At 58.9% G+C, this 57,671-nt stretch carries 50 protein-coding genes (1 of these 50 cut by a window edge); 33 read left to right on the forward strand and 17 right to left on the reverse strand.

The window, feature by feature from the left end; translation table 11 throughout:
* Positions 1-11: 11 nt before the first annotated feature.
* Both AC07VO_RS15790 and plsB read right to left on the reverse strand, forming a co-directional pair.
* Positions 12-701, reverse strand: a complete 690-nt coding sequence (locus AC07VO_RS15790) for a DUF4197 domain-containing protein (RefSeq protein ID WP_007940472.1) — start codon at positions 699-701, stop codon at positions 12-14.
* A gap of 45 nt (positions 702-746) precedes the next feature.
* Positions 747-3,251, reverse strand: a complete 2,505-nt coding sequence (plsB, locus tag AC07VO_RS15795; RefSeq protein WP_064621350.1) for a glycerol-3-phosphate 1-O-acyltransferase PlsB — start codon at positions 3,249-3,251, stop codon at positions 747-749.
* Between the two features lie 237 nt (positions 3,252-3,488).
* Between plsB and AC07VO_RS15800 the strand changes: the two genes are divergently transcribed.
* Positions 3,489-3,698, forward strand: coding sequence for a cold shock domain-containing protein (locus AC07VO_RS15800; protein WP_007940478.1), 210 nt, complete (start codon positions 3,489-3,491; stop codon positions 3,696-3,698).
* Between the two features lie 156 nt (positions 3,699-3,854).
* Here the strand turns inward: AC07VO_RS15800 and AC07VO_RS15805 are convergent, their stop codons facing one another.
* The 4 genes from AC07VO_RS15805 to AC07VO_RS15820 all read right to left on the reverse strand — a co-directional run bounded on the left by AC07VO_RS15805 (position 3,855) and on the right by AC07VO_RS15820 (position 9,019).
* A complete protein-coding gene (locus AC07VO_RS15805; protein ID WP_018927031.1) occupies positions 3,855-4,232 on the reverse strand; it encodes a hypothetical protein in 378 nt (125 codons plus the stop codon).
* A gap of 95 nt (positions 4,233-4,327) precedes the next feature.
* Positions 4,328-5,137, reverse strand: a complete 810-nt coding sequence (locus tag AC07VO_RS15810; protein WP_018927030.1) for a putative RNA methyltransferase — start codon at positions 5,135-5,137, stop codon at positions 4,328-4,330.
* The gene (dapE, locus tag AC07VO_RS15815) at positions 5,137-6,288 is read right to left on the reverse strand and encodes a succinyl-diaminopimelate desuccinylase (RefSeq protein WP_028939204.1); all 1,152 of its coding nucleotides are present in this window, start codon (positions 6,286-6,288) and stop codon (positions 5,137-5,139) included. Before dapE ends, AC07VO_RS15810 begins: the two co-directional genes overlap by 1 nt.
* A 142-nt stretch (positions 6,289-6,430) precedes the next feature.
* A complete protein-coding gene (locus AC07VO_RS15820; RefSeq protein ID WP_086944864.1) occupies positions 6,431-9,019 on the reverse strand; it encodes a glycosyltransferase in 2,589 nt (862 codons plus the stop codon).
* Positions 9,020-9,306: 287 nt separating this feature from the next.
* Between AC07VO_RS15820 and tcdA the strand changes: the two genes are divergently transcribed.
* Complete coding sequence (gene tcdA, locus AC07VO_RS15825) at positions 9,307-10,119, forward strand: tRNA cyclic N6-threonylcarbamoyladenosine(37) synthase TcdA (protein WP_370741112.1); 813 nt, start codon at positions 9,307-9,309, stop codon at positions 10,117-10,119.
* Between the two features lie 41 nt (positions 10,120-10,160).
* Here the strand turns inward: tcdA and AC07VO_RS15830 are convergent, their stop codons facing one another.
* From AC07VO_RS15830 to map, 8 genes are all read right to left on the reverse strand, one after another.
* Positions 10,161-10,565: a SufE family protein gene (locus tag AC07VO_RS15830; RefSeq protein ID WP_064620073.1), complete on the reverse strand. Its 405-nt coding sequence runs from the start codon at positions 10,563-10,565 to the stop codon at positions 10,161-10,163.
* The gene (locus AC07VO_RS15835; protein WP_086944865.1) at positions 10,562-11,767 is read right to left on the reverse strand and encodes an aminotransferase class V-fold PLP-dependent enzyme; all 1,206 of its coding nucleotides are present in this window, start codon (positions 11,765-11,767) and stop codon (positions 10,562-10,564) included. Before AC07VO_RS15835 ends, AC07VO_RS15830 begins: the two co-directional genes overlap by 4 nt.
* 94 nt (positions 11,768-11,861) lie before the next feature.
* Complete coding sequence (gene dapD, locus AC07VO_RS15840) at positions 11,862-12,896, reverse strand: 2,3,4,5-tetrahydropyridine-2,6-dicarboxylate N-succinyltransferase (RefSeq protein ID WP_064620069.1); 1,035 nt, start codon at positions 12,894-12,896, stop codon at positions 11,862-11,864.
* 33 nt (positions 12,897-12,929) lie between these two features.
* Positions 12,930-13,292: an ArsC family reductase gene (locus tag AC07VO_RS15845; protein ID WP_064620065.1), complete on the reverse strand. Its 363-nt coding sequence runs from the start codon at positions 13,290-13,292 to the stop codon at positions 12,930-12,932.
* 400 nt (positions 13,293-13,692) lie between these two features.
* Positions 13,693-14,415, reverse strand: coding sequence for a M12 family metallopeptidase (locus tag AC07VO_RS15850; RefSeq protein ID WP_495007606.1), 723 nt, complete (start codon positions 14,413-14,415; stop codon positions 13,693-13,695).
* Between the two features lie 268 nt (positions 14,416-14,683).
* The gene (gene dapC, locus AC07VO_RS15855) at positions 14,684-15,883 is read right to left on the reverse strand and encodes a succinyldiaminopimelate transaminase (protein ID WP_064620059.1); all 1,200 of its coding nucleotides are present in this window, start codon (positions 15,881-15,883) and stop codon (positions 14,684-14,686) included.
* Between the two features lie 157 nt (positions 15,884-16,040).
* A complete protein-coding gene (locus tag AC07VO_RS15860) occupies positions 16,041-18,743 on the reverse strand; it encodes a [protein-PII] uridylyltransferase (RefSeq protein WP_064620056.1) in 2,703 nt (900 codons plus the stop codon).
* Between the two features lie 45 nt (positions 18,744-18,788).
* Positions 18,789-19,571, reverse strand: a complete 783-nt coding sequence (gene map, locus AC07VO_RS15865; RefSeq protein WP_018927020.1) for a type I methionyl aminopeptidase — start codon at positions 19,569-19,571, stop codon at positions 18,789-18,791.
* 372 nt (positions 19,572-19,943) lie between these two features.
* Here map and rpsB point away from each other — a divergent pair, with 372 nt between their 5' ends.
* The 23 genes from rpsB (at position 19,944) to ispD (ending at position 46,102) form a co-directional block, all read left to right on the forward strand.
* Positions 19,944-20,681 (forward strand): 30S ribosomal protein S2, encoded by a 738-nt coding sequence (rpsB, locus tag AC07VO_RS15870; RefSeq protein ID WP_018927019.1) that lies wholly within the window; start codon positions 19,944-19,946, stop codon positions 20,679-20,681.
* A 190-nt stretch (positions 20,682-20,871) separates the two neighbouring features.
* Complete coding sequence (gene tsf / locus AC07VO_RS15875; protein ID WP_018927018.1) at positions 20,872-21,735, forward strand: translation elongation factor Ts; 864 nt, start codon at positions 20,872-20,874, stop codon at positions 21,733-21,735.
* Between the two features lie 210 nt (positions 21,736-21,945).
* The gene (gene pyrH / locus AC07VO_RS15880) at positions 21,946-22,689 is read left to right on the forward strand and encodes a UMP kinase (RefSeq protein WP_003198235.1); all 744 of its coding nucleotides are present in this window, start codon (positions 21,946-21,948) and stop codon (positions 22,687-22,689) included.
* Positions 22,686-23,243 (forward strand): ribosome recycling factor, encoded by a 558-nt coding sequence (frr, locus tag AC07VO_RS15885; RefSeq protein ID WP_007940501.1) that lies wholly within the window; start codon positions 22,686-22,688, stop codon positions 23,241-23,243. The genes pyrH and frr overlap by 4 nt, the downstream gene beginning before the upstream one ends.
* A gap of 14 nt (positions 23,244-23,257) precedes the next feature.
* Positions 23,258-24,013: a polyprenyl diphosphate synthase gene (uppS, locus tag AC07VO_RS15890; protein ID WP_064620052.1), complete on the forward strand. Its 756-nt coding sequence runs from the start codon at positions 23,258-23,260 to the stop codon at positions 24,011-24,013.
* Positions 24,013-24,819: a phosphatidate cytidylyltransferase gene (locus tag AC07VO_RS15895; RefSeq protein WP_086944758.1), complete on the forward strand. Its 807-nt coding sequence runs from the start codon at positions 24,013-24,015 to the stop codon at positions 24,817-24,819. Before uppS ends, AC07VO_RS15895 begins: the two co-directional genes overlap by 1 nt.
* Positions 24,816-26,006 (forward strand): 1-deoxy-D-xylulose-5-phosphate reductoisomerase, encoded by a 1,191-nt coding sequence (gene ispC / locus AC07VO_RS15900; RefSeq protein WP_086944759.1) that lies wholly within the window; start codon positions 24,816-24,818, stop codon positions 26,004-26,006. The genes AC07VO_RS15895 and ispC overlap by 4 nt, the downstream gene beginning before the upstream one ends.
* A gap of 52 nt (positions 26,007-26,058) precedes the next feature.
* Positions 26,059-27,411 carry a sigma E protease regulator RseP gene (gene rseP / locus AC07VO_RS15905; RefSeq protein ID WP_018927014.1) on the forward strand — a complete coding sequence of 451 codons (1,353 nt, stop codon included), beginning with the start codon at positions 26,059-26,061 and terminating at the stop codon, positions 27,409-27,411.
* 72 nt (positions 27,412-27,483) lie between these two features.
* Positions 27,484-29,862 carry an outer membrane protein assembly factor BamA gene (gene bamA / locus AC07VO_RS15910; RefSeq protein ID WP_018927013.1) on the forward strand — a complete coding sequence of 793 codons (2,379 nt, stop codon included), beginning with the start codon at positions 27,484-27,486 and terminating at the stop codon, positions 29,860-29,862.
* 45 nt (positions 29,863-29,907) lie between these two features.
* Positions 29,908-30,411, forward strand: a complete 504-nt coding sequence (locus AC07VO_RS15915) for an OmpH/Skp family outer membrane protein (protein ID WP_007940508.1) — start codon at positions 29,908-29,910, stop codon at positions 30,409-30,411.
* A 3-nt stretch (positions 30,412-30,414) separates the two neighbouring features.
* Positions 30,415-31,470, forward strand: a complete 1,056-nt coding sequence (lpxD, locus tag AC07VO_RS15920) for a UDP-3-O-(3-hydroxymyristoyl)glucosamine N-acyltransferase (protein ID WP_018927012.1) — start codon at positions 30,415-30,417, stop codon at positions 31,468-31,470.
* A gap of 109 nt (positions 31,471-31,579) precedes the next feature.
* Positions 31,580-32,020 (forward strand): 3-hydroxyacyl-ACP dehydratase FabZ, encoded by a 441-nt coding sequence (gene fabZ, locus AC07VO_RS15925; RefSeq protein ID WP_007940511.1) that lies wholly within the window; start codon positions 31,580-31,582, stop codon positions 32,018-32,020.
* The gene (gene lpxA / locus AC07VO_RS15930) at positions 32,017-32,793 is read left to right on the forward strand and encodes an acyl-ACP--UDP-N-acetylglucosamine O-acyltransferase (RefSeq protein ID WP_018927011.1); all 777 of its coding nucleotides are present in this window, start codon (positions 32,017-32,019) and stop codon (positions 32,791-32,793) included. The genes fabZ and lpxA overlap by 4 nt, the downstream gene beginning before the upstream one ends.
* Before the next feature lie 2 nt (positions 32,794-32,795).
* Positions 32,796-33,923, forward strand: coding sequence for a lipid-A-disaccharide synthase (gene lpxB, locus AC07VO_RS15935; RefSeq protein WP_064620046.1), 1,128 nt, complete (start codon positions 32,796-32,798; stop codon positions 33,921-33,923).
* Entirely contained in the window at positions 33,923-34,564 is a 642-nt protein-coding gene (gene rnhB / locus AC07VO_RS15940; protein WP_018927009.1) for a ribonuclease HII, read from the forward strand. The genes lpxB and rnhB overlap by 1 nt, the downstream gene beginning before the upstream one ends.
* 82 nt (positions 34,565-34,646) lie before the next feature.
* A complete protein-coding gene (gene dnaE, locus AC07VO_RS15945) occupies positions 34,647-38,168 on the forward strand; it encodes a DNA polymerase III subunit alpha (protein ID WP_018927008.1) in 3,522 nt (1,173 codons plus the stop codon).
* A gap of 150 nt (positions 38,169-38,318) precedes the next feature.
* Positions 38,319-39,266 carry an acetyl-CoA carboxylase carboxyltransferase subunit alpha gene (locus tag AC07VO_RS15950; protein ID WP_018927007.1) on the forward strand — a complete coding sequence of 316 codons (948 nt, stop codon included), beginning with the start codon at positions 38,319-38,321 and terminating at the stop codon, positions 39,264-39,266.
* Between the two features lie 150 nt (positions 39,267-39,416).
* The gene (gene tilS, locus AC07VO_RS15955; RefSeq protein ID WP_086944760.1) at positions 39,417-40,745 is read left to right on the forward strand and encodes a tRNA lysidine(34) synthetase TilS; all 1,329 of its coding nucleotides are present in this window, start codon (positions 39,417-39,419) and stop codon (positions 40,743-40,745) included.
* A 274-nt stretch (positions 40,746-41,019) separates the two neighbouring features.
* Entirely contained in the window at positions 41,020-42,651 is a 1,632-nt protein-coding gene (gene pyrG, locus AC07VO_RS15960; RefSeq protein WP_026286489.1) for a CTP synthase, read from the forward strand.
* A gap of 5 nt (positions 42,652-42,656) precedes the next feature.
* Entirely contained in the window at positions 42,657-43,502 is an 846-nt protein-coding gene (kdsA, locus tag AC07VO_RS15965; protein ID WP_015093773.1) for a 3-deoxy-8-phosphooctulonate synthase, read from the forward strand.
* Positions 43,503-43,659: 157 nt separating this feature from the next.
* Positions 43,660-44,949, forward strand: a complete 1,290-nt coding sequence (eno, locus tag AC07VO_RS15970) for a phosphopyruvate hydratase (protein WP_007940523.1) — start codon at positions 43,660-43,662, stop codon at positions 44,947-44,949.
* Between the two features lie 170 nt (positions 44,950-45,119).
* Complete coding sequence (gene ftsB, locus AC07VO_RS15975; protein ID WP_007907178.1) at positions 45,120-45,398, forward strand: cell division protein FtsB; 279 nt, start codon at positions 45,120-45,122, stop codon at positions 45,396-45,398.
* Positions 45,395-46,102 carry a 2-C-methyl-D-erythritol 4-phosphate cytidylyltransferase gene (gene ispD / locus AC07VO_RS15980; RefSeq protein ID WP_086944761.1) on the forward strand — a complete coding sequence of 236 codons (708 nt, stop codon included), beginning with the start codon at positions 45,395-45,397 and terminating at the stop codon, positions 46,100-46,102. Before ftsB ends, ispD begins: the two co-directional genes overlap by 4 nt.
* Positions 46,103-46,137: 35 nt before the next feature.
* Here ispD and AC07VO_RS15985 read toward each other — a convergent pair whose 3' ends face one another.
* Positions 46,138-47,034, reverse strand: a complete 897-nt coding sequence (locus AC07VO_RS15985; protein ID WP_018927003.1) for a LysR substrate-binding domain-containing protein — start codon at positions 47,032-47,034, stop codon at positions 46,138-46,140.
* A gap of 106 nt (positions 47,035-47,140) precedes the next feature.
* On the opposite strand from AC07VO_RS15985, the gene AC07VO_RS15990 reads away from it, so the two are divergent.
* The 8 genes from AC07VO_RS15990 (at position 47,141) to rpoS (ending at position 54,287) form a co-directional block, all read left to right on the forward strand.
* Entirely contained in the window at positions 47,141-48,253 is a 1,113-nt protein-coding gene (locus tag AC07VO_RS15990; protein ID WP_018927002.1) for an S-(hydroxymethyl)glutathione dehydrogenase/class III alcohol dehydrogenase, read from the forward strand.
* Between the two features lie 8 nt (positions 48,254-48,261).
* The gene (gene fghA / locus AC07VO_RS15995; RefSeq protein WP_064620040.1) at positions 48,262-49,107 is read left to right on the forward strand and encodes an S-formylglutathione hydrolase; all 846 of its coding nucleotides are present in this window, start codon (positions 48,262-48,264) and stop codon (positions 49,105-49,107) included.
* Between the two features lie 53 nt (positions 49,108-49,160).
* Positions 49,161-49,634: a 2-C-methyl-D-erythritol 2,4-cyclodiphosphate synthase gene (gene ispF, locus AC07VO_RS16000; protein WP_018927000.1), complete on the forward strand. Its 474-nt coding sequence runs from the start codon at positions 49,161-49,163 to the stop codon at positions 49,632-49,634.
* On the forward strand, positions 49,631-50,689 hold the full coding sequence (gene truD, locus AC07VO_RS16005) for a tRNA pseudouridine(13) synthase TruD (protein ID WP_018926999.1): 1,059 nt from the start codon (positions 49,631-49,633) through the stop codon (positions 50,687-50,689). The genes ispF and truD overlap by 4 nt, the downstream gene beginning before the upstream one ends.
* A complete protein-coding gene (gene surE, locus AC07VO_RS16010) occupies positions 50,677-51,426 on the forward strand; it encodes a 5'/3'-nucleotidase SurE (RefSeq protein ID WP_018926998.1) in 750 nt (249 codons plus the stop codon). The genes truD and surE overlap by 13 nt, the downstream gene beginning before the upstream one ends.
* 41 nt (positions 51,427-51,467) lie before the next feature.
* The gene (locus AC07VO_RS16015) at positions 51,468-52,103 is read left to right on the forward strand and encodes a protein-L-isoaspartate(D-aspartate) O-methyltransferase (RefSeq protein WP_173861137.1); all 636 of its coding nucleotides are present in this window, start codon (positions 51,468-51,470) and stop codon (positions 52,101-52,103) included.
* A 211-nt stretch (positions 52,104-52,314) separates the two neighbouring features.
* Entirely contained in the window at positions 52,315-53,172 is an 858-nt protein-coding gene (locus tag AC07VO_RS16020) for a peptidoglycan DD-metalloendopeptidase family protein (protein WP_026286488.1), read from the forward strand.
* Positions 53,173-53,279: 107 nt separating this feature from the next.
* Positions 53,280-54,287 (forward strand): RNA polymerase sigma factor RpoS, encoded by a 1,008-nt coding sequence (gene rpoS, locus AC07VO_RS16025; RefSeq protein WP_007940534.1) that lies wholly within the window; start codon positions 53,280-53,282, stop codon positions 54,285-54,287.
* Between the two features lie 487 nt (positions 54,288-54,774).
* Here the strand turns inward: rpoS and fdxA are convergent, their stop codons facing one another.
* Both fdxA and mutS read right to left on the reverse strand, forming a co-directional pair.
* Positions 54,775-55,098 carry a ferredoxin FdxA gene (gene fdxA, locus AC07VO_RS16030; protein WP_007940535.1) on the reverse strand — a complete coding sequence of 108 codons (324 nt, stop codon included), beginning with the start codon at positions 55,096-55,098 and terminating at the stop codon, positions 54,775-54,777.
* Positions 55,099-55,240: 142 nt separating this feature from the next.
* Positions 55,241-57,671, reverse strand: the 3' portion of a protein-coding gene (mutS, locus tag AC07VO_RS16035) for a DNA mismatch repair protein MutS (RefSeq protein ID WP_026286487.1). It continues 149 nt past the right edge of the window; 2,431 of the gene's 2,580 nt are visible here — the last part of the coding sequence; its start codon lies off the right edge, out of view; the stop codon is at positions 55,241-55,243.

A 57,671-nucleotide genomic window follows, 5' to 3' on the forward strand; every position in this document is an offset into this window, starting at 1 on the left:
TGCCAGTGGGTTTAGAGTGTGCCGAAAACTTTCTTCGCCAAACTGGTCGCCGCTGCCGCAGGGTTCTTGCGAATGGTTTCTTCCTGTTTGCCAATCATCTCGAACAACCCGTTCAACGCCTGCTCGGTGACGTAGCTTTCGATGTTGGCATTTTTCGCATCCAGCACACCCAGCGTCGCGGCTTGCCCGGCGAACGCGTTGTATTGCTGAGCCAAACCCACCTGGTCGGTGGCTTGCTTGACGATCGGCAAGAACTTGGTACGGATCTGTTCGCGGCTGGTTTTGCTCAGGTACTGAGTGGCCGAATCCTGGCCGCCGCTGAGAATCCCCTTGGCATCTTCCACGGTCATCTTCTTCACCGCATCCACCAGAATCGGCTGAGCCTGCGTTACCGCCGCTTCAGCTGCCTTGTTCATGCTGGTTTCCAGTTGATCGACCTGATCGCCCATGCCGAACTGTTTCATTTTCTTGGCGACCTTGCCCAGTTTTCCCGGCAGTTCGATTTTCACGTCCGGGTTGTTGCTGAAGCCGCCGGGTGTGCCCAGTTGTTTGACGGCCAGCTGCGCGCCTTGGGTCAGGGCGTCCTTGAGCCCGCCGGTGGCGTCTTGTTGCGACAGGTCACTGAGTGACAGTGCCAGGGCGTTGGCGCAGATCATCAAGCCTGCGCACAGGCCGGCGAAGCGAAGGGTAGGGCGGAGCATGGTGGCTTCCTTGTTCGTAAATAAGGTTGGGAACGATGTTGAAATTTAGTCGGTTTGCGCCGCCGTCGCGACTTGGTCCGCCGCATCTTCACTGCGATGCAGTGCCACCTGACGGATCGACAAGCGAATCTCCGCTGGCAGCACCCGCTTGGCGGCGCCTTCGGCCAGTTCACCCAGCAGTTCGTGGTAGCTCAGCTTGCCGGCTTCGTCGCGGCGCAGCACGTCGAGGTCCAGCATTGTCTGGATGAAATGACGGAACAGGCTCTTGTCGAAGAACTCCGGGGCGTTCAGGCCGTGGAGGATCGACAGGCGCTGGGCCATGACGGTGCACAGGTCTTCCAGTTCTTCGGCGCTGATGCTGTTCTGGCCGCTGTTGAGCAGCAGGGAAACGGTCATGTAGAAGCGCTGCAAGGTCTGGGCAATGCTTTTCGACAGCAGCGTCAGCAATACGAAATGCCGCGAACTTGGTGCCGGGCGCAGGTACACGTCCTTCTCGAAACGCAGCAGGCCTTGCTCGACGAAGGCTTCGAGCCACTGATCGATCACGCCATCGAGTTCGTCCAGTGTCCAGCGAATGAACAGCTCCGATTGCAAGTACGGGTACAGCGCACGGGTGTAGCGCAGGATCTGCTCGCGGCTCATGCGCGACGCGCTCTGGAAGAAACTCGCCAGCAGCGACGGCAACGCGAATATGTGCAACACGTTGTTGCGGTAGTAGGTCATCAGGACGGCGTTTTGTTCGTCCAGGTACAGAATCTTGCCCAGCGCATCGTTCTGCTCAGACAGCAGGTTCATGTCCTTCACATGCTCGATCAGCGCGCGGCCGTCACCGTCCGGCAGGGTGGTGTGCGGCGAGTAGGGAACCTTGCGCAACAGCGCCAGATACAAATCGAGCACCCGCGCCATGGCGCGATCGTCCAGGGCCAGGCGGCTGGTGGACAGCAGCGCCAGGGCTACCAGATTCACCGGGTTGATCGCCGCCGCTTCGTTCAGATGCTGCGCGACTTTCTCGCCGAGGCGGTTGGTGGTTTCGTTGAGCCAGGCCGGTTTGAATTGCGGGCCGTGTGCCTGTTGGCGCCAGTCTGGCTGTTCGCTGTCGAGGAACTCCGCCAGTTTGATCGGCTCACCGAAGTTCACCGCGACCTGACCGAAACGCTGTTTGAGCGCGCCGATGACTTTGAAGATGTCGAAGATCGACTCTTTCTTCTTGCTCGCGCCACGCAATTCGCCGAGGTAGGTGCGGCCTTCCAGCACGCGCTCGTAACCGATGTACACCGGCACGAACACGATCGGCATGCGCGACGAGCGCAGGAAGCTGCGCAACGTGATCGCGAGCATCCCGGTTTTCGGTTGCAGCATGCGCCCGGTGCGTGAACGGCCACCCTCGACGAAGTACTCGACCGGGAAACCTTTGGTGAACAGAGTGTGCAGGTATTCGTTGAACACCGAGGTATAGAGCGGATTGCCCTTGAAGGTGCGGCGCATGAAGAACGCACCGCCGCGACGCAACAGACCGCCGATCCCCGGCATGTTGAGGTTGATCCCGGCGGCGATGTGCGGCGGGGTCAGGCCGTTGCGGAACAGCAGATAGGACAGCAGCAGGTAGTCGATGTGGCTGCGGTGGCAGGGGACGTAGATCACTTCGTAACCCGGGGCGACCTTTTGCACGCCTTCGATGTTGTTGACCTTGATCCCGTCGTAGATCTTGTTCCAGAACCAGCTCAGCACCACTTCCATGAAGCGGATCGCGGTGTAGGTGTAGTCGGAGGCGATTTCGTTACCGTAGCGCAAGGCCTGGGCCTTGGCTTTTTCCGGGGAGATGTTTTCGCGCTCGGCTTCGTCGAGGATCGCTTGCTTGACCAGCGGCTGGTTGAGCAGGCCTTTTACCAGGTTACGCCGGTGGGAAATGTCCGGGCCGATCACCGCGGCTTTCAGATTGCGGAAGTGCACCCGCAGAATCCGCTGGGCCATGCGCACCGTGCGCTCGTGGCCCTTGTTGTGTTCGATCAGTTCGCGCAGATGGATCGGCGCCGAGAACTGCACCCGGGTCTTGCGCCCCAGCACGATGATGCTCAGCAACCGGCGCAACCGCCCGGTGACCGCCCAGCTGTCGGCGAACAGCAGCTTCCATGGGCTCGACTCGCTGTCTGGCGACTGGCCCCAGAACACGCTGACCGGGATGATCTGCGCGTCTTCGGCGGCGTTCTGGCTCAGGGCGCTGACCAGACGGGTCAGGGTTGGCGGCGCACCGCGTTTGTCCTGACGGCCGAGCCAGTCGGGATCCGGTGTCAGGTAAAAGAACGCGGCGGGCTCCACCAGCGCACCCACCGCTACCGGCAATACCGGACGGGGCAGGCCGGCCTTGCTGCATTCGGTATCGACCACGGCAAGGTCGGTCAGCGAAGGATTTTGCAGGACGTAGAACACCGGCCGGCTGCGGTCGAGGTTAAGGGTGAACGACGACTGGTTGATCGTCTCTGAGCGAACCCAGAGGTACAGCAGTCGGCGCAGGGTGCCAAACACAAGACGGCGGAACGGGGAACGGGTCATACGGCTTCTGCGTGAGTGAATAAAACCGAGCGTTTGCTCGGGCGGTCGATAGTGTGCCGGATTCATCGAAAATCGGCAAAAAAGCAGCGAAGTAAACTCCTGTTGAGAGTTTTCGCACCTGTCATATACTCGGCGGTCTGTCGCCGGGGCCCTTCAATGGACGTCGGATGCAGGCTGACGTTCCTCAAGGCTTTCCTGCGAAAAGCCCATTCAATAATAAAAAGGGAGTATGAACAGATGGCAACACGCGAAACCGGCAACGTGAAGTGGTTCAACGACGCCAAGGGTTATGGCTTCATTCAGCGCCAGGACGGGGTGGACGTGTTCGTGCACTACCGCGCGATCCGTGGCGAAGGGCATCGCTCGCTGACTGAAGGTCAGCAGGTTGAATATGCGGTGGTGGAAGGGCAGAAGGGATTGCAGGCTGAGGATGTTGTAGGTCTGTAAACCCGCAGAACCCTGTAGGAGCGAGCGGTGCGGCGATCCGACTTGCCCGCGAAGGCGTCATCACTGGCGCTAAAAGCTTCGCGGGCAAGCCTCGCTCCTACAGATTTATGCTTACGCAGATTACGCAGATTACGCAGATTACGCAGATTACGCAGATTACGCGGTTTTCCAGGTGATCTCTTCTTCACCATCGACACTGATGCGAATCCAGCGATCTGCCGTTTCCTCACCTTCTTCCTCGACCCAGCTACCCGGCGCACAACGCACTTCGACGTTCAATGCGGCAAATGCAGCGCGGGCGCAAGCGATGTCGTCTTCCCATGGGGTCTGGTCGCTTTCCAGGTACAGGCTGTTCCATTTGCCTACGGCTTTGGGCAGCCAGGTCACTGGCACGCTACCAGCCTTGCACTTGTAGGTCTGGCCTTTCTGAACCCAGTCGGTGCACGGGCCTAGAGCCGCGCCGAGCCAGGCTGCGATGGCTTTGTGATCGACGTCGGCGTCTTTCAGGTAAATCTCGATGTCCGGTTGGCGCATGGATGTCCTCACTGCGGGTCTGAAAAATCCATTCGCGGATTTAGCCGGCCTTGAGCCTTTACTCAAGACCAAAAATTAAAGTTGTTCTCTAACTACTACTGCAGAACGAAATAATCGTAGCGCATCGAAACGGTGACCTCGAACGGTTCCACTTGTTCAATGACTGCTGTCCGGCGTTCGGCACTGGCGCGCCAGCCGTGAGGTGTCATCGCCAAGAGATTCGCGCGATCCTGACCATTGACCAGCGTCAGTTTGAATTCCAGGGTTTCGCTGTGTTGCAACGCCATGCCTTCCGGCACCAGCGCCAGGTGCTTGTCGTCGGTGTACTCGCGCACTTCGTCGTACAGCCGCTCACGCAATTCCATCAGATGGCCGCTGGTCGGCCCGACTTTCATCAAGCCGCCACCGGGGCTGAGCAGACGTTTGGCTTCTTCCCAGTCCAGCGGGCTGAACACGCTGGCCAGAAACTGGCAGCTGCCCGAGGCCAATGGCACCCGCGCCATGCTGGCGATTAACCAGGTCAGCGCAGGGTTGCGTTTGCAGGCGCGTTTGACCGCTTCCCGGGAAATGTCCAGGGCATAGCCATCGGCGTTGGGCAAGGCTTCGGCGATTTGCGCGGTGTAATACCCCTCGCCACAACCGATGTCCAGCCAGCGCTGCGGCGCATAACCGGCCGCCAGTTCCGCCAGACGCTTGGCCACCGGCGCGTAATGGCCGGCGTTCAGAAAGTCGCGACGGGCTTCGACCATCGCCTGGTTATCCCCAGGGTCTCGGCTGTTCTTGTGCTGCACCGGCAGCAGGTTCAGGTAACCCTGCCGTGCGCGGTCGAAACGATGCCCGGCGGGGCAGGCCACGCCGTTGTCCACCGCGTTCAGCGGTTCGCTGCAGATCGGACAGGCGAGCATCAGGCGAGCAACTTGATCAGGGTCTGGTAGTAGATTTCGGTCAGCACGTCGAGGTCGGCCGCCAGTACACGCTCGTTGACCTGGTGGATCGTCGCGTTGACCGGGCCCAGTTCAACCACTTGGGTGCCCATGGTCGCGATGAAGCGCCCATCTGAAGTGCCGCCGCTGGTGGAGGCTTTGGTGTCACGACCGGTGATGTCCTTGATGCTCGCCGACACCGCGTCGAGCAGCGCGCCCGGCTCAGTGAGGAACGGCAGGCCGGACAGCGCCCAGTCGATGTGCCAGTCCAGGCCATGCTTGTCGAGAATGTCGGCGACGCGCTTTTGCAGGCCTTCGACGGTGGACTCGGTGGAGAAGCGGAAGTTGAATACCGCCACCAGATCACCCGGAATCACGTTGGTCGCACCGGTGCCGGAATTGACGTTGGAGATCTGGAAACTGGTCGGCGGGAAGAAATCGTTGCCGTGGTCCCAGTGCTCGGCGGCAAGTTCGGCGAGCGCCGGGGCGGCGAGGTGGATCGGGTTCTTCGCCAGGTGCGGATACGCCACGTGGCCCTGCACACCGCGCACGGTCAATTTGGCGCCGAGGGAGCCGCGACGGCCGTTCTTGACCACGTCACCCACCAGGGTCGTGCTCGACGGCTCGCCGACGATGCACCAGTCCAGACGTTCCTTGCGGGCGGCAAGGCGCTCGACCACAGCCTTGGTGCCGTGATGGGCCGGGCCTTCTTCGTCGCTGGTGATCAGGAACGCGACCTTGCCCTTGTGATCCGGATAGTCGGCGACGAAACGCTCGGCCGCCACGGTCATGGACGCAAGGCTGCCTTTCATGTCTGCCGCGCCACGGCCACAGAGCATGCCGTGTTCGTCGATCACCGCGTTGAACGGATCGATCTGCCAGGCCGCCACCGGACCGGTCGGCACCACGTCGGTGTGACCGGCGAAGCACAGCACCGGACCGTCATGTTTGCCGTGGGTCGCCCAGAAGTTATCCACATCTTCGATGCGCATCGGCTCCAGCATAAAACCGGCATCGCCCAGGCGCTGCATCATCTGCTTCTGGCAATCGGCGTCGACCGGCGTCACGGATGGACGGCGGATCAGGTCGATGGCGAGTTGAAGTGTCGGCGAAAGGTCGGCGTGGGCCGTCATGTAAGAACTCCGAGGTGCGCACGGTAAACATGTAGGAGCTGCCGAAGCAGCTCCTACCGAGTTTGTTGGCATTGAAAAAGGCGATCATTCTAAAGCAAAACGGCGGCCCGAAGGCCGCCGTTTGACGTTATCTAATAACGGATTACGCCGGTACCGGCGCAGCTTCTACCGAAGGTTTGGGCAGCGACGACAGGAACGCCATGATCAGCGCCGCCAGGTACGGCAGCGACTGCACCAGCAACATGGTCACCCAGAAGCGCATGTCGTTGCTTGGTATACCCTGCACCAGGAAGATCCCCAGTGCCGCGCCCCACAGCAGCAGCATGATGAACAGCTCTTCGCGAGCCTCCGAAATCGCCACCCAGAAGCCGTGGTTATCGGCATTCTTCGGTGTGCGGAAGAACGGAATGCTGCTGGTGAAGAATCCGTACAGCACCGCTTTGGCGATGGTGTGCGACAACGCCAGCCCGGCCAGCGCGGCGCAGAAGGCGTCTTTCAGGTTGACCCCGACCGCGCGGCGGTACAGGAAGATGATCTTGCCCACCTTGAACACGAACAGCGCCAATGGCGGGATCGCGAAAATCAGCAGCGGTGGATCGACCCGTTGCGGCACGATGATCATCGCCGCCGACCACAACAGCGCGCCGACGGTGAAGAAGATGTTCATGCCGTCCGCCACCCACGGCAGCCAGCCTGCGAGGAAGTGGTAACGCTGGCCACGGGTCAGCTCGGTGTCCTTGCCGCGCAGCAGGCTGGCGGTGTGACGCTTGATGATCTGAATCGCGCCATAGGCCCAGCGGAAACGCTGTTTCTTGAAGTCGATAAAGGTATCGGGCATCAGGCCTTTGCCGTAGCTGGTGTGGTAGTACGCCGCCGACAGACCTTTTTCGAACACGCGCAGGCCCAGTTCGGCGTCTTCACAGATACACCAGTCGGCCCAGCCCAGTTCCTCGAGCACCGAGCGCCGGGTCATGGTCATGGTGCCGTGCTGGATGATCGCGTCACGGTCGTTGCGGGTGACCATGCCGATGTGGAAGAAGCCTTTGTATTCCGCGTAGCAGAGCTTCTTGAAGGTGCTTTCGTTCTGGTCGCGGTAATCCTGTGGCGATTGCACCACGGCGATTTTCGGGTCGGCGAAGTGCGGCACCATGTGCTTGAGCCAGTTCGGGTCGACGCAGTAGTCCGAGTCGATCACCGCAATCACTTCGGCATCTTTGGCGGTATGGGGAATCAGGTAATTCAGTGCGCCACCCTTGAAGCCGGCCAACGGTGCGACGTGGAAGAACTTGAAGCGTGGGCCAAGAGTTTCGCAATAATCACGCACCGGTTCCCAGACCGCCGGGTCCTTGGTGTTGTTGTCGATGATCAGGACTTCGAAGTCCGGATAGTCGAGGTTGGCCAGCGCGTTGAGGGTCTGTTTGACCATCTCCGGCGGCTCGTTATAGCAGGGCACGTGAATCGACACCTTCGGTCGGTAGTCTGATTCGCCCACCACGGGCAGGAATTCACGCCGGCGTTTGTGGGTCCAGACCGCTTCGGCCAGTTCATGGGCTTCCGTTAGCAGAACGATAAACACCCCGAGTGCACCGAGGGCGAGGAGGAAGCCTACCGTCAGGCTGAACCAGGTGCTGTATTGCTGGCTGTAGTCGTAACCGATCCATACCAGCACCGAACCGCAGAGGAACGCGATAAAGGTCAGGAAGGTACGACCACGTTGGCGCAGGGCCGAGCCGTCGATCATCAGCAAGGTCAGGGACAGCAGGGCCAACACGGCAGAGCCGATCGCCAGCACACGCCATTGCGGGATCGCGACCACCGGGCCTTCGAAGTTGAATTTCTGCTGGCGCGCGGCGTTGAACACGCCCCAGTACGCGCCTACCGAGCCTTCGTCAGTGGCCTTCCACGGTTGGTCAAATGCTTCGATCACGAAGTAGTTGAAACCCTGGCGGTTAAGCTTGTTGACCAGTGTGCGCAAGTAAATGGCCTGGTCCGCCGGCGACGCATCGGCGCCACCGCGCATACGGCCGTTGCTCGGCCAGCCGACTTCGGAGAGCAGCAACGGTTTTTTCGGGAACATCTTTTTCAGGTCACGGGCGCGGTCGAGAACGAACTGGCCGGCCTTGTCCACAGGGATGAACTCCCAGTAGGGCAGAACGTGAGCTGCGATCAGGTCGACGTGCTTGGCCAGTTCCGGGTGTTCTTCCCAGACGTGCCACTGTTCGGAGGTGGTGACTGGAACCTTAACGGCTGCGCGCACGCGATCCAGGATCACGCTCAGCTCGGCAGCAGTGATTTCCTTGCGGAAGATCGCCTCGTTACCGACCACGACGCGAACCACGCTGCGGGAGGTGTTGGCCAGTTGGATGGCGCGCTGAATCTCGCGCTCGTTGCGCTCCTGGTCCGGGCTGATCCAGATCCCCAGGGTTACCCGCAGGCCGAACTCTTCCGCCAGTTTGGGAATGTCCTCCAGCGTGCCGTCGACCGAGTAGGTCCGGATGTTGTCCGTCAGCTTGCTCATGATCTCCAGGTCGCGACGCATTTCATCGTCGGTCGGATACTGGTCTTTCTGCGGGTACTGGCCTTGTTGAAACGGCGAGTACGAGAAGCCGGAGATCTGTTCAGGCCAGTTGGGGGCGGTGACCGGGCGATTGACCAACGCCCAGAAACCGGTGAACAAGGCGGCGATTGCTAGAACCACTACCAGGTTGAGTCCAAATTTACGCGATGACATAGCTTTTTCGGGTTCCAAAGGCTGTGGAACGAAGGAACGGTTGGCGGCCGGCTGCCAGGTGGCAGGGGCGCGCATCCTACACTGGAGGTTCTCTGACCGTACAGCGAACAGGGAAACGCCCGACATTGGGCAGTCCAGGTCGACTTAAGTTCTTTGACCAGAGCGTTGTAGTCCAATTCCGATCAATTTTTTGTCAATTAAAGCAGTCGACACCGCCGTTCATAGTGCAAAGATGCTCTTGGCCGCCGACAGCCCTATAATGCGCGCCGGTTTTTGGGGTAATGGTCATGAGTACAGAAGATCCGCGGTTTGCTGGTATCGCCCGCTTGTATGGCATTGAAGGCATGGAGCGCTTGCGCGCGGCCCATGTGGCGATCGTCGGCGTCGGTGGTGTCGGTTCCTGGGCGGCGGAAGCGGTTGCCCGGTGTGGCGTGGGCGAGATATCGCTGTTCGACCTGGACGACGTCTGCGTCAGCAACGTCAACCGTCAGCTGCATGCGCTGGACAGCACTGTCGGCAAGCCCAAGGTCGAGGTGATGGCCGAGCGCCTGCGCGGGATCAACCCGGACTGCACGGTGCATGCGGTGGCGGACTTCGTCACCCGCGAAACCATGGCCGAATACATCACGCCGAACATCGACTGCGTGATCGACTGCATCGACAGTGTCAACGCCAAGGCGGCGCTGATTGCCTGGTGCAAGCGGCGCAAGATCCAGATCATCACCACCGGCGGCGCGGGAGGGCAGATCGACCCGACGCTGATCCAGGTCTGCGATCTGAATCGCACGTTCAACGATCCGCTGGCGTCGAAAGTGCGCTCTACATTGCGCCGCGACTATGGCTTCTCCCGTACCGTGACCCGCCACTACAGCGTGCCGTGCGTGTTTTCCACCGAGCAACTGCGCTACCCGAAACCCGATGGCAGCATTTGCCTGCAGAAGAGTTTTGTCGGGGACGGCGTGAAGCTCGACTGCGCCGGGGGCTTTGGCGCGGTGATGATGGTGACGGCGACGTTTGGCATGGTCGCGGCGACCAAGGCTGTGGATAAGATTGTGGCGGGCGTGCGGCGTCCGGCGGATCGGATCAAACCTCAGGTTTAATGGTTGTGGTTCGATCGTTCCCACGCAGAGCGTGGGAACGATCAGTGCGCTAGCTCACGCATCCGCTGCAACACCGCATTCAAGCCATTGCTACGGGACTGGGACAACTGGCGACCCAGCCCCAGCTGACTGAACCAATCCGCCAAATCCACCTGTTGCAACTCAACTGCGGACAACCCGTTGACCCGCGCCAGCAGCAACGCCACCAACCCGCGAATCAATCGCGCATCGCTGCTGGCGCTGAATTGCCAGTGCCCGTCCTGCAACGTGCCGACCAGCCAGACCTGGCTTTCACAGCCATGCACGCGGTTGGCGTCGACTTTATCCACATCGCTCAGCGCAGGCAGACGGTCGCCCCACTGCATCAACAGCCGCGCCCGCTGTTCCCAGCTCGCCGCCTGCTGAAACGTGTCCAGCGCTGTAATGGCATCGACGGGCAAGGTCATCGCAACAACTCCAGGGCCTGATCCAGTGCTTCGAAAAAGCGCTCAAGGTCTTCGGAATTGTTGTACAGCGCCAACGACACCCGAATCGCCCCGGCCAGTTCAAAGCTTTTGAGCAACGGCATGGCGCAATGATGACCGGCGCGCACGGCGATGCCCTGTTCGGTCAGCAAATGCGCCAAATCAGAGTTATGAACACCCTCGACGACAAAACTGGCCAGCGCCAGCTGCGGTTTGCCCAGCAGGCGAATGCCGTTGCGCGCTTCCAGGCCTTTGAGCAGATAGTCATGCAGCGCCGCTTCGTGGGCGGACACGGCGTCTTGATCCAGCCCGGTCAAGTAGTCCAGCGTTGCGCCCAGACCGATCACACTGGCGATCGGCGGCGTACCGGCCTCGAACCCCAGCGGTGCGGACCGAAAGCGAGCATCGTGGTAGTTGGCGTCCAGCACCATTTCCCCGCCGAACTGCCAGGGGCGCAGCTGTTGCAGCGCTTCGTTGCGTCCGAACAGCACGCCCAGGCCATCGGGGCCATAGAGTTTGTGGCTGGAAAACACGTAGAAGTCGCAGCCCAGTGCCTGCACATCGTGCCGACCATGAACCACGCCTTGAGCGCCATCGACCACGGTCAGCGCGTTGTGTGCCTTGGCCATCGCCAACAGCGCGGGCAACGGTTGCCAGGCGCCCAGCACGTTGGACAGCTGGCTGACCGCCAGCAAACGGGTTCGCGGACCGATCAACTGCGCGGCGACATCCAGGTCGATCAAACCGTCGACATTCAGCGGCAGGATCACCAGCTTCAGGTCGCGACGGTGGGCCAGTTGCTGCCACGGCAACAGGTTGGCGTGATGCTCCAGAGCGCTGATGACAATTTCATCGCCTGGATTGAAAAGGTGTTCCAGGCCATAGGCCAGGAGGTTCAGCGCGGAAGTCGCACCGTGGGTAAAGATAATCTGTTCGCAATCGCCGGCATTGAGCCATTGTGCAACTTTGCGGCGGCTGTCCTCGAACGCCTGGGTGGCATGGGCGCCGGGCAAGTGTTGCGCCCGATGCACGTTGGCCGCGCCGTTGGCGTAGTAATGCGCCAGGGCATCCAGCAGGGCTTGAGGTTTTTGCGTGGTGGCGGCGTTGTCCAGATAGGTCTGGTCTTGCCGTTGCAGTGCGGCGATGGCCGGAAAATCGGCGCGCCAGGGAGAAGGAATCATCATGTTGTTCGGCCCTGGAGACATGGGCGGGTGTACGCCTGACCTTGCAGGAGCGAGCGATGCGGCGCTCCTACAAGGTGATCGTTTGACGCTCTGCTTAGTTGTGAGCGTGCAGCGCTTCGTTCAGTTCGATGGCCGACTTGTGGGTTTTGCACTCCACGGCACCGGTTTCCGAATTGCGACGGAACAACAGGTCAGGTTGACCGGCCAATTCACGGGCCTTGACCACTTTGACCAGCTGATTCTTTTCGTCGAGCAGCGCCACCTTGGTACCGGCTGTCACGTACAGGCCCGACTCAACGGTGTTGCGATCGCCCAACGGGATGCCGATACCGGCGTTGGCGCCGATCAGGCAGCCTTCGCCCACCTTGATCACGATGTTGCCGCCACCCGACAGGGTGCCCATGGTCGAGCAGCCGCCGCCCAGGTCCGAACCCTTGCCGACGAACACGCCAGCCGACACGCGGCCTTCGATCATGCCCGGGCCTTCGGTGCCAGCGTTGAAGTTAACGAAACCTTCGTGCATCACGGTGGTGCCTTCGCCCACGTAGGCGCCCAGACGAATACGTGCCGCGTCAGCGATACGCACGCCGGCCGGTACCACGTAGTCGGTCATTTTCGGGAACTTGTCCACCGAGAACACTTCCAGCAGCTCGCCGCGCAAGCGGGCTTCCAGTTGATGCTCGGCCAGTTCGGACAGGTCGATCGCACCCTGGCTGGTCCAGGCCACGTTCGGCAGCAGCGGGAAGATCCCGGCCAGGTTCAGGCCGTGCGGCTTGACCAGGCGGTGGGACAGCAGGTGCAGCTTGAGGTAAGCCTCAGGCGTGGAGCTCAGCTGTGCGTCTTCGGCCAGCAGCGTGGCGACCAGCGGCTTGTGGCTCTCGGCCAGACGGGTCAGCAGCGCAGCTTGTGCAGCGTCGACGCTTTTCAGCGCTTCAGCCAGTTGCGATGCCTGAGCAGTGCTGAAGGCGATGGCCTGATTGCCTTCGGTGTAGCCCAGAACCGGTGCAATGGCAGCGACCAGTTCGGCCGACGGATTGAGCAGTGGCTGCGCGTAAAACACTTCCAGCCATGCGCCTTGACGGTTTTGAGTGCCGACACCAAAGGCCAGGCTGAACAGGGTAGTGGACATGTTGATACCTCTAACAAAATGGAACGGGCTGCCTTACTTGAGTGCGGCCGCGTAGATATCTGGCTTGAAGCCAATCAGGGTTCTGTCACCGAGATCGAGCACCGGGCGCTTGATCATCGAGGGTTGTGCGAGCATCAGTTCGATGGCTTTCGGCTGGTCGAGATCGGCTTTGCGTTCGTCGTCGAGCTTGCGAAAGGTCGTGCCTGCACGGTTCAACACCACTTGCCAGCCGTGCTCCTCGCACCATTGGGTCAGGTGTTCACGGTCGATTCCGACCGCTTTGTAATCATGGAAGTCATAGCCGACAGCGTGTTCATCGAGCCAGGTGCGCGCCTTTTTCATGGTGTCGCAGGCTTTGATGCCGAAAAGGTGCAACGTTTTGCTTGAAACGGTCAAGGAATTGCCCCCTTTGCAGGTGCTGAAAATAAAAGGTGACGGATTATGCCATGACCGGACGGTTTCGCGTCGGCTGTGGTCGGGTTTGTCTTTTTGTCTTGGCAATCGACTGTTCTATGCGACATAGGTGCAACGATCGGCCTGCAGTCTAAGCCGCTAATATGGCACTTCAATGCTGTCGATTGCTCGTGAACCGCGCTTTATGCGCGATTTTGAGTGTACGGCCGTTTACCCGCAGCTTTGAGTAGCTGACGAGCGAGCGCTTGCGTCGAGACCTGACGGTTGAAGCAGCATTGGCTGGGTTTTTTATTGACGGTGTGGATGAAGTATAAGGCTCTACAATGTGTAGCTTTATATTGACTGTCAGAGGCAGCTTATCCACCCCTGACAGTGTTTGGGTTTATCTCCCGCTGTAAATTTCTGTCATCAGCTTTACGTCGTTTGCAGATAAGCGATTGTTACGCGCTATCGCTACACCGTCGAGAGTAAGTTCAGCCTGGATAGGGTAGTGCATGATTGAGGTGCGGTCATAAGGCGATGTTCGGGTTTTTGGTTTTTCCAATTTTTTTAACAGGTTGGAATAGATCTCCTCTCTTGACCATTTTTGTGTTCGGCTCATGAATTCGTAAACGGCAGTTTCGTTCCAGTTAATATTGGCGTCTGGATGTTGATGTTCGTGTTTAAGCCCAAGAGCGTGACCAAACTCATGCAGCACGTTACCGAAGAAAACTTGATTTAGTCCTTGCCATTGCAAATTCATGGTCGGTTCATCTTTCGGTACAAGCAGTTCGTCAGTGCCAACAACGGACCAATTCCCTGAATGGAAGTCGTCAGATATCCGGATATCACCCTCTGAACCTTCGACGAAAAGGATGCGAACGTCAAAGACGGCAGGTATCCATTGGTGGATTGCTCCTTGTGTGGCCTCGATGAACCAACGGTTTGTGCTCAGAAAAGCCACTTTTAGTGTCCGACCTTTTTTCCAGAATTTGGTGTGGTCGCCTACAGCGCGTTTTTGTCGGCCTCCTGGTATTGTCTGGGGCGCGTTCGCTAGGTCTTCATTGATTGCCGCATCATAAGAAGCCTGAATATCATCGGGCTCAATGCACTTGCATAAGTTCATACTCGTCATCCTTGTGAGTGTGTTGTTTGAGGTCTCCGTTATTGGAGATGCATTGGTTTGTTTATCTATGTGATTTTGTTTTGGTCTAATGTTCAGGCGGGTTTTATAGTGTGTGTTGCTTGGTGTCGTCAATTGGCGGGCGAAAGGGATATGTAAGTTTTTTTTGTTGGGGGTGTTGTTGTGTGTGCTGGGTGTGGAGGTGTTATTAAATAAATGGCTTGGTTGATGATGCTCCGCACTACATTGCATAGTGCGGAGCTTTTATGAGTTATTTATTGCGTGTAATAAACGCGCGAATTCGCTCTGCGGCTTCAATGCATTCTGCCAACGGTGCAACCAGCGCCATACGTACTCGGCCTGCTCCGGGGTTTGAGCCGTTCACTTCGCGAGACAGGTAAGACCCTGGTACGACCGTCACGTGTTCCTCGGCAAACAGATCCCGGCAGAACGCCGCGTCGTCGCCATTTACGTTTGGCCACAGATAGAAACCGCCATCCGGGCGCTGCACATCCATCACCGGGCTGAGGATTTCCAATACCGCATCGTATTTCTCACGGTACAGTGCACGGTTGGCCCGCACATGCACTTCGTCGTTCCACGCGGCAACGCTGGCCAGTTGCGTTTGAACCGGCATCGCACAGCCGTGGTAAGTGCGATACAGCAGGAACCCCTTGAGGATGTCTGCATCGCCGGCCACAAAGCCCGAACGCAGGCCTGGCAGGTTGGAACGCTTGGACAGGCTATGAAACACCACGCAACGCTTGAAATCTTTGCGGCCTAGTTCAACGCAGGCGCTGAGCAGGCCGGGTGGCGGGGTCTGCTCATCGAAGTACAGTTCGCTGTAGCACTCGTCAGCGGCGATCACGAAATCGTATTCGTCGGCCAGGGCGATCAGTTTTTTCAGGGTTTCAACCGGGATCAACGCGCCGGTCGGGTTGCCCGGCGAGCACAGGAACAGGATCTGGCAACGCTTCCAGATGTCTGGCGAAACAGCGTCGAAATCCGGGTTGAAGCCGTTTTCGTCAAGGCATGGCAGGTAATGCGGCTTGGCTCCGGCCAGGAACGCCGCGCCTTCGTAGATCTGATAGAACGGGTTCGGGCTGACCACCAGCGCGTCTTCACCACGGTTGACCACGGTCTGGGTGAATGCGAACAACGCTTCGCGGGTGCCGTTGACCGGCAGCACGTTGCGCGCGGGGTCGAGCCAGCCATTTGGAACGCTGAAACGGCGTTCGCACCATGCGGCGATCGCTTCACGCAGGGCCGGGATGCCGAGGGTGGTCGGGTATACGGCCATCTGATCCAGATTGCTTGCCAAGGCTTCGGCGACAAAGCTTGGCGAGCGATGCTTCGGTTCGCCGATGGACAACGCGATGGCGCGTTTGTCCGGGTTTGGCGTGACGCTGCCGAGCAGGGCGCGGAGCTTTTCGAACGGGTAGGGCTGCAACTGGTTCAGAGCGTTGTTCATGGGGGCCTCGTTCAATATGGGAGCGGGCCTGTGTGGCGAGGGAGCTTGCTCCCGTTGGACTGCGCAGCAGTCGCAAGCTTTTGGGGTCGCTTCGCGACCCAGCGGGAGCAAGCTCCCTCGCCACACAAGCCCGCTCCCACAGGGGGATTGGGTTGATTCAGATGCTGATGCGCGAATGTTTGATATCGGGTTCCTGGTTGACGCTCAGCTGTTTGACGATTGCATCCTGCAAGCGGCTGCACAGCAAGGGGTCGGACAGCGGCTGATTGTTGGCGTCGGTGATAAAGAACACGTCTTCCACGCGCTCGCCCAAGGTGGCGATCTTGGCGTTCTGCAGCGACAGGTCGAACTCGAGGAAGATCGTGCCGATCCGCGCCAGTAACCCGGGACGGTCGGGTGCGCTGAGTTCCAGCACGGTCACCGGACGCTGGGCATCGTTGTGGATTGTCACCTGTGGCGCAAAGGTAAAATGTTTGAGCTGACGCGGCACCCGACGCTGGATAATCGTTGGGTAGTTGTCCGGATTGCGCAGGGCTTCGGTCAGGCCTTCGCGGATCTGCTTGACCCGCGCCGGGTTGTCGCCGATCGAGTCGCCATCGGTGTCGAGCACGATATAGGTGTCGAGGGTGAACTGGCTGCTGGAGGTGATGACCCGGGCGTCGTGAATGTTCAGGTTGAGCTGGTCCATCGCCGCCACGGTCACGGCGAAGAAGTCGTGCTGGTCCGGCGCATAAATGAAGATCTGCGTACCGCCCTCGAACTCGCGCTGGGTGGTTTCCTTGATCAGCACCAGCGGGCCGCCGTCGGCCGGCTGCTGCAAGATTGCATCAGTGTGCCAGGCCACGTCGCCGGCGGTGTGACGCAGGAAGTAGTCATCGCCCAGTTGTGCCCACAACTGCTCGACGTCGTCCGGGTCGGTGCCGCCGCGTACCAGAATGTCCAGCGCTGCGCTTTGGGTCTGGCGGATCTGTTCTTCGCGATCCACCGGGTTTTCCAGGCCGCGACGCAAGGCGCGCTTGGTCTCGGTGTAGAGCTGGCGCAACAGGCTCGCGCGCCAGGAGTTCCATAGCGTCGGGTTGGTCGCGTTGATGTCGGCAACGGTCAGCACATACAGATAATCGAGGCGGGTTTCATCGCCGACAATCTGCGCGAAATCGTGGATCACATGCGGGTCGGACAAGTCCTTGCGCTGGGCGGTGGTCGACATCACCAGGTGGTTTTGCACCAGCCAGACGATCAGGCGGCTGTCCCAGATCGGCAACTGATGGCGCTGGCAAAAGGCTTCGGCGTCCACTGCGCCGATTTCCGAGTGGTCGCCATGCCGGCCCTTGCCGATGTCGTGGTACAGGCCGGCCAGGTAAATCAACTCCGGCTTGGGCAGTTTGGCCATGAGCTTGCTGGCCAGCGGGAATTTTTCCGACACCTGGGTGTACTGCAACTTACGCAGGTGCTTGATCAGGTTCAGGGTGTGCGCGTCGACCGTATAGATGTGAAACAGGTCGTGCTGCATCTGCCCGACAATAAAGCCGAACTCCGGCAGATAACGCCCAAGGATCCCGTAACGGTTCATCCGCCGCAGGTTGCGGTGGACGCCGATCTTGCACTTGAACAATTCGATGAACAGGCTGGTATTGCGAATATCGTTGCGGAAGTCGTCGTCGATCAAATGACGGTTCTCGCGCAGCAGGCGGATGGTGTCGGCGCGTACGCCTTTGATCTCCGGCTGCTGGGCCATCAGCACGAAGATTTCGAGCATGGCGAACGGCGTGCGGCGGAACACATTGTTGTTGCGCGCCTCGATGTAGCCGTCGTGCAGCTGGAATCGCGAGTTGATCGGCTGGGGCGGTGCTTCGTCTTCGGGGGCCAGGATCACTTCTTCGAAGTGCTGGATGATCAAGTCGCTGAGCTGGGCAATGCTCATGACCACCCGGTAGTACTGCTGCATGAAGTTTTCGATGGCGTGCTTGGCGTCATTGCCGACGAAACCCAGCAGCCCGGCAATTGTGCGCTGGTGATCGAACAGCAGGCGGTCTTCGGCGCGGCCGGCGAGCATGTGCAGCGCATAACGCACTTTCCACAGGAATTCCTGGGACGAAGCCAGCAGGGCGTTCTCGCTCTCCACCAGGAAACCTTCGCCGGCCAGGGCCCGCAGATTGAGGGTGCCGTACTCACGACGGGCAACCCACAGAATCGTCTGGATATCCCGCAGGCCACCGGGCGAGCCCTTGACGTTGGGTTCCAGGTTGTACTCGGTGTCGTTGTACTTGTGGTGACGGGCTTTCTGTTCGGCGCGCTTGGCCAGGAAGAACTCCTTGCTGGGCCACATGTGTTCTGTGCTGGTCACGTCCAGCATGCGCTGGCGCAGGCGCTCGGGACCGGCAATGGTGCGGCTTTCCATCAGGTTGGTGATCACCGTCAGGTCGGCGCGGGCTTCCTCGGCGCATTCGTCAACCGAGCGAACGCTCTGGCCGACTTCCAGGCCGATGTCCCACAGCAACGTCAGAAAACGCTCGATTGAATCACGGAAAATTTCGTGGTCGGCGCCGCCCAGCAGGATCAGCAGGTCGATGTCAGAGTAGGGGTGCAACTCGCCACGACCGTAGCCGCCGACCGCGACCAGCGCGATGTCGGCTTCGAAGTTCCAGTTGAATTGCTCCCAGGCCTTTTGCAGGATGTTATCGACGAACCAGGCACGATCCTCGATCAGCCGGCGAATCTCCCGGCCGCTGCGAAACCGCTCGTCGAGCACTTCGCGGGCCTGACGGATCGCCTTCTTGAAAGCAGCGATAGGGCTTGCCTTCAGGGCCAGTTCAGCCTGGAACTGGCCGCGGTCGAAGAGTTCGGGATCCACCTGCGGCATCGATTGGCTTTCCTTTCTATAAGGCTGGGAACGGCGCGGGCGGGATCAGGCCGAAACGCGCGGGATGGTATCGTCGCTGCGCAGGGTGAAGATCTCGTAGCCGGTATCGGTCACCAGCAGAGTGTGTTCCCATTGCGCCGACAGCTTGCGGTCCTTGGTGATCGCGGTCCAGCCATCGCCCAGCACCTTGGTGTCGGCCTTGCCCTGGTTGATCATCGGCTCGATGGTGAAGGTCATGCCGGCTTTCAGTTCCATGCCGGTGCCGGCGCGGCCGTAGTGCAGGATCTGCGGTTCTTCGTGGAACACCTTACCGATGCCGTGGCCGCAGAACTCGCGAACCACCGAGAAACCGTTCTTTTCCGCGTGCTTCTGGATCACTTCACCGATATCGCCCAGGCGGCAGCCGGGTTTCACCAGTTCGATGGCCTTGTACATGCATTCCTGTGTCACCTGGGACAGACGCTCGGCCCAGACTGGCACGGTGCCGACGTGGAACATGCGGCTGGTATCGCCGTGGTAGCCGTCCTTGATCACTGTGACGTCGATGTTCAGCGTGTCGCCATCCTTCAACGGCTTCTCGTTCGGGATGCCGTGGCAGACCACGTGGTTGATCGAGGTGCAGATCGACTTCGGAAAGCCCTTGTAGTTGAGCGGGGCAGGAATGGCTTTCTGCTCGTTGACGATGTAGTCGTGGCAGATGCGGTCCAGCTCTTCGGTGGTAACGCCCGGCTTGACATAATCGGCAATCATTTCCAGCACATCGGCGGCCAATTTGCCGGCGATCCGCATTTTTGCGATGTCCTCTGGGGTTTTGAGGGTGACGGTCATACAGGCTCTCTCTGCGCTCAATGGCGCCTTCTAAAACGAAATGGGCATTGCGCGAACGATCGTCGCGGCCCTGAAAAACGCAATTCTACCAGACGATCAGGGCAAATCTGAGCTTCTGTGCATCGCTTCTCTCTATAGGATGGCGCATTCTTGGGGGATTCCAAGGGCGGGATCAAAAGCATTCGCCAGGTTTTCAGAATGCGGGTTCCGTTTTTTCCGGCCTTGTGATATAAAATGCGCCGCTTTCCGGGGTACCCTGAAAAGCTTAAATCCACACACGTGTCGACACGATGACCTGGGTGCCTTCAGCTGATGCTGCTGGTTGGTCATTGGGATACGTGGAGGCCAAACCCGACTTATTAAGGAACTATCATGTCCCAAGTCAACATGCGCGATATGCTGAAGGCCGGTGTGCACTTCGGTCACCAAACCCGTTACTGGAATCCGAAAATGGGTAAGTACATTTTCGGCGCGCGTAACAAGATTCACATCATCAACCTTGAAAAAACCCTGCCAATGTTCAACGAAGCTCTGACTTTCGTAGAGCGTCTGGCCCAGGGCAAAAACAAGATTCTGTTCGTCGGCACCAAGCGTTCCGCTGGCAAGATCGTTGCTGAAGAAGCAGCACGTTGCGGTTCGCCGTACGTCGATCACCGCTGGTTGGGCGGCATGCTGACCAACTTCAAAACCATCCGTGCTTCCATCAAGCGTCTGCGTGACCTTGAAGTGCAAGCTGAAGACGGTACTTTCGCCAAGCTGACCAAGAAAGAAGCGCTGATGCGCACTCGCGATCTTGAGAAGCTGGATCGTTCCCTGGGTGGTATCAAGGACATGGGCGGTCTGCCAGACGCTCTGTTCGTTATCGACGTTGATCACGAGCGCATCGCGATCACCGAAGCCAACAAGCTGGGCATCCCGGTTATCGGCGTAGTCGATACCAACAGCAGCCCGGAAGGCGTTGACTACATCATCCCAGGCAACGATGACGCAATCCGCGCTATCCAGCTGTACATGGGTTCGATGGCTGACGCTGTTATCCGTGGTCGCAACAATGTTGCTGGCGGCACTGTAGAATTCGTAGCTGAAGAAACTCAGGCTGCAGCTGAGTAATTGACGCCCTGGCGTTGACTCAGTAAGCAAAAAGGGGGCTTGGCCCCCTTTTTGCCACCTCGAAAACCATTTGTCGGCGCCCACTGCTTTATCTGTAACGTGCGGCAGCTAACAAGGGTGGTTCGGGAAGAATTGATCGCCCGTTCGATCGGGTGGAATGGTTGAAAACCTATCCAAGAGGAATTTGAAAATGGCAGAGATTACTGCAGCGTTGGTCAAAGAACTGCGCGAGCGTACCGGCGAAGGCATGATGGACTGCAAAAAGGCCTTGACCAAGGCTGGCGGCGACATCGAAAAAGCCATTGATGACATGCGCGCTTCGGGCGCCATCAAGGCTGCCAAGAAAGCCGGCAACGTTGCCGCTGAAGGCGCAATCGCTCTCAAGGAAGACGGTAAATCCGCCGTTCTGCTGGAAGTGAACTCGCAGACCGACTTCCTGGCTCTGCAGGACGACTTCAAGGCATTTGTTGCTGCCAGCATTGAAAAAGCGTTCGCTGACAAACTGACCGATGCTGCTCCGCTGATCGAAGCGCGTGAAGCTGATCGTCTGGTTCTGGTTGGCAAGGTTGGCGAAAACGTCAACATTCGTCGCCTGGCTCGCGTTGAAGGCGATGTTGTTGGTGGCTACCTGCACGGCAACAAGATTGGTGTTGCGGTTGTTCTCAAGGGCGGCGACGTTGAGCTGGCCAAAGACATCGCTATGCACGTAGCGGCTACCAACCCTGAATTCCTGCTGCCGTCGGAAGTTTCCGCTGAAGCGATCGAGCGCGAGAAAGGCGTGTTCCTGACCCTCAACGCTGACAAGATTGCCGGCAAGCCAGAAAACATCGTTGAAAACATGGTCAAAGGCCGTATCAGCAAGTTCCTGGCTGAAGCGAGCCTGGTTGAGCAGGCGTTCGTCAAGAACCCTGAAATCAAGGTCGGCGACCTGGCCAAGAAAGCCGGTGCTGAAATCGTTTCTTTCACCTACTTCAAAGTAGGCGAAGGCATCGAGAAGCCAGTAGACAACTTCGCAGAAGAAGTTGCTGCCCAGCTGGCTGCCAGCAAGCAATAAGACGGTTTTTTAACTGTCGCCCTGAAGAGGCTGCCCGCTTACGCGCGCAGCCTCTTTTCAGATGGGGTTGCCAATTTTATTTGGTTTCCTTTTGGAACTGGCTTACAAAGCCATGTTCCGATGGCGCTGAAGCAGCGCCAAGCTAGAGTGAACGCCAGCTGTAAACAGCTCGCAAAGAATTTTTAAAATACGCCGCAGGAGAGATTCGCAATGGCTCAGCAGGGCAGTGGTTATCAGGCTCGCTATAAACGCATTCTACTCAAGCTTAGCGGCGAGGCCCTGATGGGCTCGGAAGAGTTCGGGATCGATCCGAAAGTTCTGGATCGCATGGCACTGGAAGTTGGCCAACTGGTTGGCATCGGTGTTCAGGTCGGTCTGGTGATCGGCGGGGGTAACCTGTTCCGTGGCGCAGCGCTCAGCGCCGCCGGCATGGATCGGGTCACTGGCGACCACATGGGCATGCTGGCCACTGTGATGAACGCCCTGGCGATGCGCGATGCGCTGGAACGTGCCAATATCTCGGCCATCGTGATGTCGGCCATTTCCATGGTTGGCGTGACCGATCACTATGATCGCCGCAAAGCCATGCGCCACCTGAACTCCAAGGAAGTCGTGATTTTCGCGGCCGGTACTGGCAATCCGTTCTTTACAACGGACTCGGCTGCCTGCCTGCGCGCAATCGAAATCGATGCCGATGTGGTGCTCAAGGCAACGAAGGTTGATGGCGTCTACACCGCTGACCCGTTCAAAGACCCGCATGCCGAGAAGTTCGATCATCTGACCTACGATGAAGTGCTGGATCGCAAGCTGGGTGTGATGGATCTGACGGCCATTTGCCTGTGCCGCGACCACAAGATGCCGCTGCGCGTGTTTAATATGAACAAACCCGGTGCCCTGTTGAATATCGTACATGGCGGCGCTGAAGGAACCCTGATCGAGGAAGTTCAACAATGATCAACGAAATCAAGAAAGACGCTAAAGAGCGCATGCAGAAATCCGTAGAATCGCTGGCGCACAACTTCGGGCGTATCCGTACCGGACAGGCGCACCCAAGCATTCTGGAAGGCGTGATGGTTCCGTACTACGGCGCCGACACTCCGATCAAGCAAGTGGCGAACATCACCGTTAAAGACGCCCGTACCCTGCAAGTCGTTGCCTTCGAGCGCAACATGCTGGGCGCGGTCGACAAGGCTATCGGTAGCGCTGGCCTGAATCTCAACCCGACCAACCTGGGTGAGTTGCTGCTGATCTCCATGCCGGCCCTGACCGAAGAAACCCGCCGGGGCTTCACCAAGCAGGCTCGTGATGTCGCTGAGGATGCCCGTGTTGCCGTGCGCAACATCCGTCGCGATGCAAACAGCTCGCTGAAGGACCTGGTCAAGGAAAAGGAAATCAGCGAAGACGAAGAGCGTCGTGCCACTGGCGAGATCGACGATCTGACCAAGAAATTCGTGGCTGAAATCGACGCTAAGTTGGCGGAGAAAGAAAAAGACCTGATGGCCGTATAAGGGTCGAGTTTTAAATGGACAAGACCAAGCAGACTGCGCCGTCCGCGGTGCCGCGCCATGTCGCGATCATCATGGATGGTAATAATCGTTGGGCGAAAAAACGCTTTATGCCGGGTGTCGCCGGGCATAAAGCGGGTGTGGATGCTGTTCGTGCGGTCATCGAGGTGTGTGCGGAGTCCGGGGTTGAGGTATTGACCCTGTTTGCGTTCTCCAGTGAGAACTGGCAACGCCCGGCCGATGAGGTCAGTGCCTTGATGGATCTGTTCTTCAGGGCGCTGCGTCGCGAGGCCAAGCGCCTGAACGACAACAACATCAGTTTGCGCATCATCGGCGACCGTTCGCGTTTTCATCCAGAGCTTCAAGCTGCCATGCGTGAAGCCGAGGCTATGACTGCCGGCGTCAATCGCTTTATCCTGCAGATCGCCGCCAACTACGGTGGTCAGTGGGACATCGCGCAAGCTGCGCAACGTCTGGCGCGCGAAGTTCAGGCCGGGCATCTGCGCCCTGAAGACATCACTCCCGAGCTGTTGCAAACCTGTCTGGCGACCGGCGATCTGCCGTTGCCGGACTTGTGCATCCGTACCGGTGGCGAGCATCGCATCAGTAACTTCCTGCTGTGGCAACTGGCTTACGCCGAGTTGTACTTCTCCGACCTGTTCTGGCCGGACTTCAAACACGACGCCATGCGCAAGGCGCTGGCTGATTTCGCTTCTCGCCAGCGTCGCTTCGGTAAAACGAGCGAACAGGTCGAGTCTGGAGCCCGGGTTTAATGCTTAAACAACGAATCATCACGGCACTGATTCTGCTGCCGATTGCCCTGTGCGGGTTTTTCCTGCTTGAAGGGTCCGGTTTTGCACTGTTTATCGGGCTGGTGGTGACGCTGGGGGCATGGGAATGGGCGCGCCTGGCGGGTTTCGCTGGCCAGGCGATCCGTGTTGCTTTTGCAGCTGTGGTCGCGCTGATGCTGTTTGTCATGCACATCCTGCCGGGGCTCGCGCCTTGGGTGCTGGGTGCCTCGGTGCTCTGGTGGGGCGTGGCCACCTATCTGGTGCTGACTTATCCGCGGTCCAGCGAACACTGGGCCAGCGCTGCCTGCAAGCTGGCGATCGGTTTGTTGATTCTGTTGCCGGCCTGGCAAGGTCTGATCCTGATCAAGCAGGAACCCTTGGGCAACTGGCTGATCATGGCCGTGATGGTGCTGGTCTGGGGCGCCGATATCGGTGCGTACTTTTCCGGCCGAGCCTTCGGCAAGCGCAAGCTTGCACCACAGGTCAGCCCTGGCAAGAGCTGGGAGGGCGTGTACGGCGGCTTGCTGCTGAGCCTGGTGATCACGGCAATCGTCGGTTTTGCGCGGGACTGGAGTTTCGCTCAGATGCTGATGGGCCTGTTCGGTGCCGCGGTCATCGTGTTCATTTCGGTGGTGGGCGACCTCACCGAAAGTATGTTCAAGCGCCAGTCGGGGATCAAGGACAGCAGTAATCTGCTGCCGGGGCACGGCGGTGTGCTGGACCGCATCGACAGTCTGACAGCGGCGATTCCAGTGTTCGCCGTGCTTCTGTGGATGGCGGCATCGTGAGTCGCCCACAACAGATTACCGTGCTGGGGGCGACCGGCTCGATTGGTCTGAGCACTCTGGACGTCATCGCCCGTCACCCCGAACGCTATCAGGTATTCGCCTTGAGCGGTTTCACTCGTTTGAGTGAGCTGCTGGCGCTGTGCGTGCGTCATGAGCCACGTTTCGCGGTCGTGCCGGAATCTGGCGCTGCCCGAGGCTTGCAGGACGAATTGCATGCGGCTGGCCTGTCGACCCGTGTTCTGGTGGGAGAGGAGGGCTTGTGTCAGATCGCCTCGGATCCGGAAGTCGATGCGGTAATGGCGGCGATCGTCGGGGCGGCGGGTTTGCGTCCGACCCTGGCGGCGGTCGAGGCCGGCAAAAAGATTCTTTTGGCCAATAAAGAAGCGCTGGTGATGTCCGGTGCGCTGTTCATGCAGGCCGTGCGTAAAAGCGGTTCGGTACTGCTGCCGATCGACAGCGAGCACAACGCGATTTTCCAGTGCATGCCGCAGGACTTCTCTCGTGGTTTGGGCGCGGTCGGTGTACGCCGGATTCTACTGACAGCCTCTGGTGGCCCGTTCCGGCAGACGCCCCTGGCCGAACTGGCGCATGTTACCCCCGAGCAAGCGTGTGCTCACCCGAATTGGTCCATGGGGCGCAAGATTTCGGTGGATTCGGCCAGCATGATGAACAAAGGGCTCGAGCTGATCGAGGCCTGCTGGCTGTTCGACGCTACGCCCTCTCAGGTCGAAGTGGTGATTCACCCGCAAAGCGTGATTCATTCGCTGGTCGACTATGTCGATGGTTCGGTGCTGGCGCAGCTGGGTAATCCGGATATGCGCACACCAATTGCCAATGCCCTGGCGTGGCCGGAGCGGATCGACTCGGGCGTTGCGCCGTTGGATCTGTTCGCCATCGCTCGCCTGGATTTCCAGGCACCCGATGAAGAGCGTTTCCCTTGCCTGCGCCTTGCGCGTCAAGCCGCCGAGGCTGGTAACAGCGCGCCGGCCATGCTCAATGCCGCGAATGAAGTGGCTGTGGCGGCCTTTCTCGACGGACGGGTTCGCTATCTGGAAATCGCGAGTATTATCGAGGAAGTATTGAACCTCGAGCCTGTGGTTGCGGTTGATGATCTCGAGGCAGTGTTTACGGCCGATGCGAAAGCACGGGTACTGGCCGGGCAATGGTTGAGTCGTCACGGCCGATAAGTGCTGCAATACGTTGGCCCATGCAGCACCGATAGGATTGCGGAGAAAGTAGATGAGCGCGCTCTATATGATTGTCGGCACCCTGGTAGCGCTGGGCGTGCTGGTCACCTTCCACGAATTCGGCCATTTCTGGGTCGCACGTCGCTGTGGGGTCAAAGTGCTGCGTTTCTCCGTGGGCTTCGGCATGCCGCTGCTGCGCTGGCACGACAGCAAAGGCACTGAATTCGTGGTTGCCGCCATCCCGCTGGGTGGCTACGTGAAAATGCTCGACGAGCGCGAAGGTGAGGTGCCGGCCGATCAGCTCGATCACGCCTTCAATCGCAAGTCCGTCCGTCAGCGCGTTGCTATCGTGGCAGCCGGTCCGATTGCCAACTTTCTATTGGCGATGGTGTTTTTCTGGGCATTGGCAATGCTGGGCAGCGAGCAGGTGCGCCCGGTTATCGGCGCGGTCGAATCCGGCAGTATCGCCTCCAGGGCAGGTTTGAGTCCGGGGCAGGAAATTATTGCCATCGATGGCGAGCCCACTTCCGGCTGGGCTGCGGTGAACCTGCAACTGGTCCGCCGCCTGGGCGAGAGCGGTTCCCTGCAAGTGCTGGTCCGCGACCAGGGCTCCACCGTGGATTCGCCTCGTGAGCTGGTGCTGGACAAGTGGCTCAAGGGGGCTAACGAGCCGGATCCTATTCACTCGCTGGGTATTCGCCCCTGGCGTCCGGCATTGCCGCCGGTGCTGGCCGAAATTGATCCGAAAGGGCCGGCGAAGGCTGCGGGTTTGAAGGCTGGAGACCGCCTGTTGACCTTTGATGGCAAGGCACTGGATGACTGGCAGCAAGTAGTCGACATCGTCCGTTTGCATCCGGATACCAAAATCATGCTGCGCGTTGAGCGCGACGGTGCTCAAATCGACGTCCCTGTGACGCTGGCCGCGCGCGGCGAGAGCAAGGCACCCACCGGCTATCTGGGCGCAGGGGTGAAAGCGGTCGATTGGCCACCAGAGATGATTCGCGAAGTCAGTTACGGTCCGGTGGCCGCGATTGGGGAGGGTGCCCGACGCACCTGGACCATGAGCGTACTGACCCTCGACTCGCTCAAGAAAATGTTGTTCGGCGAGCTCTCGGTAAAAAACTTGAGTGGACCGATAACCATTGCTAAAGTGGCGGGCGCTTCTGCCCAGTCGGGCATCGCTGATTTCCTGAATTTCCTTGCTTATCTGAGTATTAGCCTGGGTGTTCTGAATTTGCTGCCCATTCCTGTACTGGATGGGGGGCATTTGTTGTTTTATCTGATCGAGTGGGCGCGTGGTCGTCCCTTGTCGGATCGGGTGCAAGGTTGGGGGATACAGATCGGTATCAGTTTGGTGGTCGGGGTGATGTTGCTTGCTCTGGTCAATGATCTGGGTCGACTGTAACGCTTCGCTGAATTGCGAATCTGCCGCATTTTGCGGCAGTTTTTATTGCCAGTTGGAATAAGAAAGGACTTCATGAAACGTCTGCTGCTAACTGCGGTTCTCACCGTATTGATGATCGCCGAAGTTCACGCCGAGTCCTTCACTATCTCTGATATTCGCGTCAATGGCCTCCAGCGGGTCTCCGCGGGTAGTGTCTTTGGTGCCTTGCCGTTGAACGTCGGCGAGCAGGCGGATGATCGTCGCCTGGTGGAATCCACTCGTGCGCTGTTCAAAACCGGGTTCTTTCAAGATATCCAGCTGGGCCGTGAAGGCAACGTCCTGGTCATTACTGTAGTCGAGCGTCCGTCGGTCGCCAGTATCGAGATCGAAGGCAACAAGGCGATCTCCACTGAAGACCTGATGAAGGGCCTCAAACAGTCCGGTCTGGCCGAAGGCGAGATCTTCCAGCGCGCGACCCTCGAAGGTGTGCGTAACGAGCTGCAGCGTCAATACGTCGCTCAGGGCCGCTACTCGGCTACCGTCGACACCGAAGTGGTGCCGCAGCCGCGTAACCGCGTTGCCCTGAAGGTCAACATCAACGAAGGTACCGTAGCGGCGATCCAGCACATCAACGTGGTGGGCAACACTGTTTTTCCTGATGAAGACCTGATCGACCTGTTCGAACTCAAGACCAGCAACTGGCTGTCGTTCTTCAAGAACGATGACAAGTACGCTCGTGAAAAGCTCTCCGGTGACCTGGAGCGTCTGCGTTCCTATTACCTGGACCGTGGCTATATCAATATGGATATCGCTTCGACCCAGGTGTCCATCACCCCGGACAAGAAACACGTCTATATCACCGTCAACGTCAACGAAGGCGAGAAGTACACCGTTCGTGACGTGAAACTCAGCGGCGACCTGAAAGTGCCTGAAGACCAGGTCAAGTCCCTGCTGCTGGTTCAGAAAGGCCAGGTGTTCTCGCGCAAGCTGATGACCACCACCTCCGAACTGATTACCCGCCGCCTGGGTAACGAGGGTTACACCTTCGCTAACGTCAACGGCGTGCCTCAGCCTCACGATGAAGACCACACGGTCGATATCACATTCGCTGTCGATCCGGGCAAGCGTGCTTACGTGAACCGCATCAACTTCCGTGGCAACACCAAGTCCGAAGACGAAGTGCTGCGCCGTGAAATGCGTCAGATGGAAGGCGGCTGGGCTTCGACCTACCTGATCGACCAATCCAAGACCCGCCTGGAACGTCTGGGCTTCTTCAAGGAAGTCAACGTCGAGACGCCGGCCGTGCCGGGTGTCGATGATCAGGTTGACGTGAACTACAGCGTTGAAGAGCAGGCTTCCGGTTCGATTACCGCCAGCGTTGGTTTCGCCCAGAGCGCCGGTCTGATCCTTGGTGGTTCGATCACTCAGAACAACTTCCTGGGTACCGGTAACAAGGTCAGCATCGGCTTGACTCGCAGTCAGTATCAAAGCCGTTATAACTTCGGTTATGTCGACCCCTACTGGACAGCTGACGGTGTGAGCCTGGGTTACAACGCTTTCTATCGTACGACCGACTACAAAGACCTCGATGTCAACGTAGCCAGCTACGCCGTAGACAGCCTGGGCGCAGGTGTCAACGTTGGTTATCCGATCAGCGAGACTTCGCGTCTGACGTTTGGTTTGTCTGCACAACAAGACAAGATCAAGACGGGTCTTTACACCGTCGACGAAATCTTCGACTTCGTTAACAAGGAAGGTGATCAGTACCTCAACTTCAAGGCATCGGCCGGTTGGTCTGAATCCACCTTGAACAAAGGGGTACTGGCGACCCGTGGTCACTCCCAGAGCTTGACTGCGGAAGCCACGACACCGGGCAGCGACTTGTCGTTCTTCAAGCTCGATTATCGCGGTCAATTGTTCCAGCCGTTGTCTGAAAACTACACCATGCGCCTCCACACCGAGCTGGGCTATGGCGATGGTTATGGTTCGACCGACGGCTTGCCGTTCTATGAAAACTATTACGCCGGTGGTTTCAACTCGGTTCGTGGCTTCAAGGACAGCACCCTGGGGCCTCGTAGTACGCCGAGCCGGGGCGTGAACCCGGGCACCGCAACCGACCCGGACCAGGATCCACTGCCGTTTGGTGGTAACGTCCTGATTCAGGGTGGTGTAGAAGTTCTATTCCCTATGCCGTTCGTGAAAGATCAGCGTTCCTTGCGCACTTCGGTATTCTGGGACGTGGGTAATGTGTTCGATTCGACTTGCAAGCAGAGCACCAACGCCGATGGTTCCAAGTCCAACACTCAGTGTAACGACGTCAGCCTGAGCAACATGGCCAGTTCGGTGGGTGTCGGTGTGACATGGGTTACCGCCCTTGGTCCGTTGAGCTTCGCCTTGGCGATGCCAGTCAAAAAACCGGACAGCAATGCCGAGACTCAAGTGTTCCAATTCTCCCTCGGCCAGACGTTCTAAGCGTCTGACCCAAGATAATGACAATGGATTTTGTAGGAGTGCATCGTGCGTAAGTTGACTCAATTGGTTCTCCTGGCGACCGTGCTGGTTGCAGGTCCGGCTTTTGCCGACATGAAAATCGCCGTTCTGAACTATCAGATGGCACTGCTGGAATCCGATGCGGCGAAGAAATACGCCGTGGATGCCGAGAAAAAATTCGGCCCGCAACTGACCAAGCTCAAGAGCCTGGAAAGCAGCGCCAAGGGTATCCAGGACCGTCTGATGGCCGGTGGCGACAAGATGCAGCAAGGCGAGCGTGAACGTCTGGAGCTCGAGTTCAAGCAAAAGGCCCGTGATTTCCAGTTCCAGTCCAAGGAGCTGAACGAAGCCAAAGCCGTTGCCGACCGTGAAATGCTGAAGCAGCTCAAGCCGAAACTGGACAGCGCTGTGGAAGAAGTCATCAAGAAAGGTGCTTATGACCTGGTCTTCGAGCGTGGCGCAGTGATTGATGTCAAGCCTCAGTACGACATCACTCGCCAGGTTATCGAGCGCATGAATCAGCTGAAGTAACCCATGACAGCGACTATAAAGCTCGGCCAGTTGGCCGAGTTCCTCGGCGCCACCTTACGTGGCGACCCGGAGAAAGAAATTACTGGGCTGGCCACTTTGCAAGAGGCTGGCCCAGCTCAGTTGAGCTTTCTGGCAAATCCTCAATACCGTAAATACCTGGCTGACAGTCAGGCCGCAGCCGTGCTGCTGAAGGCCGCTGACGCTGAAGGTTTTGTCGGTGATGCGCTGGTGGTGGCTGATCCATATCTGTCTTATGCGCGCATTTCCCACCTGTTCGATCCCAAGCCCAAGGCGCCGGCCGGTATTCATCCGACAGCGGTAGTGGCAGCGGATGCGGTGGTCGATCCTGCGGCGAGCATCGGTGCCTTTGCGGTCATCGAAAGTGCAGCGCGCATTGGCGCCGGTGTGACCGTTGGTGCGCATTGCTTCATCGGTGCACGCTGCGAAATTGGCGAGGGCGGCTGGTTGGCCCCGCGCGTCACGCTGTATCACGACGTGCGCATCGGCAAACGGGTGGTGATTCAATCCGGTGCCGTGCTCGGTGGTGAAGGCTTCGGTTTTGCCAACGAGAAAGGTATCTGGCAGAAAATTGCCCAGATCGGCGGCGTCTCGATCGGAGACGACGTGGAAATAGGCGTTAATACCGCTATCGATCGTGGCGCGCTGGCCGATACCGTCATTGGTAATGGTGTGAAGCTCGACAATCAGATTCAGATTGCCCACAACGTCCAGGTTGGTGACCACACGGCCATGGCCGCGTGCGTGGGAATTTCCGGCAGCACCAAAATCGGCAAGCATTGCATGCTCGCCGGTGGCGTAGGGCTGGTGGGGCATATCGACATTTGCGACAACGTTTTCCTGACCGGGATGACCATGGTGACCCACTCGATTACCGAGCCGGGCTCCTATTCTTCCGGTACGGCGATGCAACCGGCAGCCGAATGGCGCAAAAGCGCGGCACGTATCCGTCAGCTCGATGACATCGCGCGACGTCTGCGACAGCTGGAAAAGCGTGTAGGGGACGTGACCCCTGACGGTAATGCTTCATCAGATGGCTGATACCATTTCCATATCAAGTGTGCACAGCCGCTAGACTGCCTCCCTTGATTTGCTAGAGGAGTGCGCGTCAGTCGCGCGCTCCCAATCTTTACATAGGCTTCCCCCCGAAATGATGGACATCAACGAGATTCGCGAATACCTGCCTCACCGTTACCCGTTCCTGCTGGTGGACCGGGTGGTGGATCTGGATGTGGAAGGCAAGCGCATTCGCGCCTACAAGAATGTCAGCATCAACGAGCCGTTCTTCAATGGTCACTTCCCTGCGCATCCAATCATGCCGGGTGTACTGATCATCGAAGCGATGGCTCAGGCTGCCGGGATCCTTGGTTTCAAAATGCTCGACGTGAAACCGGCCGATGGCACGCTTTACTACTTCGTCGGCTCCGACAAACTGCGCTTCCGTCAGCCGGTGCTGCCGGGCGATCAATTGATCCTTGAAGCCAAGTTCATCAGTTGCAAGCGTCAGATCTGGAAGTTCGAATGCCAGGCTTCGGTCGATGGCAAGCCAGTCTGCTCCGCTGAAATCATCTGTGCGGAACGCAAACTATGAGTTTGATTGACCCTCGCGCAATCATCGATCCGACGGCCATCCTGGCCGACGACGTCGAAGTCGGCCCTTGGTCGATTGTCGGCGCAGGTGTGGAAATCGGCGAGGGGACAGTGATCGGGCCGCATGTGATTCTCAAGGGCCCGACCCGAATCGGTAAGCACAACCGCATCTACCAGTTTTCTTCGGTAGGTGAGGACACGCCCGATCTGAAATACAAGGGCGAGGAAACCCGTCTGGTCATCGGTGACCACAACGTCATCCGTGAAGGCGTGACGATTCACCGCGGGACCATTCAGGACCGTTCGGAAACGACCCTGGGCGATCACAATCTGATCATGGCCTATGCCCACATCGGTCACGACAGCGTTATCGGCAATCATTGCATCCTGGTCAACAACACCGCGTTGGCAGGGCATGTGCACGTTGAAGACTGGGCGATCCTGTCCGGCTTCACTCTGGTTCACCAGTATTGCCACATCGGCGCCCACAGCTTTTCCGGCATGGGCACTGCCATTGGCAAAGACGTTCCTGCGTACGTCACGGTATTCGGCAACCCCGCTGAAGCTCGCAGCATGAACTTCGAAGGCATGCGCCGTCGCGGCTTCAGCGAAGAGGCGATCCACGCGCTGCGTCGTGCCTACAAGGTGGTTTACCGCCAGGGCCTGACAGTCGAGCAAGCGCTCGCCGAGCTGGCCGAACCCTCGCTGCAGTTCCCGGAAGTCGCGGTGTTCCGTGATTCCATCCAGTCTTCGACCCGCGGCATCACCCGCTAATCATGGCCAATCTGCGTATTGCGCTGGTGGCGGGTGAGGCTTCCGGTGACATTCTGGGTGCGGGTCTCATGCGTGCGCTCAAGGCACAGCATCCGGCGGTCGAGTTCATTGGTGTCGGCGGTCCGCTGATGCAGGCCGAAGGCCTGACCTCGTATTTCCCGATGGAACGCCTTTCTGTCATGGGGCTGGTGGAAGTGCTGGGCCGTTTGCGCGAGCTGTTGGCCCGTCGCAAGAAACTGGTTGCGGACCTGATCGCCGCGAAGCCGGACGTGTTCATCGGTATCGATGCCCCGGACTTCAACCTCAATATCGAACTCAAGCTGCGTCAGGCCGGGATCAAGACCGTGCATTACGTCAGCCCGTCGGTCTGGGCCTGGCGACAGAAGCGGGTGCTGAAGATTCGCGAAGGTTGCGACCTGATGCTGACGCTGTTCCCGTTCGAAGCTAAATTTTATGAAGAGAAGGGCGTGCCGGTACGGTTTGTCGGGCATTCCCTGGCCGATGCGATCCCGCTTGAGGCCGATCGCACCGCCGCGCGGGCCGAACTCGGTTTGCCGGAAGGGCCGTTGGTTGCCCTGATGCCGGGTAGTCGTGGCGGTGAAGTCGGGCGCCTCGGTGCGTTGTTCCTCGACACCGCCCAGCGCCTGCGGGCCATGCGTCCGGGCGTGCGATTCGTCATGCCGTGCGCCAGTCCGGAGCGCCGGGCCCAGTTGGAAGAGTTGCTGGCTGGTCGCGATCTGCCGCTGACCTTGCTCGACGGCAAATCCCATCTGGCGCTGGCGGCGTGCGACGCGGTGTTGATCGCTTCGGGCACCGCGACCCTGGAAGCATTGCTGTACAAGCGGCCGATGGTGGTCGCTTATCGCCTGGCACCGCTGACGTTCTGGATTCTCAAACGGATGGTGAAGAGTCCCTACGTCTCGTTGCCGAATTTGCTGGCCCAGCGCCTGCTGGTGCCAGAGTTGTTGCAGGACGATGCGACAGTCGAAGCCCTGGCCCAGACTCTGTCGCCGCTGATCGAAGGTGGCGAGGAGCAGACCCGAGGCTTTGACGAAATCCACCGAACCCTGCGACTGGACGCCTCCAATCAGGCAGCGGACGCGGTACTGAACCTGATTGGCAGAGCATAATGAGCAAAGCAAGCAAGCAGCTGGGCCTGGATTTTATGCTGGTCGATGAAGTTGAAGATCTGGTGGCAGGTGTCGATGAAGTCGGTCGCGGCCCGCTGTGCGGTGCCGTGGTGACCGCCGCGGTGATCCTTGATCCGAGCCGGCCGATTCTCGGCCTCAACGATTCGAAGAAACTCACCGAAGCCCGCCGTGAAAAACTCTACGACGAAATCTGCGAAAAAGCCCTGAGCTGGTGCATTGCTCGCGCCGAAGTCGAAGAAATTGACGAGTTGAACATCCTTCATGCCACCATGCTGGCCATGCAGCGCGCGGTCGAAGGCCTGCACATTCAGCCGAAGCTGGCGATGATCGACGGCAACCGTTGCCCGAAACTCTCGATGCGCGCCGAAGCGGTGGTGCAAGGCGACAGCAAAGTGCCGGCCATCGCTGCGGCGTCAATTCTGGCCAAGGTCAGCCGTGATCGTGAAATGGCGGCGTTCGAACTGATTTACCCGGGTTACGGCATCGGTGGCCACAAAGGCTACCCGACGCCCGTTCATCTGGAGGCGCTGACGCGTCTGGGGCCGACACCGATTCACCGCCGCTCGTTCGCCCCGGTACGCCTGGCGTATGAAGCGCGGGAAAACCTGATCGAGGGTTAGTCGCAGGCTGATGTTTTACTCAAGGCCCGGTACAATCCGGGCCTTGTTGTCTTCACGTTTCTAGTTTCTAGACAGGATCACTATGCCGGCTTCATTCGTTCATCTACGCCTGCACACTGAATATTCCCTGGTCGACGGTCTGGTGCGGATCAAACCGCTGGTCAAGACCCTGGTCGGCATGAACATGCCTGCCGTGGCGGTCACTGACCAGAACAACATGTGTTCCCTGGTCAAATTCTATAAAGCCGCCATGGGCGCCGGGATCAAGCCGATTTGTGGCGCCGACCTGTGGCTGTCGAACAAGGATCCGGACAACCCCTTGAGCCGGATCAGCCTGCTGGCGATGAACGCCACAGGTTATCGCAACCTCACCGAACTGATCTCCCGTGGTTTCATCGACGGCCAGCGCAATGGTTCGATCATCATCGAGCGCGAGTGGGTGGCCGAAGCCAGCGAAGGCTTGATCATGCTGTCGGCGGCGAAAGAGGGCGAAATCGGCCTGGCGATGCTCGGCGGCAACCCGGACGAAGCCGAAACCCTGGCTCGCGAGTGGATGGCGGTGTTCCCGGATCGTTTCTATCTGGAAGTCCAGCGCACCAACCGCCCCAACGACGAAGAACAACTGCACGGCGCCGTGGCCCTGGCCGAGAAAATCGGCGCGCCGCTGGTGGCGACCAACGACGTGCGCTTCATCAAGCAGGAAGACTTCGAAGCCCACGAAACCCGCGTTTGCATCGGTGAAGGCCGCGCCCTCGACGATCCGCGGCGTTCGAAGAATTACAGCGATCAGCAATACCTCAAAAGCGCCGAGGAAATGGCCGAGCTGTTCAGCGACCTGCCTGAGGCGCTGGAGAACACAGTCGAGATCGCCAAGCGCTGCAACATCGAAGTGAAGCTGGGCAAGCACTTCCTGCCCAACTTCCCGATTCCCGATGGCATGACCATCGACGAATATTTCCGCAAGGTTTCCTTCGACGGTCTGGAAGAACGCCTCAGCGTTCTGCTGCCCAAGGACACCACCGAAGACTACGAAGCCAAGCGCCAAGTCTATGTCGACCGGCTGAATTTCGAGCTGGATATCATTATCCAGATGGGCTTCCCCGGTTACTTCCTGATCGTGATGGACTTTATCCAGTGGGCCAAGAACAACGGCGTACCGGTGGGGCCTGGCCGTGGGTCGGGTGCCGGGTCGCTGGTGGCCTATGTGCAGAAGATCACTGACCTTGACCCGCTGGAATATGACCTGCTGTTCGAACGTTTCCTTAACCCGGAACGGGTTTCCATGCCCGACTTCGACGTCGACTTCTGCATGGACGGTCGCGACCGCGTGATCGATTACGTGGCCGAGAAATACGGCCGTAACGCGGTAAGCCAGATCATCACCTTCGGTTCCATGGCGGCCAAGGCTGTGGTCCGTGACGTGGCGCGGGTGCAGGGCAAGTCCTACGGACTGGCGGATCGTCTGTCGAAGATGATTCCGTTCGAAGTCGGCATGACCCTGGAAAAAGCCTACGAACAGGAAGAAATCCTGCGCGACTTCATCAAGGTCGATGAAGAAGCCGCGGAAATCTGGGAAATGGCGCGCAAGCTCGAAGGCGTTGTGCGTAACGTCGGTAAACACGCCGGTGGCGTGGTGATTGCGCCGACCAAGCTGACCGACTTCTCGCCGATCTATTGCGACGAAGCGGGCGACGGTCTGGTAACCCAGTTCGACAAGGATGACGTTGAGGCTGCCGGTCTGGTGAAGTTCGACTTCCTGGGGCTTCGGACCCTGACGATCATCGACTGGGCGCTGAAAACCATCAACCGCGACCGCGCCAAGGTCAACGAACCGCCGCTGGACATCGCGTTCATCCCGCTGGATGACAAGCCGACTTACACGCTGCTGCAAAAAGCCGAAACCACCGCGGTGTTCCAGCTCGAATCGCGCGGCATGAAAGAGCTGATCAAAAAGCTCAAGCCCGACTGCCTGGAAGACTTGATCGCACTGGTGGCCCTGTTCCGTCCGGGCCCGCTGCAATCGGGCATGGTGGACGACTTCATCAACCGTAAGCACGGTCGCGCCGAACTCGCGTACCCGCACTCGGACTACCAGTACGACGGCCTCAAGCCGGTATTGGCGCCGACTTACGGCATCATCCTGTATCAGGAACAGGTGATGCAGATTGCCCAGGTCATGGCCGGTTACACCCTCGGCGGCGCGGACATGCTGCGTCGAGCCATGGGTAAGAAAAAACCCGAAGAAATGGCCAAGCAGCGCGGCGGTTTCATTGAAGGTTGCGCCACCAACAATATCGACGCTGACCTTGCCGGTAACATTTTCGACCTGGTAGAAAAATTCGCCGGTTACGGTTTCAACAAATCCCACTCCGCTGCCTACGGCCTGGTGTCGTACCAGACCGCGTGGCTGAAAGCCCACTATCCGGCGCCGTTCATGGCCGCGGTACTGTCGGCGGATATGCACAACACCGACAAGGTCGTGACCTTGATCGAAGAAGTGCGGACCATGAAGCTGCGCCTCGACGCGCCAGACGTGAACACCTCGGAGTTCAAGTTCACGGTGAACGACGAAGGCCGCATCATTTACGGTCTGGGCGCGATCAAGGGCGTGGGCGAAGGCCCGGTCGAAGCGATTACCGAGGCGCGGCAAGACGGGCCGTTCAAGGACCTGTTCGATTTTTGCGCGCGGGTCGACCTCAAGCGTATCAACAAACGCACCCTCGACGGCTTGATCCGCAGTGGTGCCCTGGACCGCCTAGGCCCGTATTTCCACGATGAGCAGAAAGCCTATCAGGCCAACATCGACCGCAACCGCGCGGTGTTGTTGACGGCCATGGAAGAGGCGATCAAGGCGGCCGAACAAACCGCTCGTACCCACGACAGTGGGCATGCCGATCTGTTTGGCGGTCTGTTCGTTGAAGAAGATGCCGACGTCTACGCCAATCACCGCAAGGCCAAGGAGCTGACCCTCAAGGAACGCCTGAAAGGCGAGAAAGATACCTTGGGCCTGTACCTCACCGGCCACCCGATCGACGAATACGAGGGCGAGATCCGTCGCTTCGCCCGTCAGCGCATCATCGACCTGAAGCCGGCTCGCGACACGCAAACGGTCGCGGGCATGATCATCGCCCTGCGAGTGATGAAGAACAAAAAGGGCGACAAGATGGGCTTCATCACCCTCGACGACCGCTCCGGGCGGATCGAAGCCTCGTTGTTCGCCGATGCGTTCCATTCCGCACAGTCGTTGTTGCAGACCGATGCGATGGTGGTGGTCGAAGGCGAAGTCAGCAACGACGACTTCTCCGGTGGCCTGCGGTTGCGGGTCAAGCGGGTGATGAGCATGGAAGATGCGCGCACCAACCTGGCCGAAAGCCTGCGCCTGAAGTTGCATGCAAAGGATCTCAAGGGCGATCAGCTACGCTGGTTGGGCGAGTTGTTGAAGCGTCATCGCGGTGCGTGCCCGATCACCATGGACTACACCAGCCCCGATGCGAAGGCCTTGTTGCAGTTTGGCGAGACCTGGCGGATCGACCCGGCGGATGCCTTGATTCAAGCCCTGCGTGACCAGTTCGGGCGAGACAACGTCTTCCTCCAATACCGTTGACGGTCAGGCGCCATTCCTTACCATGGGAACGCGCCTGATCCCGACCCGAATTTTTAATCTCGACCTGAACGCGCCTGTCCCTTAAGGTAGGGCGCGAATAGACAACCGGCCGGCCCAAGCTCTCTTGGACGCGACCCTAGACGGACGCCTATGAACCCGAATTTTCTAGATTTCGAACAGCCGATCGCCGACCTGCAAGCCAAGATCGAAGAGTTGCGCTTGGTCGGTAATGACAATTCGCTGAATATCGGCGATGAGATCTCCCGCCTACAGGACAAGAGCAGCACGCTGACCGAAGATATCTTCGGCAAGCTGACCAGCTGGCAGATCGCGCGTCTGGCGCGTCACCCGAAACGTCCGTACACCCTGGACTACATCGAACACATCTTCACCGAGTTCGATGAGTTGCACGGCGACCGTCACTTCTCCGACGACGCTGCCATCGTTGGCGGTGTTGCCCGTCTGGACGACCAACCGGTGATGGTTATCGGTCACCAGAAAGGTCGCGAAGTGCGCGAGAAGGTTCGCCGCAACTTCGGCATGCCGCGCCCTGAGGGCTACCGCAAGGCGTGCCGCCTGATGGAAATGGCCGAGCGTTTCAAAATGCCGATCCTGACCTTCATCGACACCCCGGGCGCTTACCCTGGCATCGACGCCGAAGAGCGCAACCAGAGCGAAGCGATTGCCTGGAACCTGCGCGTCATGGCTCGCCTGAAAACCCCAATCATCGCCACCGTGATCGGTGAGGGTGGTTCCGGTGGTGCGCTGGCCATTGGCGTCTGCGATCAGCTGAACATGCTGCAATATTCGACCTACGCGGTGATTTCGCCGGAAGGTTGCGCCTCGATTCTGTGGAAAACTTCCGAGAAAGCCCCGGATGCCGCTGAAGCGATGGGCATCACTGCCGAGCGTCTGAAGGGCCTGGGCATCGTCGATAAAGTGATCGGCGAGCCGTTGGGCGGCGCTCATCGTGATCCGGCGGCTGCCGCTGCCTCGATCCGCGCCGAGCTGAGCTCGCAACTGGCGATGTTGAAGAAGTTCGACAACGACGCGCTGCTGGCCCGTCGTTACGAGCGTCTGATGAGCTACGGTCTCTGATCTGATCGCGCTTTAGCCTTGTGGGAAGAGCCGGGCGACGTTCGTCTGCTCGCGATTGCGGTATAACAATCAACAAATATGTTGAATGTTAAGCAGCCTTCGCGAGCAGGCTCGCTCCCACAATGGGTCTATGTGAAGCGACTGACGTCTATGAGCCCTAAGAAGATTGATCTGCCAGCCAGGCTTCTCCATGGGCTGGTTCCGTGGCGTAACGCCATAACCTGGCGCATCGCCTTCTCCGGTGGTCTCGATTCCACCGTCCTGCTGCACGTTCTCGCACACCTCGCAAAAACCGAATCCTTGCCGGCGTTGACCGCCATTCACGTCCACCACGGCCTGCAGGCTGCGGCTGATGCGTGGCCGGAACATTGTCAGTCGGTCTGTGATGCGTTGGGTGTACCGCTGGAGGTTGTGCGTGTTCAGGTTGAGCGCGGCGCGAGCCTCGAGCGTGCGGCGCGGGATGCGCGTTACGGCGCCTTCATCGCGGCGACTCACGCCGGTGAAGTACTGCTCACAGGTCAGCACCGTGACGATCAAGCGGAAACCCTGTTGTTTCGGCTGATGCGCGGGGCAGGGGTGAGAGGTTTGTCGGGGATGCCGAGTGAGCGTCCTTTGGGGTGTGGGCATCTGCTGCGACCACTGCTTGATGTCACTCGCGCCGAGCTTGAGGCCTACGCCACTGAATATCAGCTGAACTGGATCGAAGATCCGTCGAATCAGGACCGGCAGTTCTCGCGCAATTACCTGCGTCATCAGGTGTTTCCCGTGTTGACCGCGCGCTGGCCGCAAGCAGTGGCGACCATGGCTCGCAGCGCTGCGCATCTGAGTGAGGCGCAGGGGTTGCTCGACGATCTGGCGCAAATTGATCTGGCCCAGGCCGGCACCGACAGTGATTTCGATTGGCTGGGGTTGCCGTCGCTGGAGCTGGCGCCCCTGGAAAAGCTCTCTGATGCACGCCAGCGCAATGCGCTGAGTCATTGGCTCAAACCGCTGACGTCTTTGCCGGACAGTGACCATTGGTCGGGTTGGCAGGATTTGCGCGATGCGACTGGCGATGCGCGTCCGGTCTGGCGATTGGCGGCGGGCGAACTGCATCGCGCTGGTGGGCGTCTCTGGTGGTTGTCAGGTGGATGGTTGCGCACTCCGCCATCCCCGGTGTCCTGGGCTGACCCCGCGGTATTGCTGGCGTTACCGGATAATGGCGTGCTCACACTCACCGGCCAGATCCCCGATGGCCCGTTGCAGATCCGCTATCGTGAGGGCGGCGAAGTCATGAATTTGCCCGATCGCGGTCACCGTGACTTGAAGCGTTTGCTCAACGAAAGGGGCGTGCCGGGCTTCGCCCGTGGCAGATTGCCGCTGGTCTACAGGGGCCAGCAATTGCTGGCGGTGGCGAACCTGCGGGGGCTGAATGGCAGTGAGCGCAGTGGCTGGTATTTGCATTGGCAGCCGCCGATCGAAGATCAAGGTTTGAGCTGAAAGGGGCTTTCCGGTAGACTACGCTCCCTTCTTGATACAACTTCTGTGGATTCGCCTGAATCGCAGCAGTTGCCGATTACCAAGCAGTCTTTGCTGGGCGATTCCAAAAAATGTGTAGCGAGCAACCTACCGGTGTTTCATCTTCCGGTCTGTCCCAACGCGGCGGTTTTTTTGAAAGGTGCACTGTGATTAATGCAGGTGATCGGGGGCTTCGGCCTTCCTTCGCTTTCCCCGGCGGCTCGGACCGCTTTAACGCAGACTTCTAGGGTTTTTCATGACGCGCTACATATTCGTCACGGGCGGTGTTGTTTCTTCATTGGGGAAAGGCATTGCCTCGGCTTCATTGGCGGCCATCCTGGAGGCGCGGGGACTTAAGGTCACCATGCTGAAGCTGGACCCGTACATCAACGTTGACCCGGGCACCATGAGCCCGTTCCAGCACGGTGAAGTGTTCGTCACCCACGACGGCGCCGAGACCGACCTGGACCTGGGCCACTACGAGCGGTTCATCCGCACGACCATGACCCAGAACAACAACTTCACCACTGGCCGTGTCTACGAACACGTCCTGCGCAAAGAGCGCCGTGGTGATTACCTGGGCGCAACCATTCAGGTGATCCCGCACATCACCGACGAAATCAAGCGCCGGATCATCAAGGGCGCTGGCGATGCCGACGTGGCCATGGTCGAGATCGGTGGCACCGTGGGTGACATCGAGTCGCAACCGTTCCTCGAGGCGATCCGTCAATTGCGTTTCGAAGTCGGCGCCAAGCGCGCGATGCTGATGCACCTGACACTGGTGCCGTACATCGCCACTGCCGGCGAAACCAAAACCAAGCCAACCCAGCACTCGGTCAAGGAACTGCGTTCCATTGGCCTGCAGCCTGACGTGCTGGTGTGCCGCTCCGATCACCCGATCGACATTTCTTCGCGTCGCAAGATCGCGCAGTTCACCAACGTTGAAGAGCGTGCGGTGATTGCGCTGGAAGACGCTGACACCATCTACAAGATCCCGGGCATTCTGCACTCCCAGGGCCTGGATGATTTCGTCGTCGAGCGTTTCGGCCTGCAATGCGACAGCGCCGATCTGTCCGAGTGGGAAGCGGTGGTTGATGCCAAGCTGAACCCGGAACACGAAGTCACCATCGCCATGGTCGGCAAGTACATGGAACTGCTGGACGCCTACAAGTCGCTGATCGAAGCGATGAGTCACGCCGGCATCAGCAACCGCACCAAGGTCAACCTGCGCTACATCGATTCCGAAGACATCGAAAACCAGGGCACCGCGCTGCTGGAAGGCGTCGACGCGATTCTGGTACCGGGCGGCTTCGGTCTGCGTGGTGTTGAAGGCAAGATCACTGCCGTTCAATACGCTCGCGAAAACAAGGTTCCATACCTGGGTATCTGCCTGGGCATGCAAGTGGCCGTTATCGAGTTCGCTCGTAACGTAATGGGCTGGAAAGATGCCAACTCCACTGAGTTCGATCGTACCAGCGGTCACCCGGTGGTGGGTCTGATCACCGAGTGGGAAGATGCCACCGGCGCCGTCGAAATCCGTACCGAATCGTCCGATCTGGGTGGCACCATGCGCCTTGGCGCTCAGGACTGCCTGCTTGAGCCAGGTTCCCTGGTGCACGATTGCTACGCCAAGGATGTGATCGTCGAGCGTCACCGTCATCGCTACGAAGTGAACAACAACCTGCTGCCGCAAATCATCGAGGCCGGCCTGAAAATCTCCGGTCGTTCCGGTGATGGCGCGCTGGTTGAAGTGGTTGAAGCACCGGATCACCCATGGTTCGTCGCTTGCCAGTTCCACCCAGAGTTCACCTCGACGCCACGCGACGGTCACCCGTTGTTCAGCGGTTTCGTTAAAGCCGCTTTGGCTCAACACCAGAAGAAGGCGTAATCCTGATGGCGCAGAAGATCATCCGCGTAGGCGATATCGAGATTGCCAACGACAAGCCAATGGTGCTGTTCGGTGGCATGAACGTGCTGGAAAGCCGTGACATGGCGATGCAGGTCTGCGAAGAGTACGTAAAGGTCACCGAAAAACTCGGTATCCCTTACGTGTTCAAGGCCAGTTTCGACAAGGCGAACCGTTCTTCTGTGACCTCTTACCGTGGCCCCGGGCTGGAAGAGGGCATGCGGATTTTCCAGGACATCAAGCAAGCCTTTGGCGTACCGATCATCACCGACGTCCACGAGCCTGATCAGGCCGCGGTCGTCGCTGAAGTCTGCGACATCATCCAGTTGCCGGCCTTCCTGTCGCGCCAGACCGACCTCGTGGTCGCGATGGCCAAGACCGGCGCGGTGATCAACATCAAGAAAGCCCAGTTCCTCGCGCCTCAGGAAATGAAACACATCCTGAACAAGTGCGTGGAAGCCGGTAACGATCAGTTGATTCTCTGCGAGCGTGGTTCGAGCTTCGGCTACAACAATCTCGTGGTCGACATGCTCGGCTTCGGCATCATGAAGCAGTTCGAATATCCGGTGTTCTTCGACGTGACCCACGCGTTGCAAATGCCCGGCGGTCGCTCCGATTCCGCCGGTGGTCGTCGTGCCCAGGTCACTGACCTGGCCAAGGCCGGCATGAGCCAGTCGCTGGCCGGGCTGTTCCTCGAAGCCCACCCGGACCCGGACAACGCCAAATGCGACGGCCCTTGCGCCCTGCGTCTGGACAAACTGGAGCCATTCCTGGCCCAGCTCAAAGCACTGGACGAACTGGTGAAGAGTTTTCCGACGGTAGAAACCGCGTAAACCTCAATTCTCCGGTAAAGTACCGCACAGTTTAAATGCTCAGGCCCTCGGGCTTGAGCCTTATCGTCCGCAAGCCTGCCCGCTGTCTGTCACTTGCCGACGATAAAAGATTTCCTTCAGCTGCGTCGTTTTCGTCAACTTTGGAGTGTTTACAACAATGGCAAAAATCGTCGACATCAAAGGTCGTGAAGTTCTCGACTCCCGTGGCAATCCCACTGTGGAAGCAGACGTGCTTCTCGATAACGGCATCATCGGCAGCGCATGCGCGCCATCCGGTGCTTCCACTGGCTCGCGTGAAGCGCTCGAGCTGCGTGATGGCGACAAGAGCCGTTATCTGGGTAAAGGCGTGCTCAAGGCCGTAGCCAACATCAACGGTCCGATCCGCGACCTGTTGCTGGGCAAAGACCCAAGCGACCAGAAAGCGCTGGATCACGCGATGATCAAGCTCGATGGCACTGAGAACAAAGCGACCCTGGGCGCCAACGCGATCCTCGCCGTTTCCCTGGCCGCGGCCAAGGCAGCAGCACAGGACCAGGACCTGCCGCTGTACGCTCACATTGCCAACCTGAACGGTACCCCGGGTGTTTACTCGATGCCGGTTCCGATGATGAACATCATCAACGGTGGCGAGCACGCCGATAACAACGTCGACATCCAGGAATTCATGGTTCAGCCGGTTGGCGCCAAGTCTTTCTCGGAAGGTCTGCGCATGGGCACCGAGATTTTCCATCACCTCAAAGCCGTTCTGAAGGCCCGTGGCCTGAGCACTGCCGTCGGTGATGAAGGTGGTTTTGCGCCGAACCTGGCTTCCAACGAAGACGCTTTGAAAGTGATCTCCGAAGCCGTGGCCAACGCCGGTTACAAGCTGGGCACCGACGTGACCCTGGCCCTGGACTGCGCGGCCAGCGAATTCTATGAAGATGGCAAGTACAACCTGTCCGGCGAAGGCCAGGTGTTCACTGCTGAAGGTTTCGCCGACTACCTGAAAGGTCTGACCGAGCGTTACCCGATCATCTCCATCGAAGACGGTCTGGACGAGTCCGACTGGGCTGGCTGGAAAATCCTCACCGACAAGATTGGCGAGAAGACTCAGCTGGTAGGCGACGACCTGTTCGTGACCAACACCAAGATCCTGAAAGAAGGCATCGACAAAAAGATCGCCAACTCGATCCTGATCAAGTTCAACCAGATCGGCACCCTGACCGAAACCCTGGAAGCCATCCAGATGGCCAAGGCCGCTGGTTACACCGCCGTGATCTCGCACCGCTCCGGCGAAACCGAAGATTCGACCATTGCCGACCTGGCCGTGGGCACCTCGGCTGGCCAGATCAAGACCGGTTCGCTGTGCCGTTCCGACCGCGTTTCCAAGTACAACCAACTGCTGCGTATCGAAGAGCAGTTGAATGGCAAAGCCAAGTACAACGGCCGCAGCGAATTCCGCGGCTGAGTGGTAAACGATAAAAAGACACCGGATTGTGTCGGAAAAATCGCGACAGCGACGGATTTGCCACTAATCTGATGCCTTAAGAGCACAAGCCTGGTTCTTCCAGGCTTCGTGCTATCAGAAGCTTCAAAGTTTGGCATGGCTGTCTTTTTTCACTGGATACCTGATATTCGATGCGCAGTCCCAATTGGTTGTTCCTCGTCTTGCTCTTGCTGCTGGCCGGCCTGCAGTATCGCCTGTGGGTGGGTAATGGCAGTCTGGCGCAAGTGGCCGAGCTGAAGCAGCAGATTGCGGATCAACACGCCGAGAACGAGGCGTTGCTGGAGCGCAATCGGGTGATGGACGCCGAAGTCAGTGAGTTGAAAAAGGGCATGGAGACCGTTGAAGAACGGGCTCGCCATGAGTTGGGCATGGTCAAGGATGGTGAAACCCTTTACCAGTTGGCCCAATGATTGAGTCGTTACCGGCCTTCTGGGCCGTGATTCCTGCCGCGGGCGTCGGTGCCCGTATGGCCGCGGACCGTCCCAAGCAATACTTGCAACTGGGCGGGCGCACTATTCTCGAACACAGCCTTGGCTGTTTCCTCGATCATCCTGCCCTGAAGGGGTTGGTGGTCAGTCTTGCCATCGACGATCCTTACTGGCCGAATCTGGCCTGTGCTGCCGATCCGCGTATTCAGCGGGTTGAAGGCGGCGCCGAGCGTTCCGGATCAGTGCTCAACGCCTTGCTGCATCTGCATGCCCAGGGCGCTGACGATGAGGATTGGGTGTTGGTTCACGATGCCGCGCGACCGAATCTGGCGCGCCATGATCTTGATAAATTGCTCAGTGAACTGGCTGACGACCCGGTGGGCGGCCTATTGGCGGTGCCTGCGCGCGACACCCTCAAACGGGTCGACAAGCACGGGCGTGTGCTGGAAACAGTGGATCGCAGTGTGATCTGGCAGGCTTATACACCGCAGATGTTTCGCCTTGGAGCATTGCATCGGGCGTTGGCGGACAGCCTGGTGGCGGATGCTGTCATCACCGATGAAGCCTCGGCGATGGAGTGGGCAGGTATGGCACCCCGTTTGATCGAAGGTCGATCCGACAACATCAAAGTCACTCGCCCCGAAGACCTTGAGTGGTTGCGCCAGCGCTGGGCGAACCGCCGTTAAAAGATCGCCGCCTATGCAGGCTGTGATCTTTTCTCTTAAACCCGATATTCCGGCCGTTCGGCCAACCCTTCCTTCAAATAATCCACTAACTTGCGTACTTTCGGTGACAGATGCCGCTGCTGTGGATAAAGCGCCCAAACCGCTGTGTTCGGCGGTTGGTGGGCTTCCAGCAGCGAGATCAATTCGCCGTTTTTCAGGTGCTCCAGCACGTAGTAATCCGGCAGCTGACACAATCCAACCCCTTGTAGCGCGGCATCCAGCACCGCCTGCCCACTGTTGCAGCGCCAGTTTCCCTGTACTCGCTGGGAAAATTCCCGCCCGTTCTGTTCCAGTTGCCAGATATCCGAGCTGCCGATGAGGCAGTTATGGCGACTCAGTTCCGACAAACTGTGTGGGCGACCATACCGTTCCAAGTAGGACGGCGAGGCGCACAGATACATGCGCCGTGGTGCCAAACGAGTCGCGACCAATCTTGAATCCTGCAGGCGGCCGAGGCGGATGGCCAGGTCCAGCCCTTCGTGCACCAGATCGAGCGGGCGGTTGCTCAGTTCGATGTCGACACGCAGTTGCGGATACAGCCCCATGAAACGAGTCACCAGCGGCACAATGAATCGTTCGCCGTAGGCCACGGCACAGGTCATGCGCAGCATGCCCTTGGGTTCGCTGGTCAGGTCGCCGACAGCGCGCAACGCTTCTTCGCGGCCGTCCTGCAACCGTTGGCAATGTTGCAGAAAGGTTTGCCCGGCTTCGGTCAGCGTGACCCGGCGGGTGCTGCGATAGAGCAAGCGGGTTTGCAGTCGCTCTTCCAGTCGTACGATTTGGCGACTGATGTGGGAGGAAGACACCCCAAGGCGTTCAGCCGCGGCGGTGAATTGGTTGCACTCTGCGACGGCGACGAACTCGTCGATGCCTTCCCAGCGGTTTTCGGACATCAGGATTATCCCTGCATGGCAATAATGTTTTGCTTTTGTCCCGATTATTCATCGTATGCCGCTGTATTACACTCCCTGTCTCGTTTTTATTCACTGGAGAGTCAGCATGATCAAGTCGCGCGCCGCCGTTGCCTTCGAGGCCAAGAAGCCCCTCGAGATCGTTGAAGTCGATGTCGCCATGCCCAAGGCGGGCGAAGTCCTGCTGCGCGTCGTCGCTTCCGGTGTCTGCCATACCGATGCCTACACCCTCTCGGGCGCGGACCCGGAAGGTATCTTTCCGTCGATCCTGGGCCACGAAGGTGGCGCGGTGGTCGAAGCGATCGGCGAGGGTGTGACCTCGGTTGCGGTGGGCGATCATGTGATCCCGCTGTACACCCCGGAATGTGGCAAGTGCAAATTCTGTCTGTCGGGCAAAACCAACCTCTGCCAGGCGATTCGTGCAACCCAGGGTAAAGGCCTGATGCCGGACGGCACTTCGCGCTTCTCCTACAAGGGCGAAACGATTTTCCACTACATGGGCACCTCGACGTTTTCCGAGTACACCGTGCTGCCGGAAATCTCTGTCGCCAAAATTCCTAAAGAAGCACCGCTGGAAAAAGTCTGCCTGCTGGGCTGTGGCGTCACCACCGGCATCGGTGCGGTGATCAACACTGCCAAGGTCAAACCGGGTGACACCGTTGCCATCTTCGGCCTGGGTGGCATCGGACTGTCTGCCGTGATCGGCGCGGTCAAAGCCAAGGCTGGCCGGATCATCGCCATTGACATCAACCCGGCCAAGTTCGAAATCGCCAGGCAATTGGGCGCCACGGACTGCGTGAATCCGAAAGACTTCGATCGTCCGATTCAGGAAGTGATCGTCGACATGACCGATGGCGGCGTCGACTTCTCGTTCGAATGCATCGGCAACGTGCAGTTGATGCGTGCCGCACTTGAGTGCTGCCACAAAGGTTGGGGCGAGTCGGTCATCATCGGTGTGGCCGGCGCAGGCCAGGAAATCTCCACCCGTCCATTCCAGTTGGTCACCGGTCGCGTCTGGCGCGGTTCGGCGTTCGGTGGCGTGCGTGGCCGTACCGAGTTGCCAAGCTATGTCGAAATGGCCCAGACCGGCGAGATCCCGCTGGATACCTTCATCACCCACACCATGGGCCTGGAAGATATCAACAAGGCGTTTGACTTGATGCATGAAGGCAAAAGCATCCGTAGCGTCATTCATTTCTGAGGTCGCTTATGAGCCTGGAAAATATCTCCTGCCAGAAAAGCTTCGGCGGCTGGCACAAGCGCTACCGGCACCGCTCCGACGTGCTCGGTTGCGACATGGTGTTTGCCGTGTACCTGCCGCCGCAAGCGGAGCAGGGCGGTAAACTACCAGTGTTGTACTGGTTGTCTGGCCTGACCTGTACCGACGAGAACTTCATGCAGAAGGCCGGTGCCATGCGCATGGCTGCCGAGCTGGGGCTGATTATCGTCGCACCGGACACCAGCCCACGCGGTCCCGAAGTGCCGGGCGATCCGGATGGTGCCTGGGACTTCGGTCTCGGTGCCGGTTTTTATCTGAATGCCACGCAGGAACCGTGGTCGCGGCACTATCGGATGCATGACTATGTCGTGCAGGAATTGCCGGCATTGGTTGAGGCGCATTTCCCGGCATCGGAAAAGCGTGGCATCAGCGGTCACTCCATGGGTGGTCACGGTGCGCTGGTCTGCGCCTTGCGCAATCCGGGGCGTTACCAGTCGGTGTCGGCGTTCTCGCCGATCAACAATCCGATCGATTGCCCATGGGGGCAGAAAGCCTTTTCCCGCTACTTGGGTGAAGACCGGTCGAAATGGCGCGAGTGGGATGCCTGTGCATTGATCGCCGAAGCCGACGAGAAACTGCCGCTGCTGGTGGATCAGGGTGATCGCGACGATTTCCTCGCCACCCAGCTCAAGCCAGAAGCCCTGCAACAGGCGGCGAAACTTGCCGGTCATCCGCTGACGTTGCGTTTGCAACCCGGCTACGACCACAGTTATTTCTTCATCGCCAGTTTCATCGACGATCACTTGCAGCATCACGCGCGCGCTCTAAGCGCCTAATGTCTGACAAAGCAGGTAGAATCACGCCCTGACAAAAATCGGGGCGTTTTTTTATGCGTATTGGCCACGGCTATGATGTGCACCGTTTCGGTGAAGGCGATTTCATCACGCTGGGCGGTGTGCGGATTGCACACAGCTTCGGGCTGCTTGCCCATTCCGACGGTGATGTCCTGCTGCACGCCTTGAGCGATGCGTTGCTCGGCGCTGCCGCGCTGGGTGATATCGGCAAGCATTTTCCGGACACCGATCCGCAATTCAAGGGCGCCGACAGCCGCGCGCTGTTGCGTCATGTCGTCGCACTGATCCACGCCAAGGGCTGGAAAGTCGGCAACGTCGATAACACCATCGTCGCCCAGGCCCCGAAAATGGCCCCGCATATCGAATCGATGCGCGCGCTGATTGCCGCGGATCTTCAAGTTGAGTTGGATCAAGTGAACGTGAAAGCTACCACCACCGAAAAGCTTGGCTTTGTCGGTCGCGAAGAAGGTATTGCCGTGCACTCCGTTGCCTTGTTGCTGCGCGCATGAACGAGGCGCAATTGCTCGGCCCACGGGCCTACGGTGACGCTCTCGGCAGCGCGGTGCTGAAAGCCACGGCGGAAGATTTCCAGGTTGATGAAGTCCTCGATATTCCCCTGAGCGGCGACGGCGAACACCTATGGATCTGGGTGGAAAAGCGCGGTCTGAATACCGAAGAAGCGGCACGGCGGATTGCCAAGGCTGCGGGCGTGCCATTGCGTACCGTCAGCTACGCGGGCCTCAAGGACCGTCAGGCGTTGACTCGCCAGTGGTTCAGCGTGCAACTGCCCGGCAAGGCTGATCCGGATCTGTCGGCAGCGGAAAACGACACGCTGAAGATTCTCAAGACCGGTCGGCACAGACGCAAGCTGCAACGCGGTGCCCATTCGGCCAACGGCTTCACGTTGCGCCTGACTCAATTCGCTGGCGACAAGGCCGCGATCGAAGAGCGTCTGCAACTGATCGCCAGGCAAGGTATTCCCAATTATTTCGGCGCCCAGCGTTTCGGGCATGACGGCGGCAACGTCGTCGACGCCCGTGCCTGGGCTGCGCGCAAAGCCCTGCCGGAACAACGCAATGTGCGTTCGCGCCTGCTCTCCACTGCGCGTAGCTTTCTGTTTAATCAGGTGCTGGCGGCACGCGTCGCCGATGGTACCTGGCAGCGTGCTCAGGTCGGCGATCTGCTGGCGTTCACTGACAGCCGCAGTTTCTTCCCGGCAGGTGAAGCCGAGTGCAGTGACCCGCGTCTGGCGATTCTCGACTTGCACCCGACCGGTCCGCAGTGGGGCGAAGGTGACTCGCCGGCGTCGGGGGCTGTCCATGAACTGGAGCAGGCAATCGCCGCGCGCGAAGCGGATCTGCGCGATTGGTTGATTAACGCCGGTATGAGCCACGAACGTCGCATCCTGCGGCTGCCCATTGGCGGGTTGACGTGGCATTATCCCGAGCCTGACATTCTGCAACTGGAATTCGTCCTCCCGGCCGGATGCTTCGCCACCGTATTGGTGCGTGAACTCGTCGATCTGGTGCCGGTGGGGCAGACGGACAGCCCATGCGTATTCTGATTTCTAACGACGATGGGGTAACCGCACCCGGTCTCGCCGCGCTTTATGCTGCGCTGGCGGATTACACCGAATGCGTGGTTATCGCCCCGGACCAGGACAAAAGCGGCGCCAGCAGCTCGCTGACGCTCGACCGTCCGTTGCACCCGCATACCTTGGCCAATGGCTTTATCAGCCTCAACGGTACGCCTACCGATTGCGTGCACCTGGGCCTTAACGGCTTGCTGGAGTTTGAACCGGACATGGTGGTTTCCGGTATTAACCTGGGTGCGAACCTGGGGGACGACGTGCTGTATTCCGGTACTGTGGCGGCGGCCCTTGAGGGACGTTTCCTGGAGCGTCCTTCGTTTGCCTTTTCGTTTGTCTCACGGCAAGTGGAGAACCTTCCCACGGCGGCCTATTTTGCGCGCAAACTGGTAGAGGCCCACGCGGACCTCGATCTGCCACCGCGCACGGTACTGAACGTGAACATTCCCAACTTGCCGCTGGAGCATATCCGCGGTATCCAGCTGACCCGCCTGGGCCATCGCGCCCGCGCCGCTGCGCCGATAAAAGTGGTCGATCCGCGTGGTAAATCCGGTTACTGGATCGCTGCGGCGGGTGACGCCGAAGATGGCGGCCCGGGCACTGATTTCCATGCGGTGATGCAAGGCTATGTTTCAATCACGCCACTGCAACTGGATCGCACCTTTAATGATGCCTTCAGAAGTCTCGATGGCTGGCTGGAGGGGCTGCGCTAATGGCTCGTGAACAAGACGATATTCTGCACCGCGGCATCGGGATGACCTCCCAGCGGACCCGTGAGCGTCTGATTCAGCGCCTCTATGAAGAAGGGGTGTCCAACGCCAAGGTGCTGGAAGTCATCCGCCGCACACCGCGTCACCTGTTCGTCGATGAGGCGCTGGCCCACCGCGCTTATGAAGATACGGCGCTACCGATTGGCCATAACCAGACCATCTCCCAGCCTTATATGGTGGCGCGCATGAGCGAGCTGCTGCTGGAAGCCGGCCCGTTGGACAAGGTGCTGGAAATCGGTACTGGTTCGGGTTACCAGACAGCGGTGCTGTCGCAACTGGTCGAGCGGGTTTTTTCCGTCGAGCGCATCAAGGTTCTGCAAGATCGAGCCAAGGAGCGCCTGGTGGAGCTGAACCTGCGCAATGTGGTATTTCGCTGGGGCGATGGCTGGGAAGGCTGGCCGGCGCTGGCGCCGTACAACGGTATCATTGTGACCGCCGTGGCCACCGACGTGCCTCAGGCGCTGCTCGATCAATTGGCACCGGGCGGGCGATTGGTGATTCCGGTCGGTTCTGGTGAAGTTCAACAATTGATGCTGATCATCCGTGAAGAACAGGGCTTTTCCAGGCGTGTTCTGGGGGCAGTGCGCTTTGTGCCACTACTCAACGGGCCGCTGGCCTGAGCATTTGTTTCAACGTGCTGAATTCTCTTCGATTGCCCGGGTCTTACAGCGGCATCGATGGGTTAAACAGAATTCATCATCAGGCAGCAAACGTGTGCGTGAAGCGAATCCGCTTCATTAAAGGTAAAGCCTGTTCGGCCCGTTATACTTGCGACATTTCGTGCCGAAACACGGCAATTCATATTTTCAGCCACCACAAAGGGAGCGGCGGGTGAGTCTCACAGTCGTTGCGCAGCGAATGGGTATAACGAGCTTTCAGCGTCTGGTGACTGGTCTTGTCTTGAGTACCTTGCTGGTCGGTTGCTCCAGCACCAAATCGAGTAGCGCGGGAGTTGTCGATCGCAACAACGCGGTCGCCCAGCGTCCGGCCGTAACCACCGGCCAGTACATTGTTCGACCCAAGGACACGTTGTTTTCCATCGCCTTTCGCTACGGCTGGGACTACAAAGCCCTCGCGGCAAGGAACAACATTCCTACGCCTTACACGATCCATCCGGGTCAGACGATTCGCTTCGACGGTCGCAATGATTCAACGCCGGCAGCGGTGGTGAGTTCGTCCAGTTCCTCGCCTTCGTCGTCGAGCAAAACCACGGTAATTCGGCGTCAGGCAAATGGCACAACGACCAGTACAACGGTGCTCGCACCGTCCGTCGCCAGCAAACCGGCACCCGCTCCACTGCCTCCTGCCGGTCCGGCCCCGACGGGCTGGGGGTGGCCTTCTAATGGCATTCTGATTGGAAAATTCTCTTCAAACGGTAGTTTGAATAAAGGAATTGATATCGCCGGAGATTTGGGACAGCCTGTTTTAGCTGCGTCTGATGGGACGGTGGTATACGCCGGGAGTGGCTTAAGGGGCTACGGCGAATTAGTCATCATCAAACACAGCGATACCTACGTCAGTGCCTACGGTCACAACCGCAGGCTGTTGGTTCGGGAGGGGCAGCAGGTCAAAGTCGGACAGACAATTGCCGAAATGGGGTCAACGGGTACAGACCGGGTGAAACTGCATTTTGAGATTCGCCGACAAGGTAAACCTGTAGATCCGCTGCAGTTCCTGCCACGTCGTTGATTTGTTAGCCAAGCCTGTTCCGTCACGTAGAGGGAACAGGCTCCAGCGTTGCCAGGGATCAAGGCGCCGCTTGAGCTTGAGGTCGAACTCACCAAAGGACTATAACAATGGCTCTCAGTAAAGAAGTGCCGGAGTTTGACATCGACGATGAGGTTCTCCTTATGGAGACCGGCATCGCAATGGATTCGATGTCGAATGATGAAGGGGATGCACCACCTTCCGTTCGTGCCAAATCCAGACACTCCGCTTCGTTAAAGCAACACAAGTACATCGACTACACCCGGGCACTCGATGCCACGCAGCTGTACCTCAATGAAATCGGCTTTTCCCCATTGCTCTCCCCGGAAGAAGAAGTTCATTTTGCACGCCTGTCGCAAAGTGGTGATCCGGCCGGACGCAAGCGCATGATTGAAAGCAACCTGCGGCTGGTGGTGAAAATCGCCCGGCGTTACGTCAATCGTGGGCTGTCGCTGCTGGACCTGATCGAAGAGGGTAACCTCGGCCTGATCCGGGCAGTGGAAAAGTTCGATCCAGAACGCGGCTTCCGCTTTTCGACCTACGCCACCTGGTGGATTCGTCAGACCATCGAACGCGCGATCATGAATCAGACCCGGACCATCCGGCTACCTATTCATGTGGTCAAAGAGCTCAACGTGTACTTGCGGGCTGCACGGGAGCTGACTCAAAAGCTCGACCATGAACCCTCACCCGAAGAAATTGCCAACCTGCTGGAGAAACCGGTAGGCGAGGTCAAGCGCATGCTTGGCCTGAACGAGCGGGTTTCTTCGGTCGACGTCTCGCTGGGTCCGGATTCGGATAAAACCCTGCTGGACACCCTGACCGACGACCGCCCGACCGATCCATGTGAACTGTTGCAGGATGACGACCTGTCGCAGAGCATCGATCAATGGCTTTCGGAGCTGACCGACAAGCAACGCGAGGTGGTCGTACGCCGCTTCGGCTTGCGAGGTCACGAGAGCAGTACGCTTGAAGATGTCGGCCTGGAAATCGGCCTTACCCGGGAGCGGGTCAGGCAAATCCAGGTTGAAGGCCTCAAGCGTCTTCGGGAGATTCTCGAGAAAAACGGCCTGTCGAGTGAGTCGCTGTTCCAATAAGCCATTCGCTCAACCGTCAACCAAAAGCCCCGACTGGTTCGGGGCTTTTTGTTGTCGGCAAGATGAGAGAGGCGCGTTGGTATTGGCGCCACCTCAGGTTTGTAGTCTCGTGGTGTAAGTCTTTGCTTACTCTTTCGTAAGTGTTCATTATTTTTACACCCTGGTAGTTGTCTATTCGAAGGATGCTGTATTTATAAGTTATTGATTTATATGATTATTTTATTGAGTTAACAGCATATTACAGATGATTTCAGTCATGGAGGCCGATTGCTCTTGGTGGGGAATCCTCTAGTATTTGAACTGTGTCGACGGATAGACACGCCCTTCAAGGAAGAGGGGAACGGACATCGCAGGATGCGATTCATCAGGACGATGAAAAGGAACACATGGAATAGGGAAAAAATGTGGGCGGGTCAAACCGCCCCTTTTTTTGCCTGCAGAAAAGCAAAAAGGCCCGCAAGGGGCCTTTTCGGGAACGCGAGGGAAATCAGCGTTCGAGGTGTTCGATCTTGCCTGGCTTGCCATCCCATTCAGCGGAATCGGGCAATGGATCTTTCCGTTCAGTGATGTTTGGCCATACCTCGGCCAATTCCATGTTCAGCTGAATGAAGTTTTCCATGCCGGCGGGAACTTCATCTTCAGAGAAGATGGCCACGGCAGGGCATTCTGGTTCGCACAGTGCGCAGTCGATGCACTCATCCGGGTGAATCACCAGGAAGTTCGGGCCTTCGTAAAAGCAGTCCACCGGACAGACTTCTACGCAGTCGGTGTACTTGCACTTGATGCAGTTGTCGGTGACGACGAAGGTCATTTCTAATTTTCTCCTCAGGCGGCGGCAGCGGAGCCCCTTCAGGACGGGGTCGCCAGGTTCGGGAGCGATAGTCTGCAGGCCAGGCTATGAGCCTGCAGCATCCCAAACCGCGCGAGATTCTAACAGCTTGCAGGCAAGTGCGTTAGATCCGTGTCTTTAATGTATAGAGCATTTCCAAAGCCCTGCGTGGTGTCAGGTCATCCAGATCAAGTTTGGCCAGTTCATCCAGCACCGGATGCGGCAGGCTGGCGAACATGTCGCTCTGTTGCGGCGCAACGGATTTGCCTTTGGCCGGCGTCGGCACTTCATGGGGCAGCGCCGTGGATTCCAGCCGGCTCAAGTGTTCACGGGCACGCACGATCACTTCGCTCGGCACCCCGGCCAACTGTGCAACCGCCAGGCCATAGCTCTGGCTGGCAGGCCCAGGCAGCACGTGGTGCAGGAACACGATGCGTTCGTTGTGCTCGGTGGCATTGAGGTGCACGTTGGCTACTAGCGGCTGGGCTTCCGGCAGCACCGTCAGCTCGAAATAGTGAGTGGCGAACAGTGTATAGGCCCGCAGTTGTGCCAGACGCTCGGCCGCGGCCCACGCCAGGGACAGGCCGTCGAAGGTGCTGGTACCGCGACCGACTTCGTCCATCAGCACCAGGCTGCGCTCGGTGGCGTTGTGCAGGATGTTCGCGGTTTCGCTCATTTCGACCATGAAGGTCGAACGCCCGCCCGCCAGGTCGTCGCTGGAACCGATCCGGGTGAAGATCCGGTCGACCAGGGACAATTCGCAACTGGCCGCCGGCACGAAGCTACCGATGTGCGCCAGCAGCACGATCAACGCGGTCTGGCGCATGTAGGTGGATTTACCGCCCATGTTCGGACCGGTGATCACCAGCATGCGGGTGCTGTCATCGAGGCTCAGGTCGTTGGCCACGAATGGTGTGGTGAGTACTTGCTCGACCACCGGGTGACGACCCTGGCTGATGCGCATGCATGGCTCGCTGACGAAGCGCGGGCAGTTCAGGTCCAGATTCAGTGCACGCTCGGCGAGGTTGCTCAGTACGTCCAGTTCGGCCAGTGCGGCGGCTGTGTCTTGCAGGGGCGGCAACTGGGCGATCAGGTCTTCGAGCAGTGCTTCGTAGAGCATCTTCTCGCGCGCCAGGGCGCGGCTCTTGGCTGACAGCGCCTTGTCTTCGAACGCTTTCAGTTCCGGGGTGATGAAGCGCTCGGCACCCTTGAGGGTCTGGCGACGGATATAGTCTGCCGGTGCCGATTCGGCCTGCTTGCTCGGCAACTCAATGAAGTAACCGTGAATGCGGTTGTAACCCACTTTCAGGTTGGCCAGGCCGGTGCGGGCCTTCTCCCGGGCTTCCAGATCGATCAGGAACTGCCCGGCGTTTTCGCTGAGCGATTGCAGCTCGTCGAGTTCGCTGTCGTAACCGGTTTTCAACACGCCGCCGTCACGGATCACCGCTGGCGGGTTGTCGATGATGGCTTTTTCCAGCAGCGCCGCGAGTTCTGGATAGGTGCTGGTGGTCGTCGCCAATTGCATGATGTGCGGAGCTTCAAGCTCGGCCATCGCCACCTGCAACTCTGGCAGTGCGCCGAGGGCATCGCGCAGACGCGCCAAGTCACGAGGGCGGGCATTACGCAGGCCGATCCGCGCCAGAATCCGCTCGATGTCACCGATTTCCTTGAGCTGCGGCTGCAGTTTCTCGAAACGATAACGGTCCAGCAGGCAGGTGATCGACGTCTGGCGTGCCAGTAGTACCGTCAAATCCCGCAGCGGACGGTTCAGCCAGCGGGTCAGCAAACGGCTGCCCATGGCGGTCTGGCAGCGGTCGACCACCGATTGCAACGTGTTGTCGCGACCACCGGCCAGGTTGGTATCCAGTTCCAGGTTGCGCCGGCTGGCGCCGTCCAGCACCACGGTGTCGTCCAGGCGTTCATGACGCAGGCTGCGCAAGTGAGGCAGGGCAGTGCGCTGGGTTTCCTTGGCGTAACTGAGCAGGCAGCCAGCAGCGCCGATGGCCAGGGTCAGGTTCTCGCAGCCGAAACCTTTCAGGTCCTGGGTGGAGAACTGCTGGCAAAGACTTTTCAACGCCGAGTCGCGCTCGAAATCCCACGGCGCACGGCGACGAACCCCACGGCGTTTTTCCGCCGGCAAATCCTTCGGCCAGTCATCCGGGATCATCAGCTCAACCGGGTTGACCCGCTCCAGTTCCGCCAGCAGGTTTTCCCAGCCCTTGATCTCCAGCACCGTGAAGTTGCCGCTGGTGATGTCCAGCACCGCCAGACCGAACAGACGCTCGTCCCCCAGCACCGCTGCGATCAGGTTGTCCCGACGCTCATCCAGCAGCGCTTCATCGCTGACCGTGCCGGGCGTGATGATCCGCACCACCTGACGATCCACCGGCCCTTTGCTGGTGGCCGGGTCGCCGACCTGCTCGCAGATCACCACCGATTCGCCAAGCTTCACCAGTTTCGCCAGGTAACCTTCCGCAGCGTGGTAAGGAATCCCACACATCGGAATCGCCTGACCCGCCGATTGCCCACGAGCCGTCAGGGTGATGTCCAGCAGC

The sequence above is a fragment of the Pseudomonas sp. GW821-FHT03E01 genome (assembly GCF_059420765.1).

Coding starts and splice junctions, on each gene's coding strand:
- dnaE (WP_018927008.1), top strand. CDS start 34,647: ATGCCGGCTTCATTCGTTCATCTACGCCTGCACACTGAATATTCCCTG.
- lpxD (WP_018927012.1), top strand. CDS start 30,415: ATGACAGCGACTATAAAGCTCGGCCAGTTGGCCGAGTTCCTCGGCGCC.
- tsf (WP_018927018.1), top strand. CDS start 20,872: ATGGCAGAGATTACTGCAGCGTTGGTCAAAGAACTGCGCGAGCGTACC.
- rnhB (WP_018927009.1), top strand. CDS start 33,923: ATGAGCAAAGCAAGCAAGCAGCTGGGCCTGGATTTTATGCTGGTCGAT.
- AC07VO_RS15800 (WP_007940478.1), top strand. CDS start 3,489: ATGGCAACACGCGAAACCGGCAACGTGAAGTGGTTCAACGACGCCAAG.
- rseP (WP_018927014.1), top strand. CDS start 26,059: ATGAGCGCGCTCTATATGATTGTCGGCACCCTGGTAGCGCTGGGCGTG.
- fdxA (WP_007940535.1), bottom strand. CDS start 55,098: ATGACCTTCGTCGTCACCGACAACTGCATCAAGTGCAAGTACACCGAC.
- AC07VO_RS15790 (WP_007940472.1), bottom strand. CDS start 701: ATGCTCCGCCCTACCCTTCGCTTCGCCGGCCTGTGCGCAGGCTTGATG.
- ispD (WP_086944761.1), top strand. CDS start 45,395: ATGATTGAGTCGTTACCGGCCTTCTGGGCCGTGATTCCTGCCGCGGGC.
- AC07VO_RS15990 (WP_018927002.1), top strand. CDS start 47,141: ATGATCAAGTCGCGCGCCGCCGTTGCCTTCGAGGCCAAGAAGCCCCTC.
- bamA (WP_018927013.1), top strand. CDS start 27,484: ATGAAACGTCTGCTGCTAACTGCGGTTCTCACCGTATTGATGATCGCC.
- rpsB (WP_018927019.1), top strand. CDS start 19,944: ATGTCCCAAGTCAACATGCGCGATATGCTGAAGGCCGGTGTGCACTTC.
- lpxA (WP_018927011.1), top strand. CDS start 32,017: ATGAGTTTGATTGACCCTCGCGCAATCATCGATCCGACGGCCATCCTG.
- frr (WP_007940501.1), top strand. CDS start 22,686: ATGATCAACGAAATCAAGAAAGACGCTAAAGAGCGCATGCAGAAATCC.
- AC07VO_RS15950 (WP_018927007.1), top strand. CDS start 38,319: ATGAACCCGAATTTTCTAGATTTCGAACAGCCGATCGCCGACCTGCAA.
- surE (WP_018926998.1), top strand. CDS start 50,677: ATGCGTATTCTGATTTCTAACGACGATGGGGTAACCGCACCCGGTCTC.
- AC07VO_RS15835 (WP_086944865.1), bottom strand. CDS start 11,767: ATGATGATTCCTTCTCCCTGGCGCGCCGATTTTCCGGCCATCGCCGCA.
- AC07VO_RS15805 (WP_018927031.1), bottom strand. CDS start 4,232: ATGCGCCAACCGGACATCGAGATTTACCTGAAAGACGCCGACGTCGAT.
- tilS (WP_086944760.1), top strand. CDS start 39,417: ATGAGCCCTAAGAAGATTGATCTGCCAGCCAGGCTTCTCCATGGGCTG.
- AC07VO_RS16015 (WP_173861137.1), top strand. CDS start 51,468: ATGACCTCCCAGCGGACCCGTGAGCGTCTGATTCAGCGCCTCTATGAA.
- AC07VO_RS15830 (WP_064620073.1), bottom strand. CDS start 10,565: ATGACCTTGCCCGTCGATGCCATTACAGCGCTGGACACGTTTCAGCAG.
- AC07VO_RS15895 (WP_086944758.1), top strand. CDS start 24,013: ATGCTTAAACAACGAATCATCACGGCACTGATTCTGCTGCCGATTGCC.
- kdsA (WP_015093773.1), top strand. CDS start 42,657: ATGGCGCAGAAGATCATCCGCGTAGGCGATATCGAGATTGCCAACGAC.
- eno (WP_007940523.1), top strand. CDS start 43,660: ATGGCAAAAATCGTCGACATCAAAGGTCGTGAAGTTCTCGACTCCCGT.
- AC07VO_RS15860 (WP_064620056.1), bottom strand. CDS start 18,743: ATGCCGCAGGTGGATCCCGAACTCTTCGACCGCGGCCAGTTCCAGGCT.
- ftsB (WP_007907178.1), top strand. CDS start 45,120: ATGCGCAGTCCCAATTGGTTGTTCCTCGTCTTGCTCTTGCTGCTGGCC.
- fghA (WP_064620040.1), top strand. CDS start 48,262: ATGAGCCTGGAAAATATCTCCTGCCAGAAAAGCTTCGGCGGCTGGCAC.
- lpxB (WP_064620046.1), top strand. CDS start 32,796: ATGGCCAATCTGCGTATTGCGCTGGTGGCGGGTGAGGCTTCCGGTGAC.
- fabZ (WP_007940511.1), top strand. CDS start 31,580: ATGATGGACATCAACGAGATTCGCGAATACCTGCCTCACCGTTACCCG.
- pyrG (WP_026286489.1), top strand. CDS start 41,020: ATGACGCGCTACATATTCGTCACGGGCGGTGTTGTTTCTTCATTGGGG.
- dapE (WP_028939204.1), bottom strand. CDS start 6,288: ATGACGGCCCACGCCGACCTTTCGCCGACACTTCAACTCGCCATCGAC.
- tcdA (WP_370741112.1), top strand. CDS start 9,307: ATGAGTACAGAAGATCCGCGGTTTGCTGGTATCGCCCGCTTGTATGGC.
- AC07VO_RS15820 (WP_086944864.1), bottom strand. CDS start 9,019: ATGTCATCGCGTAAATTTGGACTCAACCTGGTAGTGGTTCTAGCAATC.
- truD (WP_018926999.1), top strand. CDS start 49,631: ATGAACGAGGCGCAATTGCTCGGCCCACGGGCCTACGGTGACGCTCTC.
- ispF (WP_018927000.1), top strand. CDS start 49,161: ATGCGTATTGGCCACGGCTATGATGTGCACCGTTTCGGTGAAGGCGAT.
- plsB (WP_064621350.1), bottom strand. CDS start 3,251: ATGACCCGTTCCCCGTTCCGCCGTCTTGTGTTTGGCACCCTGCGCCGA.
- dapC (WP_064620059.1), bottom strand. CDS start 15,883: ATGAACAACGCTCTGAACCAGTTGCAGCCCTACCCGTTCGAAAAGCTC.
- AC07VO_RS15985 (WP_018927003.1), bottom strand. CDS start 47,034: ATGTCCGAAAACCGCTGGGAAGGCATCGACGAGTTCGTCGCCGTCGCA.
- rpoS (WP_007940534.1), top strand. CDS start 53,280: ATGGCTCTCAGTAAAGAAGTGCCGGAGTTTGACATCGACGATGAGGTT.
- AC07VO_RS15850 (WP_495007606.1), bottom strand. CDS start 14,415: ATGAACTTATGCAAGTGCATTGAGCCCGATGATATTCAGGCTTCTTAT.
- uppS (WP_064620052.1), top strand. CDS start 23,258: ATGGACAAGACCAAGCAGACTGCGCCGTCCGCGGTGCCGCGCCATGTC.
- dapD (WP_064620069.1), bottom strand. CDS start 12,896: ATGTCCACTACCCTGTTCAGCCTGGCCTTTGGTGTCGGCACTCAAAAC.
- AC07VO_RS15810 (WP_018927030.1), bottom strand. CDS start 5,137: ATGCTCGCCTGTCCGATCTGCAGCGAACCGCTGAACGCGGTGGACAAC.
- map (WP_018927020.1), bottom strand. CDS start 19,571: ATGACCGTCACCCTCAAAACCCCAGAGGACATCGCAAAAATGCGGATC.
- pyrH (WP_003198235.1), top strand. CDS start 21,946: ATGGCTCAGCAGGGCAGTGGTTATCAGGCTCGCTATAAACGCATTCTA.